Source organism: Thiomonas delicata, from assembly GCF_900088825.1.
GTDB classification, from domain to species: domain Bacteria; phylum Pseudomonadota; class Gammaproteobacteria; order Burkholderiales; family Burkholderiaceae_C; genus Thiomonas_A; species Thiomonas_A delicata.
In genome coordinates, this window is sequence record NZ_LT592170.1 from 750175 (window position 1) to 807089 (window position 56915).

Here is a 56915-nt window from a genome sequence, read left to right on the forward strand (position 1 = left end):
AAGTTGTTTTCCGGCGTCCCGCTGCTGCCCCTGGCCACCCTGGGCGGAACCGTCTTGCTCGCAGGCTGCGGCGGCTCCAGCACGGCCGCGACGCCGGCCGCGGCGCCCACCTCGGCCAGTTTCACCCCCATGGCCGCTCCGACCCTCGCGGACGCTTCCGCCATGGCCACCACCAGCGTCGCATCGAGCCTGAGCGTGGCGTATCGCGACGGCAGCACCCAAAGCTACAAGCTCGGCTACCAGCCGTTCTTCATCACCGGCGACCAGGTGCCCAATCTGCAAGGCGGCACCATCCTGGCCGGCGGCTATTTCGATATCAACGGCAAACCCATCGTCGACACCTCCGTGCCCGGCCAGGAGCGCCAGTTCTTCTCCGACTGTCCGGACGGCACCTGCCTGTTGCAACCCATTGCCGGGGCCGACAAAGCCAAGCTCGGGGTCAAGGGCAATCCGGTGTTCGCCGTGGTGCAGTTCGAGTACGCCACGCGCGACCAGGCGCTGGCCAGCCAGTACGGCCGTCTGCCCTCGCCCATCGCCGTGCTCACCCTCGACCAGGACCCGGCGACCGGCAAGCTCAGCCTGGCCAAGTATTTCAACGTGCCGACCCAGGCCGCCTACGGCCTGTGGATCACCTGCGGCGCCAGCCTCTCGCCCTGGAACACGCATCTGTCCAGCGAGGAATACGAGCCCGACGCCTTCGCCGCAGCGAGCGACACCCGGTTCAAGGCCTTCATCACCAATCTCTATGGCGACGCCAACGCCGTGAACGACCCGGTCAAGGCCAACCCCTATCTCTACGGCCACCTGCCCGAAGTCACGGTGAACGCCGACGGCACCGGCACGCTGACCAAGCATTTCTGCCTGGGCCGCATCTCGCACGAGCTGGTGCATGTCTGCCCCGACCAGCGCACCGTGCTGATGGGCGACGACGCCACCAACGGCGGCGCCTTCCTGTTCGTCGCCGACAAGCCCGCCGATCTGTCCTCGGGCACGCTCTACGTCGGCAAGTGGCACCAGACCTCGGGCGTCGGCCCCGGCGCGGCCACGCTGACCTGGATCAAGCTCGGCGCCGCCACCAGCGCCGACATTGAGGCCCTGGCCAAGAGCCTCAAGCCCACCGACATCATGGACCTGGCGACGGTCGATCCGGCCGACGCCAGCTACACCAAGATCCGCTACGGCGGCAAGGACAACTGGGTGCGCCTCAAGCCGGGCATGGACAAGGCCGCCGCCTTCCTCGAAACCCACCGCTACGCCGCGCTGATGGGCGGTTCGATGGGATTCACCAAGTGGGAAGGCACCACGGTCAACGCCAAGGACAAGGTCGCCTACGTGGCGATGAGCTACATCCAGTCCTCCATGACCGACGGCAGCACCGACATCAAGGTCCAAGGCCCCAAGGCCGGCGCCGTGTACGCGCTCAACCTCAAGGGCGGCCAGACCGACAGCGCCGGCGCCGCGATCAACAGCGACTGGGTGCCGGTGGACATGGCGCCTCCCGCCGCGCTGGTCGGCCAGGATCTCGCCGCCGCCGACGCGCTGGGCAACCAGGCCCATGCCGACAAGATCGCCAACCCGGACAACCTCAAGTTCTCCGAGAAACTGCGCACCCTGTTCATCGGCGAGGACAGCGGCATGCACGTCAACAACTTCCTGTGGGCCTACAACGTCGACAGCAAGCAGCTCGCGCGCATCCTGTCCTGTCCCGCCGGGGCCGAATCCACCGGCCTGCAGGGCGTCGACGACGTCGGCGGCTGGACCTACATCCTCAGCAACTTCCAGCATCCCGGCGATTGGGAAACCCCGCTGCACGACATCGTCAAGCCCACGCTCGACCCCCTCGTCAGGTCCAACTACAAGGACCGCTTCGGCGCCGCGGTCGGCTATCTGACCGGCCTGCCGCAGACCGCCAAGATCTGAGCACGACGACGCGGCGCCGTGCCGCGAGACGCTTGGGCCCGCCACGGCGGGCCTTTTTTTGGCGCGCGTCAGATCGCCTGGGCCATGGGCCTGAGCTCGCCGGAAGGGAGGTGGACGCACACATCCGCATGGCGCATCACCGCGTCGCGATGCGTGATGGCGATGACGGTCGGAACCCGGGCGTGCACGGCTTCGAGCATGGCCAATTCGGCCTGCGTGTCGAGCGCCGACGAGGGTTCGTCGAGCAGCATGATCTGCGGCCTGCGCACCAGCGCGCGCGCGATCCCCAGGCGCTGGCGCTCCCCGCCGGACAGCAGCTGGCCGGCCGCGCCGACATCCACGTCGAGAATGTCCGTTCCGGCCGGGGCGTCCTTGTCGAAGCGCAGCGCATCGAGCAGCGTACGCAGCTCCTCATCGTCAACCCGGTGCGGGCAGCCATACAGCAGGTTGTCGCGCACCGTGCCGCTCACGATGGCGGGCTGCTGCGGCACGAAGCCGATCAGGCTCCGCACCGCGTCCAGCGCATAGTCCGCGATCGGCCGCCCGCGAAGCATCACCCGGCCCGAACTCGGCGAGAGCAGGCCGGCCAGCAGACAGAGAAAGGTGGTCTTGCCCGCCCCCGAGGGACCGACGATGGCATAGCTGCGCCCTTCGGCCAGGTTCAGGTTGAGTCCCGTGGCGAGCGCCCGGCCATCGTGGCCGTACGCCACGTCTTGCAGCGCGAACCCGCCATCCCCCCGACCTGATGAACCTCGCGCACCGTGCCGCCCCGCTCCGCGGGCTGGTCGAGATAGGCGAAACCGCGCGGCGAACGCCGATCAGCACGCCCGCAAGCACGGTGAAAGGCATCGTCAGTTGCAGGACGTAGCCGGTGACCATCACGAAATCGCCCGAGGAGAAGCTTCCGCCCAGGACCTGCTGCGCCAGGTACAGGCTGCTGCCGAGCAGAATGAAGCCGACAGCCAGGGACTGCATGCTGAGATAAAAGGCGAACAGGGCATTGCCGCGCGCGGACACATCGACGTAGCGGCGCAGCGTGCGGCCGACGAAAGCCCGCTCCTGCGCATAGGCCGCGTTGACCTTGATGTCCAGCATCGCGCCGAACTTTTCCACCATTTGCGCGGTCAGCGCGTTGCTCGCGGCGATCATCTCGGCATGGCCGCTCTGGGTCCGCGTCGCGATCGCCACCGCCAGCGCGAAAGCCGCGAGCAGGCGGACAAGAAACGCCGCGGCGAAGCCTCCGCTGACGGTCCGCGTCAGAATCGCGCCGACCATCAGCAGCTCCACGACGATCGGGCCGACGGTCCAGAAAAAAACGAAACTCAGATCGCTGAAGGCACGACGGCTGTTCTGGATGTCGCCGATCAGAACGCCGCGGTCGTGGCGCAGAAACTCCGCATAAGGCCATCGCAACAGGTGCATGTAAAGGGCCTGTTGGAAGGCGGCGTCGCAGCGCGCGGCGATGGCGGCGAACGCCGCGTGCTTGGCCCATTCGGCCACCCGCGCCAGCATCCAGCATCCGGCAAAGGCGAGGACGAGCGCGGTCGCTGCGGCGGAGCTTACCGTTGCCAGGCTGGCGGGGGCCAGCTTGTTGGTCAGCTCGCGCAGGAAATAAGGCCAGGCCGCATTCAGTCCGGCGATGCACAGCAGCAGGACCGAGGCCAGCGCGAAGTGCATGACGATGCGCGCGTCATGCCGCCTGACGACGCCGAAGGCTCGCCAATACAGCGCCCAGGCGCCGCGGCTGTGGTCAGGGCGAGACGAAGCGGCCTGGGCCAAGCCTGTTCCTCCACGGGCGATGCCGCGCGTCTGGCCTCATGCCCACCCCAACTGCCCGGCCTCGATGCGCTGCGACCCTAGCGTTGTGCCCGCGACGTCGCGGGTGATGATCTCCAGCGCGCGGTCCTTGTCCTCGCCCGTGAAGCGCAGCACGCCGTAGTTGCGCTCGGCGACGAGGGTTCCCGGGACGCGGTTGGGATTCGCGTCGCCCCTGGACGGGCCGGAGTTCAGCGGCGAGCAGGTGTACTCCAGGAGCGGGTAGTCGGCCTTGCCGCCATAGCGCGGGCGGGGGTAGCGCGTGAGCTCGGTGATGTGCCGGTCGCCCGACAGGAACACCACGCCGGGGATGCGGGCCTGCTGCAGCCAGCCGAGAAATTCGGCGCGTTCCACAGGGTACTGGTTCCAGCCCTCGTAGGCATCGTCGTCGTTGAGCATCTGGCCGCCGGCGGCGATGATCTTGAATCTCGCCCGGGAGAACAGCAGGGCGTTTTTCAGCCAGCGCAACTGTTCTGCGCCGAACATGGTCTTGCCGCGCTCAGCGGGGCCGCTGGCGTCGGCGTCGCGCCAGTAGCGGTCGTCGAGCAAAAAGAAGTCGGCGTCGAACAGGTTCACCTTGGTGAACACCCCGGCAACCTCGGGCAGGCCGTAGGCGGGATTGGCCCAATAGCGCTTGAAGAGGCGCAGCGACTCACCCTTGAACGTGAAGCTCAGATCGCCATCATTGGGGCCGTAGTCGTGGTCGTCCCAGATCGCCACCTGCGGAGTCGAGCGCAGGAAGTCCTGCAACGGCGCGAACGCGCGGTCGCGCCGGTAGCGCAGGGCCATGCCCTGCGGGCTGAGCAGGTCGGCCTCGCGAAAGTACAGGTTGTCGCCCAGCCACACCATCAGGTCGGCGTGTTCGCCGCGCATCGCGTCGTAGATTTCGTAGCCGCCGCCGTAGGGCGGTCCCGGGCGGTCGAACGGCGGGTCGTTGATATAGGCGCAGGAACCGGTCAGCACGGTGAACTCGGGGGGCGGGCCGCGAAACAGCCAGATTTTTTGCGTGCGCAGCCGCAAGGGCTTGCCTTGCACCGCTTGACCGTTCACGTAGGCCTGGCAGAGATAGCTCACGCCGGGGGTGAGATCGTCGAGCACGATGTGGGCGCAGAACTCGCCGGCCGCGTCGGTTTTCACGGGCGCGGTGCGACGCTTCGCACCGCGCTGATCCTGCGGTGCGAAGTCGATGAACACCTCGGCGGCCCCCGGGGTTTGCAGCCACACCACGCCCGAGCGCGCCGCCACATAGCCTTGCATCGGCCCGGCATGGAGCATGCCGGGCGGCGCGGGGTCGGCCCAGGCGGCGGGAAATGTCCAGGCGCCCCCCGCCACCAGCGCGCCCGCGCCAAGCCCGGTGCGCAGGAAGCCCCGCCGGTTCAGCGCGGGAAACTCCGAGGTCCCTTGCATCAGAACCTCGCTTCCAGGCTCAGGTAGTAGCTGCGCGGCATGTTGAGATAGACATAGGGGTTGCTGGAACTGCCGCCGTAGCTCGTGTTGTAGGTCTTGTCGAGCAGGTTGTCGACGTTGAGCGAGACCGTGAGTTTCTGCAGCCCCAGGCCCTGCACCGTGTCGCCGCGGTCGAAGGTGTAGCGCAGGCTGGCGTTGGCCAGGGTGTGCGCCTGGATGGGCGAGGTGGCGCCGTTGGAATACACGTAGTACGACTCGCCCGCGTACTGCGCGCCGAGCGAAGCGCGCCACGGCCCCTGGGTGTAGATGCCGCCGACCGCCAAGGTCTGGTGCGGGGCATACGGGAAGGGTTTGTTGCTCGCGCGCAGCTGGGCGTTGAGCAGGCCGAGGTTGGCGTACATCGACCACATGCTGCTGAAACGGAAGTTGTTCTGCCAGGCGATGCCTTCGTTGACGGCGCTCCCCGCGTTCTGCAACTGGCTGCCCTGCTGGCCGCTGGGCAGGGTCACGTTCGTGGACAGGATGTAGTTCTGGAAGTCGACGCGGAACACGTCCACGCCGCCGCTCCAGATGCCGGCTTGATACAGCAGACCCATGTCGTAGGTCTTGGCCTGCTGCGGGTTCAGGTTGGGGTTGTAGGTGCCGGTGTAGTACTGGTTGTACTGCGGCGGCTGGGTGTTCTCGGTGTAGTTGGCGTAGGCGTGCAGGCCCTGCGCGAGCTTGTAGTTCACCCCCAGCGAAGGCATGGTGGTGCTGAAGTCGTTGTTGAACTGGCCGGGCTGATTCTGCGCCAGCGCCACATCGTTCGTGAAATCGCGGCTGACCTTGAGGTACTTCAACCCGCCCTGGACGACGAGGTCAGGCGTGGTGTTCCAGGTGAGGTTGAAATAGGGCTCGACCAGCTTGGTCGTCACCGGCTCGACATAGCTCGAACCCAGGTACTGGCCGCTGGTGCTGCTGAAGTACCGGCTGTCGTGCGTGGTGTCGTTGTTGTTGGTCCAGAGCCCGGCTTCCAGGCCCAGGGTGCTGGCCAGCGGCGTGTTCAGGCGCAGGATATTGCCCCAGCGCTTGGTGTCGTTGATGCCATGCGTCACGAACAGCCCGCCCGCGGGCGCGAACACTTTCTGCGCCACGCCGCTTGGAACCAGCAGGGTGGTGGACGCAGCAGCGCTGGCGCCGCCACCAAAGCCGTTGCCACGATAGAAGTAGAGCTGATCGGACAAGGTGGTCTGGCCGAAGGTGGCTTCGTACTTGGCGTAGCTCAACCAGTTCTGGTACTGGTTGTATTTGTAGGCCGGGGAATTGGGGTTGGGCTTGCCGTTGACCACCGTGGCGCCGCGGTTGCTGTTGCAGGTGTCGCCGTATGTGGCCAGGTCGGCCGCGGTGCAGCCGCCGTAATAGCCGAAGTTCTGGTTGTTCTGGCTGTAGAACAGCGTGAGTGCGCCGGGGCCGATCTGGCTCACGCTCTTGAACAGGTACTGCTTCTGGTCGCTCGGGGTGTTGTCGAAATAGCCGTCGCTGTGGTTCTTGTTGGCATAGAGCCAGAAGGCCGTGGGGGCGCCGGTGCCGGCGCCGAGCAGGCCGGAGTTGAGCAGGACGCCTTCGTTGTAGGTGCCGAACGAGCCGTACCCGGCCAGCAGCGAGGCCGACATCTTCGGATCGGGGTTCAGGCTGTAGGTTTCCACCGATCCGCCGAACGCGGCCAGGCCGGGAATGGCCGCCGAGCCCGCGCCGGGGAAGTAGCGCGTGCCGGCAATCAGGCGCGTGGGAATGAACTCGTTGCTGTAGAAGGCGTAGCTGTCGTTGTCGTTGAGCGGAATGCCGTCCAGCGTCCAGTTGATCAGGCTCTTGTCGAAGCCGTTGATGTAGACGTTGTCGCCGTTCTGGCTGGAGCCGGTGCTGACCACCATCACATTGGGCATATTCGACAGCGCCTGGGTGAAGGAATCGGTCGGGTTGAGCAGCTGGAACTGGCCGGCGGTGATCGTGGTCTGGGCCTGGGTTGCGTCGGGGTTGAATTGCTGGATGGTGTCGAGCTGTTGCTGCGCAAGGTTGCCGACCGTGCCGGCGGGCGCCTGGAGGAAAAAGCCGCCGCTTGTTGCCGCGGCGGCCTGCCCCTGGGCCTGGACCTCGCCGAGGCTGGTCTGGGCTTGGGCAAGATGCGCACTGCCGAAGCACAGGGCCAGCGCGAGGGCAAGACGGGTGGGATGGCTGTGGATTTTCATGGATGTCGTTGGGCGGCAAATGGAAACAAACGGCCATTCTTGAAACCGCGCGTGACGCCGCATTGACCGCCCGATGAAGATTGCATGACGTGGCGACCCTGCCACATGACCCACGTTGGGGGGCTTGCGCCGCGCAGGCCGCGAACCTCCGGACGCTGCGCAGCCGAGCGCGGCTGCGACATCCATCGACAGGCCAAGATCCCCGCATTTGGGGGGTGGGGCCGCAGACACGTCCGATGGCCTGTGAGGGTGGGCTATGCTTTGAGTCCCTCAAGCGTCAATCTCACAAGGAGTGTCCGACATGGAGGGCATCAAAACAGAATTTCCCGGGGAATTGGATCGTTTGTGCCTGCGCATCGAGAACGCCGCCGACGCCAATCTGGCGCGCTGGATGGTGGAGCAGGCCGGTGTGGAGAGCATTCGCGCCGCGGCTTTCGAGCTGACCTCGCGCAAGAAGCCCAAGCCGGCGAAGGTGGCGCAGGCGCTCGACATGCGGGTGCCTGATGGGCTGGCGCACGACGCGCAGGTGTCGTCGCAATTCGACCATGCCTGGGCCGGGCCGTTGCGCCGGGCCGGCATGTTGCGCGCGCAGGCGCGGCACTGAGCGCCCCCCAGGCCGCCGCTATGCAGCGGCCGCCCCCCGAAGGGGATGGGCAAACTTGGGCTGGTCCTGCGTTTTCTCATGGGGCCGAACGCGCGGGCGGGTGACCTGCGCCGCGCGGCTGGCGCCGGCCTCAGTCGTCGGCGTCTTTTCCGGCGATCAGGCTCGAGACCGGACGGTGCTGCCGCGCGGCCAGGGCCTGCACATGGGCCAGCATCGCGGCATAGGCTTGCGGGCCCTTGGTCGCCAGCCAGACTTGGCGCATCTGCTCGGGCCCGCTGATTTTCAGCAATTCGGTGGGCGTGTAGCGCCGCGCGGCTTCCGGCGACTGGGCGGCCAGGCGCATGTCGCCGGGCACCTGCGCCACCGGCATCGCGGCGAAAGGCGAGTCGGCCGGACACGTGCCGGGGTTGCGCTGCAGCGCGAATTCCATCGGCAGCACCTGGGTCTGCGCAGCGTCCGGGTGTACCCGCCAGATGCCGTCCAGCACATGGGCGTTGGCATCCCACTGCGACATCGGCGCAATGCCGGCCACGGCTTCGATGGTGCGCAGCAGGTCCACCTGCGACAGGTGCCGCGTCACCAGCATTCCCGGCTTGACCCATGGCCCCGCGGCCACCGCGAAGGTACGGTGCGCGTCGATGTGGTCGGCGCCGGATTGCGCGTCGTCCTCGGTCAGCAGCACCAGGGTGTGTTTCCACTGCGGCAGGCGCGAGACGGCGTGGATGACCTGCGCCGTGGCCAGGTCGTTGTTGGCGACGTAGCTGTCGGGGCTGGGCAGGCAGGGCGCGCGGCCGGCGGTGTGGTCGTCCGGCAGCCAGATGTAGAGCACGCGTGGCAGAGGGTGGGCGCGCAGCCATTCTTGCGCGATGGCGGCGCGGTCGGTGTCGAGCACCAGGCGGTCCCAGGCCGGGTAGTCCACCGCGAGGTGCTGGCGCAGCGCGGGCGAGATGTCGCCGATCCTGTTGCGCGAGGCGAATTCGCCGAAGTCCTCGAAGCTCACATGGTGCGCCAGCAGGTCGTTGAACAGGAACAGGCGGGCCGGGTAGGTGATCCAGGGATTGCTCCAGTGGCCCAGCGCCGAGAGGCTCTGGTAAATCGCGTGCGGGTTGCGCGCGCCGCGGGCGTCGGGCGCCAGCGACTGCGTCCAGCCCGAGTTGGCGATGTAGCCGCGGTCGGAGTAGTACAGCGGCCAGGTGCGCTGCACGACGTCCGAGTCGGAGCCGGCGGTGGTCCACTGGTGGCCCTGCGAGGTGACCTCGCCGTCGGCGTAGAAATGGACGAACAGCGCACCGTGCTCCGCCATCGTGTACAGGTTGGGCAGTTCGCGCGGGCCGTAGAGGTCGAGCTTGGGATCGGCCCATGGGCCCGCGCCGGGATACTTGCCCAGGGCCTCGTCGAAGGTCTTGTTCTCGCGCAGGATGAACACGACGTGGCGGATATGCCCGTGCAGCCAGGCGGTGGCGCGGGCGTTGGCGGCGGCCAGCACCCGGCGCTGCGCGGCGCCGAAACCGTTGTGGTCCAGGGCCTGCCGTGTCCACGCCGCGGCGTGCGCGGGCAGCTCGCGCAGGTCCACGCGCTGCAGCAGGCCGTGCATGAAATCGCCTACCCACTGGTGATGCACGTTCGGCCCGCTGCCCATGCCCTTGGCGCTCACGACGTCAAGCGCGTCGTTCTGCACGGCCAGGGACGTGGGGTACCAGCCGGTGGGAACGAGCGCGACGCGGCGGCCGGTTTTCAGGTCGTAGATCGCCACGTCGTCGTTGCCGGCATTGGCCACGAACAGCCGGCCGTTGGCGACCGCCAGCGCGTCGGGATAGCTGCCGGGCGGCGCTCCCGGGTACGGCGCGTCGTCGATGCTGCGCACCGCCTTGAGGCTGCGGGTGTCGACGGCGACGATGCGGTCGAGGTTGGCGTCGGCCACCCACACCAGCGGCGTGCCCGGCTGCGCCGCCAGCGCGGTGGGATGCGCGCCCGCGCCGGCGCTTCGCGGCCCCAGCACGGGACCGGTGGGCACTTCGCCCAGCACCTTCCACGCGGCGCGGTCGATCACCGTCACGCCGTTGCCGCCCCAGTCGCTGACCACCAGGCGGCGGGCGCCGTCGGCCAGGGCCACGGCATAGGGATAGCTGCCCGCGTGGAGATAGGCGGTCGCTCCGCTTTGCAGGTCGATGCGCGCCACGCTGTTGCTCAGCATGCCGCTCACATAGGCATGGCGCCCGCGTGGGCCGATCACCACGCTGTCGGGGTAGAAGTGGCGCGGCTGCTGCCAGTTGCCGGCGTATTGGTAAGGGTACTGGCTGCGGGGGAAGGGCTGCCATTGCAGGGCGTAGCGGCGCACCAGGCGCAGCGTGCCGCCCTGGCGGCGCAGGGCCAGCAGATCGTCGCTGTCGCCGCCTGTGGCGTAGAGCGTGCCGTCCGGGCCCGCCGCCAGGCCCTGGAACAGGCTCTGGCCCTTGATGGTGCCGGCGTCGCCTTCGTCCTCCGCGGCGCCGGGCTTGCCTTGCGCCACCGTGGCGCCCGGCGCCGCGCGCCGGCCTTCCTTGGTCTTCAGCGTGGCGATGCCGCCTTGCGGCGCCAGATCGCCTGCCGCGTACAGGCGCAGGCTCTGCGCCTTGTTCGCGCCACCGTCGAGCACGGCCAGGACATCGCCGCTCGCGACGACCTGGGTGGGGAAGTTGGGCGTGGCGGCCACGTCGCCGACCGGGGCGAGAACACGCCCGCTGGGCAGCACGGCCTGGGGTGGGTCGGCAGCCCAGGCCGGCACCGGCGCCAACGTCAGCGCTGCCGCGAGAACACGATGCCAGAGTCCTGCGCCGGTTTTCGTCTGCATGTCGAATCTCCCCCAGCGTCCGTCCGGCGCCGGATTCAGTGGCCTTGCCACACGCTGGCGGCGATGAGGGCCGCCACCAGCACCCAGCCGCTGGCGGCCGGCGCCCAGCGGGCGACCGTCCAGGCCAGTAGCACCGCCGCCGCCACCGACGCGATATTGCGCACGTCGCCGAAAATCAGTTGCATGACTTTTTTCATGCGCCCGCTCCTTGCACGCCGGCCATGGGCACGCGCAGCTTGAACGCCGCGAGGCGCCCGGCCACCACGTACACCGCGAACAGGAGCAGCAGCGTGGCGTCGCCCAGCGGCCACACCTGGGCTTCGCCCAGCAGCCCGCCCAGGCTCCAGAAGGTGCCGAACGACAGCAGCGCGCACGCCACGGTGAACTTGAGGGTGTTCTCCGGCACCTTGGTGAGCGGCTTGCGCAGCACCAGGCCCACGGCAATCACGGCCAGCAAGGCCGCCAGCGCGCTGGCGGTGGCCTGGCCGTAGCTGATGGTGCGTCCGAGCGCCACCACCAGCAGCCACACCTCCAGACCTTCGAGCAGCACGCCCTTGAAGGCCACGGCCCAGGCCACGCGGGTTTCGGCGTGGTCGATGGCCTTGCGCGTCTCGGCGAACTCCGCGGCTTCGTCGTGCAGCCTGGTGCGCCCGGCGTAGCGGCGAATGGCCTTGACGTACCAGCGCAGCCCGAACAGCAGCAGGAATAGGCCGATGGCGGCGCGGATCAGGCCGATGTCGGCCTGCACCACGGCCAGGCCGATGCCGGTGACCGCGATCAGCCCCGCCACCACCGCCAGCGCCGCCAGCGCCGCGCCTGCGGCGCGCGCCCAGCCGATGGTCAGCGCCACCGCCAACACGATCGTGAAAGCCTCCACCCATTCGACGCCGGACGCCAGAAAAATCGCGCCCATCCCGCCCCATTGCGTTGCATTCATGCCGCCACGTCCTCCGTTGTCGTGCTGGTTTCGGGGAAAAGAAAAACCTGTGCCGCGCCGATGCGCAGATCCAGCATGCCGTCCGCCGGACGCGCCGTGGCGGGCAGCCGAAGCTGGACGCCATGCAGGTCCACGCGCCATTCGTCGCGCTCGCCGGCCGGGCGCCGACCGAGCACGCGCGCACGCACCGGCCAGTACGCCTGGGCGCCGTTTTCGGCGTCGTCCGCGCGCAGCGCGGAGGCCCGAAGATACAGCGCGTAGCCGCCGTCGACCTGGCCGGCGAGCTGGGGCGGCGCGTCGACCACGCCCCACGGCGCGTGCAGCCGGCCCGCGCGCAATGTGGCGGGCCAGGGGCCGTGCGCACCGGTGAAGCGGGCGACGAAGGCGGTCTGCGGTTTGTGCAGTAGGTCCATCGGCGCGCTCAACTGCAGCAGCCGGCCTTGCGCCATCACGCCGACGCGGTCGGCCAGCGCCAGCGCCTCGTGGTGGTCGTGGGTGATGTACAGCGCGCTGATGCCGTGTTCGCGCACCACCTCGCCGATGAGGTCGCGCAGCTCCTCGCGCAGGCCGGCGTCCAGGTTCGACAGCGGCTCGTCGCACAGCAGCAGGCGCGGCTTGCCCACCAGCGCCCGCGCCAACGCCACGCGCTGCTGCTGCCCGCCCGAGAGGGCGTGCGGGTGGCGCTCGGCCAACTCGCCCAGGCCCACCTGGCCGAGCATGTGTCGCGCACGTTCGCGCGACGCCCCGCGCCCGAGCCGATGCAGCGGCAGCGCCACGTTGTCCAGCGCGGTGAGGTGGGGCCACAGCGCGTAGTCCTGGAACACCATGCCGAGCTGGCGTTGCTCGGGCGGCAGCCAGGCGCCGCCAGCGGCGTCCACGACCCGCCCGCCCAGGCGCATCGCGCCGCCGTCCAGGCGTTCCAGCCCCGCCACCAGGCGCAGCAGGGTGGTCTTGCCCGATCCGGAGGGGCCGAGCAGGCAGAGGATTTCTCCGGCCTGCAATTGCAGGCTCACATGGTGCAAAGCCGTGATGGCGCCGTAGCGCTTGTGCGCGGAATCGATGTGCAGCAAGGTCATGATCAGGTCCGGTTCGACACACCCAGCTGACGCCATGCCGCTGGCGTCAGGCGCTGGTACGCCCAGTGCGCCAGCAGCGCGAAGGCCAGCAGCACCGCCATGCCCAGCACCTGCAGCAGCGCCTGCTGGTGCAGCTGAAATCCCCCCGCGTACTGCAGCAGGGCCACGGCCAGCGGCGGATGGCCGGCCGGATAGAGCAGCTCGGACGCCGGCATTTCGAACGCGATGGTCAGCACCGCCAGCAGCCAGGCGTAGAACAGCGGGCCGGCCAGCAGCGGCAGGTGCACATGGCGCAGGGTCTGCCCGCGCGATAGCCCGTGCACCCGCGCCGCGTCGCCCAGCGCGCGGTGCAGTTGCGCCACCGGCCCGAGCAGCACGCGGCTGGACGCCGGCACCGCCAGCGCCACATAGGCCATGCCCAGCAGCAGGCTGCCGCCATACAGCGGCGCGTAGGGCTGGTTGTAGGCCTGCAGATACGCGGCGGCCAGCACGATGAGCGGCAGCGCCATCATCGCCAGCAGCACGGTGTCCAGTGCGCGGCCGAGGCGCCCCGGCCGCGCGATCAACCACGCCACCGGCAGCGCGATCAGCACCGTGGCGCTGGCGGCGGCGAGCGCCAGCTCGAGCGAATACGCCACGGCCGCGAGAAGCGGCGGCAGCGCGCGGGCGATCTGCGCCCAGCCGCCTTGCGGCCACGCCACCCCCAGCGCCGCCAGCGTGGGAACCACCAGCGCGAACAAGCCCAGCGCCAGCAGCAGAGCGGCGTGCACCGCCTTGGGCGCGGGGCGCAGGCGCACGCGCGCGGCGGGGCGATGTTTGGAGCCCAGGGTCTGGTGCAGGGCTGCGCGCCGCCCCACCAGCCCTTGCAGACCCATGGCCGGCAGCACCAGCGCCAGCAGCAGCCAGGCCGTGGCGGCGGCCAGCGGGAAGTTCAGCGGCATGCCGTTGACCGCCTGATAGATGGCGTAGGTGCCCATGGTGAAGCCGCTGCTGGCGCCCAGCGTGGCCACCACCGCGAAGTTGCGCAGCGACTCGGCATAGGCGATGGCGAATCCCGCCGCCAGCGCCGGCAGCAGCGCGGCCAGCGCCAGGCGCAGGCGCCAGGCACGCGACAGGCCGTGCACGCGCGCGGCTTCCTGCAACGCGGCGCTGCTGTTCTGCAGACTGCCCTGGGTGACGAGATAGACGTAGGGCATGGTCTTGAGCGCCAGGGTGATGACGATGCCCGCTGGCCCGAGCAGCAGCTGCGCCAGGCGCAGGGCGGCCGGCCAGTGCGCCAGCGGGCCGATGGGCGCGGCCAGCAGCATCCAGCCCGAGGCGAGGAAAAAGTCCGGGAAGATCAGCAGCAGCCACACGCCGGCTTCGATCCAGCCGCGCGCCGGCAGGTCGGTGCGCACGCGCAGCCAGGCCAGCCAGGCGCCCAGCGGCAGCGCCAGCGCGCCCACCAGCAGCGCCACCCACAGCGAGTTCCACAGCGCGTGCAGCGCGTAGCCCTGCGCCGCCTGTCGCAGCGGGGCGAGGGTCATGCGCAAGTCGCCCTGCAGCACATGGGGCATCCAGGCCGAGAGCAAAAAACCCAGCAGGGGATAGGCCCACAACGCCGCGAAGGCCAGCGCCGCCAGCAGCAGCCCGGCGCGCACGGCCCAGCGGCGCAGCAGCGCGCGCGGCCATGCGGCATGCTGCGGCACGGTCAGCGTGTCGGTCTCGGACAGCCACATCGTCGGGAATCCAGGAGGTTGAGGCGTCGGGGGCGTGGCGAGGAACCGGGCGGCGGTCTCAGCGCGCGATGTGCGCCGTGAACCAGTTGATGATCGCGGCTTCCTTGCTTCCCCACAGCGCCGGGTCGATCACCTGGGTATGCACCGTGCCCAGGTCTTGCAGGCTGGGCAGCGGCCGCACGCCGACAAGCAACGGCAGGTAGTTGGAATCGGCCGAAGGGTCGCCATGCTGCATGGCGGCCTGACCCGCCGGGGAGAGCACGAATTCCACGAAGCGCCGCGCCTGCTGCTGCAGCGCGCCGCGGACGGATTTGCCGATGGCCAGGTCCGACGGCAGCACGGTGCTCGGCGCCGGCGCGGCGATCTTCAGGCCCGGCATGTCGTGCGCGAAGCCCAGCGCGGCCGAGCTTTGCACCACCGCGGCGTCGATCTGGCCGTATTGCAGCGCGCGCAGGGTCACGCTGTTGGTGGGGAACACCTTCAGGCCGTTGGCCTTGAGACGCTCGAAATAGGCTTCGCCCGGTTTGTCGCCCATCTGCGCCAGCACACCCGCCACCAGCGGGTAGGTGGGACCGGAGATGGCCGGGTTGTTCATGCCCACCTTGCCGCGCAGCGCGGGCTTGGCCAGATCGTCCCAGGTCCTGGGCCAGTCCGCCGGGGCGATGCGCTCGGGGTTGAACAGCACCACGCCGGCATAGGTCACGCCCACCGGCTGCCAGCAGCGATCGGCGGGCTCCAGCTCCTGGCCCAGCGCCGTGTAATGCACCGCCGGCGCCCAGCCGCATTGCAGCAGCCCCTGTTTGGCAAAGGTCTGCATGGCCTGGTTGCCGTCCAGCCAGATCACGTCCCACTGCGGGTTGTGCGCTTCGGCCTGCACCCGCGCCAGCAGCGGCCCGGTGCTCAGGTGGATGAGGTTGACCGGAATGCCGGTGGCCTTGGTGAAGGCGTGCGCGACCTTCTGGTCGTAACCCATGGCGCCGTACACCGTGAGCGTGGCGCCGAGCGCCGCGCCGAGACCGCCTGCGGCGAGCAGCAGGGCCACGGCGCCGAGGCGCAGCTTGGTGGAAAGGCGCGAGGGCAAAAGCTTGATCGAGAGCTTCATGAATCGTTCAGGTGAAAGCGCACCCAGATGTCGAAGGTCATGCTCCGGCCTTGCAAGGGCGTGGGCGTGGCGGGATAAGGCGCCCGGCGCACGGCGTCCATCGCCGCGTTGTCCAGCAGGTCGCTGCCGCCACTGGTGACCACGCGCACGCCGCTGATCTGGCCGTCGCGGTAGGTGAAGGCCACCAGCGTCTTGCCTGTCAGATGCATCAGGCGCGCGGCCGTCGGGTAGTGCACCGCGGCCTGGATGGCGCTGCGCAGTTGCGCCTCGAAATCCGCCTTGATCGAAGCCAGGTCCACCGCAGGCGGGGCTGGAGGCGGGGGAGGCGCAGGCGGCGCGGGCGCGGCCACCGGCATGGCCGGATGCGTGTCCGGCACCGGCGCGGGCGGTGCCACCACCTTCGGCGTCGGCAGCGGCGGCGGCACCACCGGTCTGGGCGCCACGTGATGCATCACCGGCTTCGGCAGCGGTTTGGGCTGCGGCTTCGGCATGGGTTTCGGGATCGGCTTGGGGATGGGCTTGGGCGCAGGCGGCGCCACCGTCTTCGGCGCAGGCCGGGGCGCCTCCAGCACGATCTGCATCGGCGGCGGGGGCGGCGGCTCGGGCGCATGCCGGGCGTACCACAGCACCCCGCCGATCAGGGCCGCCTCCACCACCAGCGCCAGCGCCGCCGCCGCCGGCCAGCGCCGCGCGTCGTCCGGCTCGCGCCAGGGCGCGGCATGCACCGCGCTCATGGCTGCGTACCCCCGCCCCCCGGCTGCGCGGCCAGGCCGATCCTGGTCACCCCGGCGGCGCGGCAGGCGTCCATCACCGCCATGAGCTGCTGCAGCGAGGTGTCCTTGTCCCCGGCCAGCGTGACCTGCAGCGCATCCGGGTGTGGCTTGGCCTTGAGCACCGCGGTGAGCTGCTGGGGCGTGAGGGTCTGGTGCTCCAGGTGGATCACCCCGGCCTTGTCCACCGCCAGCGTGAGCTGCGGCTTGGGCATGGCCTGCGCGGTGGAGCTGGTGGGCAGGCGCGAGGCGATGCCGGCGTCGGGAATCATGTGCAGCGTGACCATGATGAAAAACACCAGCAGGAAGAACATGATGTCGATCATCGGAATGATCTCGATGCGGGCCTTGCGAGTTTCGAAATACTTCATGGCGACTCGACGGAGAAAAAAGGCGCCGCAGCACGGCTGCGGCCCAAGCGGGCGTGCTGCCGGCCCGCGCTGACTCGCTGACTGGCAGGGAGGATGAGGCTCAGGCGACGTGCTGCTGCAGCACCGCGGGCTTGGCCGGGTGTTGCAGGGCCTGGGGGCGGGCGGCGGTGGGGTGGACTGCGGCGGGATGGGCCGCAGTGGCCTGGCTCGAGGCGCCCTGGCCGCCGTGCACGCCGCCGCTGCGGTAATGCGGGTACATGCGGTTGGTCAGCATGAGCTTGATGCGCTCGAGCTGGTGCAGCACCAGGCGCACGCGCTGGTTCAGGGCGTTGAAGGCCACCAGGCCGAGCACGGCGATGAACAGGCCGGCGGCGGTGGCCAGCAGGGCTTCGCCCACGCCGCCGGTGACGGCCTGGGTGGCCGCTCCGGGGTTGGACAGGGCCTGGAAGGTGTTGAACATGCCGATGATGGTGCCCAGCAGTCCCAGCAGCGGGGCCAGGGTGACGATGGTGTCGAGCACCCACAAGCCGCGGTCGATGCGCGGGGCCTGGTCCATGACGGCTTCCTCGAGGCTGCTGGAGAAATGCTCCAGGGTGTCGCCGAGGTCGTGGGCCAGGGCCACGGCAACGACCTGCGCGGCCGAGGAGCCGCTGTCTTGCTCGGCGCGCGCGCGCAGCAGCCGGGTGTCGACGTGGGCGTGGCCCTTGAGCTCGCGCACCCAGGCCTTGCACTGCGCCTGCATGCGCCCCAGCGCCCAGAACCGCTCGATCATCACCGCCAGCGCCACCGCCAGCAGCACGAACATGATGTACAAAATGCCGCCGGAAGTCTGGGCGAGATGGGTGATGGTTTCAAGCGACATGATCAGACTCCAAAAACTCGATTCAGGACAATCTCGAAAACATAGTGGATCTTTATGTCAACGCTTTGACAGACGGAGGGCAGTATGCGGGAGGCACATTTCCACACATACTGGCCCTCGCGCAATGCGGCCGAGATTCAAAAATCGGCCGTTACGCTGGCGTAAAGGGTTCTTGGCGCGCCAGGCAGGGCAAGAACCTGGCCTTTCGACGCGCCGCCGAGCCAGCCACCGCCGGTAACGAATTCGAACGGGTTGTACTGTTTGTTGGTCGCGTTCAGGACATCAATGCTGAAATGCACGGTATGGACCATCGACTGATGCGTCGGCACAACGCCATCGAGCCCAAGATTCAGCAGTCCGTAACCCGGGATTTTCTGATTGCTCGTCGCCCCCAGTCCGTTGTCAAACATGTTTTGTGCGCCGACGTATTGATACCAGACCTTCGGCTCCCAAAGCACGCCGGATTGATAGTATTGATAAGTTGCGCCAATATTGAACGTGCGATTCGGCACATTCGCCACCGGAAGCCCGTTGTAGCTGACGCCGCCCGTGACATAATTGTTGAAGTCGGCTTTCTCGATATTGAGGTTGGCAAAAACATTCAAGTTGTACAGCACGTCGTCCGACGCGCTGATGTTCACGCCTTTGTACACGGAATCGCCATTGGCATCGCCAAGATAATTGCCGTTCGAATCAAAGAGCGGGATGTACTGATTGCTGAAATGCAGGTGATAATAGGAGGCGGAGAGCAGGAAATTGTGCAGATAGGCGCTGTTCTTCACGTGGATCTTGAAGCCGACGTTGTAGTCCTGGCTCTTTTCCAGGTTGTAGATGGGCGGATTTGATTGATACAGTCCGCCGCCGCCCCCAACCTGGGGTTCCTTGTACGCAACGGCGTAATTTCCGAATAATGCCAACCAATCCAAGGGGCGATAATTGGCGCTGATCGACGGCTCGGTGTCGTGGTGCGACACATTCGCGGCAGGGAGCGTGCCCTGGTTGTTGTTCGGATACAGGGCGTAGGCCTGGGGAAAATCCGCCTGGGCGCCAGGATAATAATTGGTCTGATCGTTGATGAATCGGATCCCCGGCGTGATGTCAAGGTTGGAAAGAGGGCTGATCTTGTCCTGTGCGAAAACCGCCAGATCGGTTTGATCCCAATAGTCGCTCCGGTAATGGGCATTGGGAACGGTCTGACTTCCGAAATAAGGCGGGTTCGGATTGTAGAATGCGTTGCGCGAATTGTAATGGCTTTTCAGGAAAAACCCGCCGACGCTGATGACGTTATAAGGTAATGAGATGTCGCCCCAAAGCTTGTCTCCGTAGGTCGACGTCGACGGGTTGTTGTGTTCAAACAGGTTGCCGGGATTGCCCATGCCATAATTGTTGTAATGATCATGCACGCGTTCGCCGAGTCGATACCAAATCAAGTTGTGAATCGCGAGATTGGAATCGGCCTGAATATTGAACTTGCCGTAGATCAGGCGGGTTTTATTGGTGTCGATTTTGTACCAGACATTGGCCGGGATCGAGCTGTAAAATCCGGATGTGGGTTGACTATAAAGAGGGGTGTTGGCGGTTCCGTCCAGCGTGACGCCGGCGATGGGCTGAACCGGAATCATCACGGGCCGGTATCCCGTACCGCGGGCCTGATAAAAGCCGAATGACATATCGCCCTGGTCGAGCTGTTTGCGCGTCTTCAGGAAAAACGCGTAGTTCTGACTGCGGTTATCAAAACCATCGACGCTGGTTCTGTAGCTGTTGGAGGAGCCCGTGCCGCCCGCGATGATCGTGGACCAGCCGTCATGGGCTCCGGTGTTCAGGCTGTAGGAGAGATTTCTTGCGCCATAGCTGCCCACGCTCAAACCAATCGAGCCTCCCGCCTGCGGGGTCGGTTGCAGGGGAACGAACGCAATTTGTCCGCCGATGTTGTTGTACCAGCGGTCCTCGGGATCGCCCGGACCATAGGTGATGCCGATGCCTTGCAACAGGCTGAGTTGGGGAACCTGCGGCGATTCCCACAGCCCTGTCGATGGGTTGACCATCGGCACCCCGTCGAAGGTGACGGAGAGGGCGCCGTTGTCGATCTGGCCATTCGAGAAACCGCCCCAGCCTTGCTTGAGGCCATTGACGCTGATGGAGTTCTTCGTCGAGCCGGTGGCGCCGTATCCCGTGACGCCGACGCCAGGCGCAAGAGACAGCGCCTGCGCGCTGCCGCCCACTGGACCGGCCGCCTGCAGTTCGGTTTTGCCCAGGACCTTGGTCGACTGCCCGGATTTGAAGACATGCTCGGGCTGGAGTTTTTTCGATTCCGTGCTTTGGGTTTTGGCCGTCCCGCCCTGGCCACCGGCCTGGACGGTGCCCAGGTCGGTGGCGGCGCTTTGGGCCTGGGCCGCGGCGAACGGCGCCGACAGCAGGGTGGCGAGCAGGGTCTGCGCGAGCACGGTCCGCTTGAACGCGGGCCGGTTGGCTGGGTGTTGCATGCGATCCTCCGGGAATGGCTTTTGGATGTGGCGGGATGGTCGAACGCCATCGGTGTTCGAAGCCACACATTCCAATCGGGGCGCGTGAAGCCGGGGTTACAGAGACCTGACCGCGTTCTGTCCGAGGCGCGCTGAACTGCGTCGAAGTGTGTCGCCGCCGCGTGCGCACGGCATAGGCCGAGGCGTCAGGGCGTGCGAAGCCATCGGCCCCGTCTCAGTCCGGCGTCGCGAAGGGTCCGGCGTCTTCCGTCCGCGCCCAGCGGTAGCCCACGCCGTGCACGGTCTGCAGCCGAACGTCCAGCCCGTGCGGACGCAGCGCGCGACGCAGCCGGCCGACCGCCGTGTGCACGGTGTCGGGGTGGGCGCGGGCCGGAATGTCCATTGCCAGGCGCAGCGCCTGCGGGCTCATCACATGGCCGCGTTGCGCGGCAAGCGACCACAGCAGATGAAAGAGCTGCGGCGCGAGTTCGACGGACTGCGTGCCCACGCGCAGCTGCCGGGTCTGCTCCTGCAGCGCCAGCGTGTCGTCGAGCACCATCCAGCCATCGGGCTGCGGCGCCACGCGCTCGCGCAGCCTGGCCAACTGGGCGCGGATCAGCGGCGCCGTGCTGCCCTGGAGCAGCACGGCATCGACACCGGCGCGCAGCGCCGCCAGCGCACCGGGCGCGGCCACGTCGGGCAAGAGGGCCACCACGCCGGGAAGCCAGCCGCTGGGCTGGTGACGCAGGCGCATGGCCCAGGTGGTGAGTTCGTGCGTGTCGTGGCCGCTCACGGCCAGCGCGGCCCAGGCGTCGCCCGCGCGCAGGCGCTGCAGGGCCTCCTCCGGCTGCACGGGTTGCGAGTTCGGGTCGCCGCAATCCGCGCAGGACGTGTCGAAACGCACGCACAGCACGGAATGTTTGACAGGATCGCTCATGACACTCGCAAGCCGGGAACTGGCTCGGGGTGCCGGCGGCACGCCTTGTGCGCAGCGCGGCAGGTCCGAATCCAGGAGGGCGGGGGAGTCCCGAGTGTCCCTGCATTGCATGACGGCATTGTGACGGGCCGCCCACAGGTTCACAATCGAGGGGCCTCGGCGTGCCTGCGTGGGCAATATCGAGATTTTTTCCGGAATGGGCGGCGGGCGCGAGACGGCGCACGAAGCTCCCCCTCCCGGCCTCCCCCAGGCGTGGGGGAGGTGGGAAAGACAGGCGCGAACCGGTGGAAATTTCCCAGCGGCCCAAGGAGCGCCCCATGAACCGCCACCGCCCTGCTCGCCCTCGCGCCCTGTCACCGGGATGGGGTGCGGTCTTGTGTCTGCTCGCGCTCGTCGGGCTGGCATCTCTCGCCTGGGCGGACGCAGTGCCGGCGCCGCCCAGCGTCGTCGCCCGTCTGGCATGGTTCCAGGGCGCCGTCAGCGTCTGGCCCGCAGGCGCCGGGGGCTGGATGCAGGCCGAGACGAACTGGCCGCTTTCCAACGGCGACCATGTCTGGTCCGGTGCCGGCGGGCTCGTCGATCTGGAGGCGGGGCCGCAATCCGTGCGCCTGGGCGCCGACACCGAACTGACCATGCTCGACCTGCGCGAGGCGCAGACCCAGCTCATGCTGACCCGGGGCGTGCTGGAGATCCGCGTGCCCGCGCTCGATCCCGGCCAGCATGTCGAGATCGATACGCCCAACCTCGCCTATGTGCTGGACAGCGCAGGCTCGGTGCGGCTGGAGGTGAACCCGCTGGACGACTCCACCACGGTGACCCAGGGCGCGGGCAGCGGCACCGCATACGGCGCCGGCGGTGCCGCCTTCACCCTGGTGGGCGGGCGCCAGGTGCGATTCGCCGGGAGCGATCTGCAGCTTGCGGCGGCGACGGACCACCCGCCGCCCGACGCTTTCGACCGCTGGGTGGCGATGCTCGACGCCCGTGCCGACGCCTCGGCCTCGGCCGCCTATGTGTCGCCCTGGGTCACGGGTTACCAGGGCCTGAGCACCTGGGGCGGCTGGGTGCGCAGCGTCGAATACGGCCCGGTGTGGTTCCCGCGCGTGGGCCCGGGCTGGGCGCCTTACCGCGACGGCCGCTGGGCGTGGGTTGCGCCCTGGGGCTGGACCTGGATCGCCGACGAACCCTGGGGCTTCGCGCCGTTCCACTACGGCCGCTGGGCCTGGATCGACGGGGCCTGGGGCTGGGTGCCCGGGCCGCGCGCCGCACCCGCGGTCTACGCCCCAGCCCTGGTGGCCTTCGTCGGCGCTGCACCGGGCGTGTCGTTCAGCCTGACGCTGAGGTCAGGCGCACCCGGCGTGGCCTGGTTTCCGCTCGGTCCCGGGCAACTCTACCGCCCGCCCTACACCTCAAGCCCGGCCTATCTGGTGGCGGTGAACCGGAGCACGGTCATCCCACCGCGCGCCGATGCGCGGACGACGCGCTTCAACGTCCAGCGCGTGGTCGAACCCGGCCAGCTGCCGCCCCATGCGCTGACCGCGGTGCCATTGGCGGCCTTCACCCAAGGCCGGCCGGTGCAAGGCGTCATGCAGCCCGCGCGTTTGCCTGCGGCCGGGCCACTGCCTGTGGGTGACGCGGTACGCATCAAGCCCGACACCAACAGCTGGCTGGGCGGGTCACGCCCCGTGCCGGCTCCCGCCGGGCGCAACGGCCGGCCCGTGCTGGCCACGCGCCCCCCCGCCGCACCGCCCGACCTGCGCGGTGGTTTCGGCGGCGCGGTGCGCGTGCTGCCGCCGCCGCACCGGCGCGAGCGTCCGCCCCCAGAGCCGGCGCCACCGCAAACCCTCATGCCGCTGGAACGCGCCGGCATGCTGCCGCCGCAACCGCCGCGCCGCGCCCAGCCCCCGTTGGCCCCCTACGCGCCCGACCGCAGTACGGGGTTCGGCGCCGAACCCGGACATCCGCGTCAAGGCGGGCGCCCGGAGCGCGCGTACGGCCCCGTGCCTCGCCCGCATGCGCCGGCTCCACCTCGGCAGGGCCAGGTCGCGCCACCGCAGACCCCCATGCCCTTGCAGCGTTCGGGCATGCTGCCGCCATAAAAAAACGGCGGCCGGAATTCTCCGGTCGCCGCGGTGTTCATGCGCGCTTGATGGGGTGTCGCGCGAAGCGACATTGGGCCGGGGCCGCGCGGCCCCGGGTCAGGTTCAGTCGTCCTGCGCGTTCGAATGCCCATCCCCATGACCGTCTTCATGACCATCGCCATGGCCGAAGTGGAACAGGGTCATCATGTTGCCGATGGAAGGCTTGTTGCGCGGCACGTAGGGATCGCCAGGGGTCGGGACCGGGTTGGGCAGGTTGTCGCGGCTGCGCTTGGTCAGCGGCGACAGGCCCCAGTTGGCCTCGATGAACTTGGCGATGGAGGCGTGGTCGGTGTAGGTGTGGTCGACATCGCCGCCGCGCGAGTACGGCGACACCACGATCATCGGGATGCGCGTGCCGTCGCCGAAGAAGTCGATCGGCTGGATATAGCCCGAGTCGTAGTAGCCGCCGCCTTCGTCGAAGGTGATCATGATGGCGGTGTGCGCCCACAGCTTCTTGTTGCTCTTGACCTGGTCGATCACGCTCTTGACGAACTGCTCGTAGTGGTACGGATTGGAGTCCGCCGGATGGCCGGCCTGGCTCTCATACGGTCGCACGAAGGACACCGCCGGCAGCGTGCCGTACTTCACGTCGGACTGGAACTGGCTCATGCCCTGCAGGTTGTTGCGCTGCGCCGAGGTCATGACCGACTTCGAGAACACGAACGGGTCGCAGATCGAGCAGTACTCGTTGGTCGGATGGCCGTTGTTCCAGCCGCCGCTGTACCACTTCCAGGTCACGCCCTTGGCCGTCATCGCGTCGGCCAGCATCGGCATCGTCTGCGGCGGCACCGTGAAATGGGTCGGACCCAGCGGCGCGGGCGTGCCGTCCGGGTTGTAGCCGGGGCCGTAGTTGTTCACGAGGTAGTAGGTGCCGGCTGCGCAGTTGCCGCCGTTGAAGGGCTTGTTGGGCTGGGTGTTCAGATAGTTCATGATGGCCGAAACGCCGGGCTGCGTGGGGTCCGCGCAGTTGACGTAGGAACCGCCCGCATAGCCGTCTTGCTTGTAGAAGTTGTTGGTGCCGGGCATCGGGTCGGGGTTCTCGATCTGGTTGGCCGGCGGCATGGTGGGCGTGCCGTTGGTGTTGTAGAACGCGGCGTCCCCGGCGGTGCCGATGGAGATGAAGTTGGCGCCCGTGCCGCCCATGATGGCCTGGTGGTAGTTGTCGCTGATGGCGTATTCGCGCGCAAGTTTCTTGAAGTACGGCACGTCACCGGTGTGCATGTTGTAGAAACCCATCTGCACGCCGCCCTGATAGGTGTCGGCCGGCGTCGTGGGCGGCACGTTCTGGCCGCCGATGCCCACGGTCTGGGCCACCCAGGTGAACAGGTCATGCTGGCCCTTGTCCACCTGCTGCCACATCTGGAAGAAGCGGTGCACCGGGTCGCCGGTGTAGGAGTCGTACGGCACGTACTTGGTGATCTGGAACGGGCCGTTGGGCAGGTTGGCCGGGAAGCGCTGGTCCGGCACGCCCGGGGGCTGGCCGTTGGCGTAGGTCGTGTTGGGTTGCGGCAGCGTGGCGTAGGGCTGGGTCTTGGTCGGGGCGAGGCGATACACGTCGGTATCGCTGGCCTGCCACTGGGCGGCCTTGCCGAAGTTCGGCCCCGGCGTGCCGTCGGCGTTGACGATGCCTTCGGACAGCAGGTTGTGCACGGTCTGGCCGTGCTTGGGCTTGTAGGTGGCGAACAGATTGTCGAAGCTGTGGTTCTCGCCGACGATGACGATCAGGTGTTCGATCGGCGTGGCGGTCTTGGCGACGGGCATGGCGCTGGCTGCCATGGGCTGCCAAGTGACCAAGGCGCTCAAGGCCGCCACCGGGACTAGGCTGGGTCTACGCATGATGAGGCTCTCCTGTGGGGGTTCCGGCGCCGATCCATCGGCAGGCCCCTGCCGCAAGCGTGCGCCGGTAGACCCCACCGTAGGGCGCGCATGTGATGGCCCAGTGAAGGATTTGTGAAGGATTCGTGGCAGGATTTGTGATGTTTTGCACAAATTTGGGTCCTCGCCAAGGCCCGCGCGGCGTCCGCGCGCCCCCGCGCCCCCGCGTCAGTACTCGATGTGGGCGCGCAGCGTCAGCACGGTGGCGGCCGGGCCGTCGCCGGCGGCGTGCCAGATGCGCTGCACATCGGGTTGCAGGTACAAACCCTCGGCCAGCTTGTAGGCGTAGCCGAGTTCCAGCACGGTTTCGGCGTGGGCTTGGCCGCGCAGGCTGGCGCGGGCCAGGCCCAGGCTCAGGCTGTCTTGCGGCCGGCCGGCGAAAGGCCGTTCCACGCGCAGGCCGAGGCCCAGGTAGCGCGGTACCGGGTCGGCCTCGCCGTCGCTCGCGCCCAGTTGCAGGAAAGCGCCGTAGCGCGGCCCGGCCTGCACGTTCCAGCGGGTTTCGGCGATGGCGTAGACCCCGCCGGTGGACGGCCCCAGCAGCGGGTCGTTCTGCCGCATATGCCACAGCCCCAGCTTGAACAGCTGGCGCGGCTGGCCGTCCGCCATCGTGCCCACGCCCTTGCTGCCTTCCAGCAGGGTGAGGGCGCCGCTGGACGCGACGTGCGAAAAGCTTGGCGGATTGGCCTGCCACACGCCGGCCTGTGCCGCATAGCCATCGCCCAGCGCGGCGCCGCCCATCAGCCCCAGCCCGGGCGTGGGGAAGGTGGCGATGTCGGCATTGCCGGTCAGTGTGGGCACCGGGCCGAACGAGGCGTTGAGCAGCTGTCCGGCCAGGCCCACGGTGGCGAAGTAATAGTTCACGTCCATGATGCCCGCACGCACGAAGCCGGGGCCAAGATCCTGCCGGTAGCTGAGCTGGTAGACGCGCAGGAAGTTGGCGGCCCAGTCGTTGCTGGTGGTTTGCACCGCCCCGGTCTGCGCCGGCAGGTTGCCTTGGGTCGCCAGACCCATGAGGCTGAAGTCCAGCTTGCCTGCGGGCCACAGCCCGGCTTTGCCGGTGTCCAGGCTGCCGCCCAGCTGCAGCAGTGCGTCGCTGGCGGCCTGGCGGCGCAGGCCGCCGGCCGTGACGGCCACCGCTTCGCTGTCCAGGTGCCCCGACCATGACAGCCCCTGGCCCAGGCGGCGCGGCGAAGGCAGCGCCGGCGCATTGAACGGGGCGATCTGGAATTCGCCCCCCAGCGGCGGGGTCTGCGCCCAGGCCGGCGCCGCGGCCAGGCCGCCGAGGAGCGGCATGCAGGCTGCGAGTCGGCGCAGGCGGGATGCGGGCGGCACGCTGGCAGGCGGCGCCGGGCTCAGGCGGCGGTGCTTGCGTCGGCTGCCGGCCAGCCCTGCCATGGTGGCGCCAGATCGTGGGCAATGCCGAACTGCTCCAGCACCCGGCCCAGGGTGTGGTCCACCATCTCGGTGACGCTTTGCGGGCGCTGGTAGAACGCCGGCAGCGGCGGGAAAATGGTGCCGCCCATTTCCGCCACGGCGGTCATGTTGCGCAGGTGGGCCAGGTTCAGCGGCGCCTCGCGCGCCAGCAGCACCAGGCGGCGGCGCTCCTTCAGGCACACGTCGGCGGCACGGGTGAGCAGGTTGTCCGACAGGCCGATGGCGATGGCCGCCAGCGACTTCATCGAGCACGGCGCCACCACCATGCCGTCGGTGCGGAACGAGCCGCTGGCGATGCTGGCCGCGACGTCGCCGATCGGATGCGTCTCGTCGGCGAGAAGCTCCACCTCGCGCCGCGACAGGTCCAGCTCGGCCTTGACGCTGAGCCAGCCCGCCGCGCTCACCACCAGATGCGTGTGCACACCGCCCAGGCGGCGCAGATGCTCCAGCAGGCGCACGCCGTAGACGGCGCCGGTGGCGCCGGTGATGCCGACGATGAGGCGCACGCGGCGTCCGGGTTCAGGCCTTGCCGAGCAGCTGCTTGAGTTCGCCGCTCTCGTACATCTCCATCATGATGTCCGAGCCGCCGACGAATTCGCCTTTCACGTACAGCTGGGGAATGGTCGGCCAGTTGGCGTACTGCTTGATGCCCTGGCGGATCTCCTCGTCCTCCAGCACGTTCACGCTGGTGAACTGGTCCACGCCGCAGGCCTTCAGGATCTGCGTGGCGCGGCCGGAGAAGCCGCATTGCGGAAACTGCGGCGTGCCTTTCATGAACAGCACCACGTCGTTGGACTTGACGAGCTGGTCGATGCGTTGCGTGACGTCGGACATGGGAACCTCGGGTACAGGGTTTGCGCGGATCGAATCGCCGAACCGCCAATTGTAGGTTTGGGGTGATCCCGGCGGCGCGCGGGGGGTCAAGCCCCGGACCCTGTGCCTGCGGCTGGCGCAGGGTTTGCGGACAGGCCGGCGCGGCTTCGCCCCTGCATGTCTGCGCGCTTTCCCGCCTGCGCCGCCTCTCGGCTCAGGCGCGCAGGCAGCCAGCCGTCACACGCGCGATGCCGGCCAAGTCGGGCAGGCTGCGCGCCTCGGCCAGCCCCGCGTCGCGCAGCAGCGCCCGCACCGCCTCGGCCTGGTCGTAGCCATGCTCGATGGCCAGCCAGCCGCCCGGCGCCAGATGCGCCGGCGCCTCGGCGACGATGCGCCGGATGTCCGCCAGGCCGTCCGCGCTGGCGCGGCTGCCCACCAGGGCCAGCCGCGGCTCGTGCGCCAACGCCTCCAGGTGCGGGTCCGCCTGCGCCACATAAGGGGGGTTGCTCAGGATCAGGTCGAAGCGCGGCGCGTCCGCGGGCAGCGCCGCGTACCAGTCGCCCAGAAACAGCCGCGGCGCGCCGCCCGCGCGGTCGGCGGGCAGCAAGGCTTGGGCGTTGCGCGCCGCCTCGGCCAAGGCCTCGGCGCTGGCGTCCACCGCCCACACCGCGGCGTGCGGGCGCGCGTGGGCCACGGCCACGGCGATCGCCCCGCTGCCGGTGCCCAGGTCCAGCACGGCGGCGCCGCGTTCCGGTGCGATGCGGTCCAGCGCGAAATCCACCAGCAGCTCGGTTTCCGGCCGCGGCACCAGCACCGCCGGACTCACCGCGAAGCGCAGACCGAAGAACTCGCGCCAGCCCAGCACGTAAGCCAGGGGTTCGCCCGCGCGCAGGCGCTCGGCCCGCGTTTCCAGGCGCTGCAGCGTCTCCGCCGCCAAGGGGGTTTCCGGATGGGCCAGCAAGGCGGCGTGCGACAGCCCTGCCACGTCGCGCAGCAGCGCCAGCCCATCCACACGAGCCAGGCCGCAATGACGCAGCCATTCGGAGGTTTGCATGCAGGTGCCGAGGGGGAATGGGAAGGTGGAAATAAATGGGTGGTCCGGATTTTTAATCGAATCGCAAAGCCCTTGCATGGGCCTGAGCGCTGGATTCGTCACTCGAATGCGCGTGGTATTGTGTCCGGTGCCCAATATAATAGGCAATGTGGCGCATCGGATTAAGTTAACAGCCTTAATCGTGCCATGCATTCACGCATGCCGACAGAACGGGCTCGCACTGCCGTATCGCGTGGAATGTGCTGTAGATCTAAGGTCAATACTGTTCAGATAGCAGGCAATCAGTCATAATTCATCCTCATCGAGGTGTCGATGAGGATGAGGCATGGCCAGGACACGCAAGGCGTTACCGGCCCAGGTTGACGTGGCACACCTGATCAGCGCGGGGGTTTTGGCCAGCGTTTGTCCGCGGGCGCTGATCGAGGAGGTGCTAAGCGAGACAGGCCGAGCAAGCCAGCGCGAGCGTCTTCTTCCAGCGCCGGCGGTGGTGTACTACGTGATGGCGTTGGCGCTGTGGCGGGAGGCGCCGCTGGAGGAGGTTCTGCGCGTCGTTTGCGAGGGCCTGCAATGGCTCGGCGATAGCCGGGCTGGTGCAGTCCAGGCCAGCAAGTCGGCGATTTCGCAGGCGCGCACGCGGCTCGGTGCCGAGGTCATGCATCAACTGGCTGATCGGGTGTTGCGGCCGCTTGCAGCGCCCGGGGCACCTGGAGCTTGGTATCGCGGGCTGCGCGTGATGGCTTTGGATGGCAGCGGCATGGACGTGGCGGACGAGGCGGCCAACGCCTCTTACTTCGGCTACCCGAGTGCCACACGCGGACAGAGCGCCTTTCCACAGGCCCGGCTGCTGGGCTTGGTCGAGTGCGGCACCCACGCCGTTGTGGCCGCCGACATCGGCCCCTACAGCCAGAGCGAACGCGTCATGGCGAGCCGACTGCTGCCCCAGAAGTTGACAGCAAACATGCTCGTGCTTGCCGACCGCGGCTTCTACGGATTCAAGCTCTGGCAGATCGCGTGCGCCACCGGTGCCAAACTGGCATGGCGAGTGCCGTCTACGAGCAAACTGCCGATTGAAAAAGCGCTGCCGGACGGCTCCTATCTCAGTACGGTGTTCGACAGCGACGATCGCAGGAGCGAGCGCGTCGGGCAAACGATTCGGATCGTCGAGTACCTGTTGACCAACTCCGCCACGCCAACACAGGACAGCTACCGATTGGTCACCAACATCCTGGATCCCGAGGATGCTCCGGCGCTCGAGCTGGCGGCGCTCTACCACGAACGCTGGGAAGTCGAGAGCGTCTTCGCCGAATTCAAGACGCACCTGCGAGCCAACAGCACCGTCCTGCGAAGCAAGACACCGGAACTGGTGAGGCAGGAACTTTGGGGACTGCTTCTGGCGCACTTCGCGATTCGCCAAATCATGGCGCAAGCCGCCTGGCCACGCGGACTCGATCCGGATCGCTTGAGCTTCACCCACGCAGTGCGAGTGATCAAGCGAAAAATGCCGCAGGCCGCGGCCATTCCCCCCTGAGCGACTGCCTTGCTGGCGCGACGCCTTGTTCGAGGAAATCGCCCGCGGTCGCTGCGTGAGCAGCCGAGGTCGGACCAACCCGCGCGGCGTCAAACGCAAAATGAGCAACTACAACCTCCGACATCGCGGAGAGGTACTCCATCAACACCATCAGCCAACACCAATCCTACGTATCTGAACAGTATTGGATCTAAGGTGGGAGCCGGTCGCTGCGGCGTGGCAAGTGGCCAGGCCGTTGACAGCGCCCCGGTTGTGTCAAAGATCTCCGGCCCTAAATGGATTATTCAACATTGACGCAAGGAAAAAACAATGACCTCGTATAAAGAACTGTCGGCGAAAATCGCCGCATTGATGCAACAGGCAGAAGCCCAGCGCAAGGCTGAAATCGCCGGTGTTGTTCAGCAGATTCGCGCCCAGATGCTTGAATACAACCTGACGGTCGACGATCTGGGCATGGGCTCGGGCCGCAAGTCGGCCGCGAAGGGCTCCACCGTGGCGCCCAAATATCGCCACCCCGTTTCGGGCGCGACCTGGTCGGGCCGCGGCAAGATGCCCAAGTGGCTGGCCGCGGAAGTCGCCGCGGGCAAGGACAAGGGCGTGTTCATCATCGCCTGAGCGAGGCGTTCGCCGCCCCGATTCTTGCGCCGTGTGGTCGCGCATCGCGCATGGCGCCAAGGCCATCGAGCGCAGCCCAAGCATCAGGCCGCCGTTGCGAATTTTCAACACGCCACGGCGCGATGTTGGCCACACGCATTGCGTGGCGCGTGAAATATTCCCGCTTTTGGCGATTTTCCGCAGTCGTGCCGTCCGTTCGCCTGAACAGCGGCACGAAGCGCGACTACGCTTTCGCTAACGACTCGTATGCAAGGCTGCACATGCGCAAGCAACGCGTCCTTGAAGAACGAATACCAAGAACGTGCACCGTTTTTGCCGCCAGGGCAACCTGGAATGGTGGAGACGGAAGTACGAAGTGGTTTTAGGCGCGGTGGAAACACCGCGCTTTTTTTTTGCGCGCCGCCGGCGGCGCGAGGCCGCGCCCGCCGCGCAAAGCAAGCGCCCGGCCTGGCGAAGGAAGGAACCCATACAAAACTCACCGCATCCCCATGCGGTGAGAAGCACAGAGTGGCCCGTGCATAGGGCTGGTTTATTGCGCTCCTTGCGGCGCAATGCTTCGACCCCATTTCCGCGCCAGCCTATGCTCGCGCCATGCGCATCCAGCTTGCCTCCGACCTCCACCTGGAGTTTCTCGCCCAGTTGTTTCCCGGCGAAACCACGCTTGCGCCCGCGCCCGGCGCCGACGTGCTCGTGCTAGCTGGCGACATCGGCAACGGCCGGCTGGCCACCACGCTGTTCGCCAACTGGCCGGTGCCCGTGGTCTACGTCGCCGGCAACCACGAGTTCTACGGCCGCGACTGGATGGCCACGCGCCACGCCCTGCGCGACGCCGCCCGGGGCACCGCCGTGCATGTCCTCGACAACAGCGCCGTGGTGCTCGGCGGCGTGCGCTTCCTTGGCAGCACGCTGTGGACCGACTACCGCTACCCCTGCGCACTCGGCCAGCGCGAGCTGATGGACCTCGCCGGCATCAGCCTCAACGACCACCGCCGCATCCTTGTCGACGACGGCCTGTTCACCCCCGAGATGGCCTTGCAGGAACACCTGCGTTCGCGTGCCTGGCTGCAGGAGCAACTCGCGCTGCCGCATGCCGGCAAGACCGTGGTCGTCACCCACCACGGTCCCAGCCTGCTGTCCGTCCACCCCCGCTACAGCGCAAACCCGATCAACGCCGCTTTCGTCAGCGACCTCGGCGAGCTCGTGCGCGGCGTCCCCCTCTGGCTGCACGGCCATGTGCACGACAGCTTCGACTACGGCCTCAACGGCTGCCGCGTCGTCGCCAACCCGCGCGGCTACCCGCGCAACCGGGGCGAAGTGCCCAGCATGGGCGCCCTCGTGTTCGAGAACCCCGCCTACCAGCCCGCCTGCGTCATCACCGTCTGACGTTCCTCGGCACCCCGGGCTGCACGGGGTCGCCACCTCCGCGCCGCCAGGCCGATGCCCCCAGGCTTCGTGGTGCAATGCAGCAACGAGGCGAAGGACGTAGCATTAGGGTATTCCCTAGGTGGAAGAACCCGAGATCCAAAACCATGAACATCCTGAGAAGCCTTTTCAACTATCTGTTCGGCAGCAGCGACGACACCGCGCAAGACGTGATGCGCCTGGCCGTGCGCGCCACCAGCCTGTACGAACTCGAGCACATGCTGCAAGACTGGGAGCGCCGCTCCGTGCGCGCGCTGTAAACGCACCATCAACACTCCCCTGGGCACCGCGAGGTGCCCATTTTTTTGTTCGCGTGCGGGGGCCGCATAGGGCTCGAAGCCCCCATCTTGCCGGGCCAATCCGAACGCAGTCGTTTGATCCTCGCTTACCCCTCCCCCAACGCGGTCAACAACTCCGCCTGATGCTCGGCATGCAGGGCGTCGAGGAGTTCGTCGAGGTCGCCGGCGAGGATGGCGTCGATTTTGTACAGGGTGAGGTTGATGCGGTGGTCGGTGACGCGGCCCTGCGGCACGTTGTAGGTGCGGATGCGGTCGGAGCGGTCGCCGCTGCCGACCAGGCTCTTGCGCTGCGCAGCTTCGCGGGCGTGGGCTTCGTCGCGCTGGCGCTGTTCCAGGCGGGCGGCGAGCACCGAGAGTGCCTGGGCCTTGTTGCGGTGCTGGGAGCGGTCGTCCTGGCATTCCACCACCAGGCCGGTGGGCAGGTGGGTGACGCGCACGGCGGAGTCGGTCTTGTTGATGTGCTGGCCGCCGGCGCCGGAGGCGCGGAAGGTGTCGATGCGCAGCTCGGCCGGGTTGATGGCGATGGCGGCTTGTTCGTCCGGCTCGGGCATCACCGCCACGGTGGCGGCGCTGGTGTGGATGCGCCCTTGCGATTCGGTGGCGGGCACGCGCTGCACGCGGTGGCCGCCGGACTCGAACTTGAGCCGGCCGTACACGCCGTCGCCGCTCACGCGCAGCACGGCTTCCTTCACGCCGCCGAGGTCGCTGTCGGTGTGGCTCACCACCTCGGTGCGCCAGCCGCGCCGCTCGGCGTAGCGGGTGTACATGCGCAGCAGGTCGGCGGCGAACAGGGCGGATTCCTCGCCGCCGGTGCCGGCGCGCACTTCGACGAAGGCGGGCTTGCGGTCGTCCGGGTCGCGCGGCAGCAGGGCGCGTTGCAGCTCGGCCTCCAGCGTGGCGATGCGCTGCTGCGTGGCCTCCACCTCGTCCTGCGCCAGGGTGCGCATGTCGGGGTCGGCCAGCAGGGCGCGGGCCTCGGCCAGCTCGCGCTCGGCCTGCAGCAGTTGGGCGTAGAGCGCGGTGAGCGGGGCGAGTTCGGCGCGCTCGCTGCCCAGGGCGCGCAGACGCGCGGGGTCGGCGCCGGTTTCGGGCGTGCCGAGCAGGGCGTCGATCTCGTCCATGCGGCGCAGCATGGCGTCGAGCTTGTCACGCAGGGAGGGTTTCATCGGCGTGGGAATGGCTGGCGTGCGGGCGCGCGGCGCGCCGCCCGGGCGCGGCGGCCCCGGCGCGCGCCGCGAGGCCAGCTAGTTGTTGTTGGAGTCGCCGCAGCCGCGGTGCGGCGTGAGGAACAGGCGCTGCACCGCGCGCGCCACCTGCTCCCGGTGGTCGGGGTCGGTGTGGTGCATGGCGGCGTAGGCGTTGTGCATGAACTTCTGCGACAGATTGCGCGCCAGCATGTCCATCACCGCCTCGGGCGACTCGCCGCGCGCCAGCATGCGGCGCGCGCGCTCCAGCTCGGCGTTCTGCCACTGGCGGCTTTGTTCCTGCAACTGCAGGATGAGGGGGACTTGCTCGCGGCTGTCCATCCACTGCAGGAAGCCCTGCACGCGGGACTCGATGATGGACTCGGCCTGCTCCACGGCGGCCTGGCGCTTCTCGCTGTTGGTGCGCACGAGTTCGGTGAGATCGTCCACCGAATAGAGGTAGACGTCGGCCAGCTCGCCGACTTCGGCCTCGATGTCGCGCGGCACGGCGAGGTCCACCATGACCACGGGCTTGTGCCGGCGCTGCTTGACCATGCGCTCGGCGGCGCCCAGGCCGATGATGGGCAGGGTGCTGGCGGTGGAGGTGATGACCACGTCGAACTCGGCCAGGCGCTGCGGCACGTCGGCCAGGCGCATGGCCTCGCCGCCGAACTGCTGTGCCAGGCGCGCGCCGCGCTCCAGCGTGCGGTTGGCGATGGCCATGTGGCGCGGCTTGCGCGCGGCGAAGTGGGTGGCGACGAGCTCGATCATGTCGCCGGCGCCGATGAACAGCACGCGGCAGTCGGCCAGGTTCTCGAACACGGTCTCGGCCAGCTTCACGCTGGCGGCGGCCATGCTCACGGAGTGGGCGCCGATTTCGGTGGTGCTGCGCACTTCCTTGGCCACGGCGAAGGTGCGCTGGAACATCTGACCCAGCGTGCTGCCCAGGGTGCCGGTGTCGGCGGCGGCGCGCACGGCGTCTTTCATCTGGCCGAGGATCTGCGGCTCGCCCAGCACCATGGAATCCAGCCCGCTGGCGACGCGGAAGGCGTGGCGCACGGTGTCGTCCTGCACCAGGCGGTAGCTGTGACTGGACAGCTCGCCCTCGCTCAGCGCGCGCGACTGCGCCAGCCAGTGCACCAGCGCCTCGCGCGGGTCGGCCGAGGTGGCGCAATAGATTTCGGTGCGGTTGCAGGTGGAGAGGATGGCCGCCTCGACCGGACCGTCGCCGCTGGGGCGGTGCGACAGCAGGCTGTCGCGCAGCGTGCGCAGGGCTTCCTTCAGGCTGTCGGCTGAAAAAGCCAGACGCTCGCGCACATCGAGTGGCGCGGTCTGATGGTTGACTCCGACGGCGGCTAATAACATGGTGAGTTGGCTATTTTACGAACGCGCACCGTCTTCTGCGGCTGACACAGATCAATGCCCCAGCATATGTGGCGTCCAAACCCTGGTTCCAACACTGACCATGATCATTTTTTCGCCCTCCACGGACTCGACGCGGCCCGGCTGCGTCCATGCTGCCCGGATGCGTGGCCCATGCTGAGCCTCTTGCTCGCGTGGCTGGCGAACACCAGCGTCATGCCGCTGCTGGTGGGCGGCGCCATCGGCGCGGCGAGCAAGCGCGTGCTGCGGCCTTGCGTCGGGCGGCTGCGCCGCCAGGTGGCCTGGGCCGCGCTGGCGGCGTTGCTCGTCCACCTCGCCCTGGTGGGCAGCGGCTTGCTGCGCGATGGGGCCATGCTGGATTACGCGTCCGTCCTGGCCGCGGCGGTGGCCGCGAGCGTCCTGGCTTGCATGCGCGGCGCGCGCTGAACCCGCTTCAGGCCGCGGCGCGGCGCGTGCCCAGCTTGAACAGGCCTTCGGCCAGATAAAGGCCGATGCCGGCCCACACCAGGCCGAAACCAATCGCCCGGTTGGCGCCGAAAGGCTCGTGGTAGAGCCACACCCCGAGAATCAGCAACACCGTGGGGGTGAGGTATTGCAGGATGCCCAGCAGCGAGAACGGAATGCGCCGCGCGCCGGCGGCGAACAGCAGCAGCGGAATGGTGGTCACCGGCCCGGCGGCCACCAGCAGCCAGCGCATGTCCCAGCCGCTGGCGGCGAACACATTGTGACCCTGCGCGCTTTCCCAGCCCAGATAGGCCAGCGCCAGCGGAAACAGCACCGCGGTTTCCACCGCCAGTCCCTCGAGCGAGCCCAGCGGCGCGGTCTTGCGCAGCAGGCTGTAGCCGGCGAAGCTGAACGCCAGCACCAGCGCGATCCAGGGCACGTGGCCCACCTCGGTGGTCATCCAGACCACGCCGAGGGCCGCCACGCCCACCGCCGCCCATTGCGCGGGACGCAGGCGTTCGTGCAGCAGCACCGTGCCCAGCGCCACGTTCATCAGCGGGTTGATGTAATAGCCCAGGCTGGCCTCGACCACGTGGCCGTGGTTCACCGACCAGATGTAGGTGAACCAGTTCGTCGCCAGCAGCAGGGCGCTGCCGGCGAAGCGGGCCAGCACGGCGGGCTGCTCGCGCAGCAGCTTCATCCAGCTCCAGCGCCGCAGCACGATGAGAATGCCCAGCACCAGCAGCAGCGACCACACCATGCGGTGCGCCAGGATCTGCATCGCGGGCACCGCGTGCAGCAGCTTGAAATACAGCGGAAAAAGGCCCCACAGGGTGTAGGCGCCCAGGGCGTAGACGACGCCTGGATTCATGATGACGGGTTCGGTGAAAGCGAGCCGGACATGCTACGCGGCCCAGCCGTTTCCTGCTGGCGCTTGCCCTGGGTCATGGCGCCCAATGGCGGGTTTGCCTAAGCTTGCGCCTTTGCCGCCGCCCGCCCTGTTGCGGGAACCCATCAGGAGATGCGCCATGTCCACACAGTCCGCCGAACCCTATGTATTTGCGCCCGAGGTGCCCAGCCTGGCGATCGAGGGTGGCGGGCGATTCCCGGTGCGCCGGGTGTATTGCGTGGGCCGCAACTACGCCGAGCATGCGCGCGAGATGGGCCACGATCCCGCGCGCGAGCCGCCCTTTTTCTTCATGAAGCCGGCGGACAGCCTGCTGCCCGCCGGCAGTGTGTTCCCCTACCCGCCGGGGTCGTCCGACGTGCAGCACGAGATCGAGCTGGTGGCCGCCATCGGCCGCGGCGGCGCCGACATTCCGGTGGAGATGGCGCTGGAACATGTGTACGGCTACGCGGTGGGCCTGGACATGACGCGGCGCGACCTGCAGGCGCAGGCCAAGAAGCTGGGCCGGCCCTGGGAGGTGGGCAAGGCGTTCGACCACGCCGCGCCCTGCTCCGCCCTGGTGCCGGCGAGCCGCATCGGCCACCCGGCGACCGGCAAGATCTGGCTGGACGTGAACGCCGAGACGCGGCAGCAGGCCGACATCTCGGCGATGATCTGGAATCTCCCTGAGGTGATTGCGCATCTGTCGCGTCTGTTCCGCCTGGAGCGCGGCGACCTGATCTTCACCGGCACCCCGGCCGGGGTGGGCGCGGTGCAACGTGGCGACCGCCTGGAGGGTGGTGTCGAAGGGGTGGGCACCCTGGCGCTGACCGTGGGCGGCTGAGACGCCGCCAGCCAGGGGCTCAGACGTTGAACAGGAAGTTCAGTACGTCGCCGTCTTTCACCACATAGTCCTTGCCCTCGGCGCGCATCTTGCCCGCGTCCTTGGCGCCCTGCTCGCCGCCGTACTGGATGAAGTCGTCGAAGGCGATGGTCTGGGCGCGGATGAAGCCGCGCTCGAAGTCGGTGTGGATGACGCCGGCGGCCTGCGGCGCGGTGGCGCCGATGGGAATGGTCCAGGCGCGCACTTCCTTCACCCCGGCGGTGAAGTAGGTCTGCAGGCCCAGCAGCTTGTAGCCGGCGCGGATGAGCCGGTGCAGGCCGGGTTCGTCCTGGCCCAGCTCGGCGAGGAACTCCTGCTTCTCCTCGGCCGACATGCCGGCCAGCTCGCTTTCCAGCTTGGCGCAGATGGCGACCACGGGCGCGTTCTCCTTCGCCGCGTACTCGCGCAGGCGGTCGAGGTGGGGATTGTGCTCGAAGCCGTCTTCCATCACGTTGCCGACGAACATGGCCGGCTTGGCGGTGATCAGGCACAGCGGCTTGACCAGCGCCATCTCGTCGTCCGTCAGGCCCATCGCGCGCACCGGGATGGCCTCGTTCAGCGCCTTCTCGCAACGCTGCAGCACCTCGACGGCCTTGAGCGCCTCCTTGTCGCCGGCGCGGCCCTGCTTGTTCAGGCGGTGGATGGACTTCTCCACGGTGCCGAGGTCGGCCAGGCACAGCTCGGTCTGGATGACGCCGATGTCGGCCAGCGGGTCGACATGACCTGCGACGTGGATCACGTTCTCGTCCTCGAAGCAGCGCACGACGTTGACGATGGCGTCGGTTTCGCGGATGTGGGCGAGGAACTGGTTGCCCAGGCCTTCGCCCTGGCTGGCGCCGGCCACCAGCCCGGCGATGTCGACGAACTCCACCACGGCCGGCAGCACGCGCTGCGGCTTGACGATGGCGGCGAGCTGCTGCAAACGCGGATCAGGCACCTCGACCACGCCCACATTGGGCTCGATGGTGCAGAAGGGATAGTTCTCGGCGGGGATGGCGCTTTGGGTCAGCGCGTTGAAGAGCGTGGACTTGCCCACGTTGGGCAGTCCCACGATGCCGCATTTGAGGCTCATGGCAGGTGGTGTGGGGGCAAAGCGCGCATTGTAGGAGGCCACCCGCGGCGGGCACGGCGCACCGTGCCGAGACGCGGCCCGGTCTTGTTAGGATTGGTTACGTCTGCGCATTTGCGCGCGCTCTGCCGGATTCCGCCATGTTCCTCGCTGTCCTGATCGCCCTGCTCGTTGCCTTGCTGTTCTACGGGGTGATGATCTACAACAACCTCGTCGGGCTCAAGCACGCCGTGGCGCAGGCCTGGTCGAACATCGACGTGCTGCTCAAGCAGCGCCACGACGAGCTGCCCAAGCTGGTGGAGGTGTGCCGCCAGTCCATGCATTTCGAGCAGGAAACCCTCGCGCGCGTGGTGCGCGCGCGCCAGCAGGTGCAGGACGCGCGGCAGGACCACAACGTGGGCGCGCTGGGCCGCGCCGAGGGCGAAATGCGCAGCGGCCTGGCGCGCTTGTTCGCGGTGGCCGAGGCCTATCCGGACCTCAAGACCAACGAGGCGTTCGCCCACCTGCAGGCGCGCATCAGCGGCCTGGAGGAAAGCATCGCCGACCGGCGCGAGTACTACAACGCCGCCGTCAACGCCAGCAACGTGCGCATCGAACAGTTCCCCGACGTGCTGGTGGCGCGGCTGTTCGGCTTCCTGCCGACCATCCTGTTCAAGGTGGTCGACGCCGAGAAGGCCGACGTTGACCTCAAGGCCCTGTTCGGTCAGGCCGGCTCGGGCGCCTGAATTCGCGCTTTCGCGGTGACCGCCTTGGTGCGCTGGCTGCAGCACAACCCGGAAGGCATCGTCGTGCTGCTGGCCGTCGCGGCTGTCGGCGGGGTGCAGTTCTTCCGCCTGCAGCGGCGTCGGCGGCTGATGGAAGACATGCCCACCGCGCGCATCCGTTCGGCGGCGCAGGGCTATGTGGAACTCATCGGCCAGGCGCTGCCGCCCGACGTGCCGCTGCGCGCGCCGCTCACCGGATCGCTCTGCGCCTGGTACCGCTTCCGCGTCGAACGGTGCAAGGGCGAGGGCGGCAATTCGGGCTGGGAGGTCGAGCAGCAGGGCGTGAGCGACGCCCAGTTCTGGCTCGACGACGGCAGCGGGCGCTGCATCGTCGACCCCGAAGGCGCCGAGGTGCGCGCACGCGACAAACGCACCTGGGTCGGGGCCGCGCCGCAGTTCGTGCCCGAGTCGCCTGGCGCGGCGCTGTGGTCCGGCGACGCCGAGCACCGCTACACCGAGGAACTGATTTTGCCGGGCGACAGGCTCTACGCCCTCGGCCAGTTCGAGAGCCTGGACCCGCTGCAGGCCTCGCCGCAGGACGACCTGCGCGAACGTGTCATCGCCTTGAAGACCGACCCGCGCCAGCGCGCCGCCTTCGACACCAACCGCGACGGCGAGCTCGACGCCGCCGAGTTCGCGCAGTTGCGCGCCGACGCCAAGGCGCAGGTGGAGCAGGCGCGCCGCGAGCAGGCCGCGCGGCCGCAGACCCATGTGCTGCGCAAGCCAACGGGGCGGCGCATTTTCCTGCTCTCCACCCTGCCGCCCGACGGCCTGAGCGGCACCCTGCGCCGGCAGGCCTGGGCCTGGCTGGCCGCGGGCCTGGTTGCGCTGGGCTTGCTTGCCGCGGTGGTGTCGGGGCGCTGAGATCCTGTCGCGGCGGCTGTGGGCCGCGCAAGGCGGCGGGTGCGGGCCTCTGCCGCACAATCCCCCCATGCTGCCCTGCTACGTCCTGCTCGATCTGGAAACCACCGGGAGCAATCCCCTGCACGACCGCATCACCGAGGTGGCGGCGGTGCGCTTCGAGGGCGGGCGCGAAGTGGCGCGCTGGAGCCGGCTGGTTCAACCGGGGCAGCCTATTCCCGCCTTCATTCGGCGGCTCACCGGCATCACCGACGCGATGGTGGCCGGCGCGCCGTCCTTCGCTGCCGTGCTGCCCGAATTGCTCGGCCTGCTGGACGGCGCCGTGCTGGTGGCGCACAACGCGCGCTTCGACCACAGTTTCCTGAAGAACGCCGCCGCGCGCGAGGGTGTGGACCTTCGGGTGAAGACGCTGTGCACCGTGCGGCTGTCGCGCCGGCTCTATCCCTCGGCCCCGGGCCATGGGCTCGACGCCATCATGCGCCGCCATGGCCTGCAGACCCTGGCGCGGCACCGCGCGATGGGCGACGTGGACGTGCTGCGCGCGTGGCTCGACGCCGTTCGGAGCGAACTCGGCGTGGCACGCCTGGAAGCCGCAGCGGGGGAATTGCTACGCAGCAGCGCCAGCCTGCCCCGGCCGGGCGTGACGCTGGCGGACTGACGACCGGCGGACCGCCGTCCGCATGTCGGGCCGCGCTTACTGCACGGCGTCGAGCACCTTGCCCGGGTCGCGCGCCGCATGGCCGCCCTTGGGCCCGAGCAGGGCGTACAGCAGGATGGCGCCGAAGGTGGCGGTGCCGATGCCGCCGAGGGCGAAGTCGCCGAACCGGAGGGTGAAGTCGGCGGTGCCCAGCATCAGCGTGATGGCGACGATGATGAGGTTGCGGCTGTCGGAGAAGTCCACCTTGTTGTCCACCCAGATGCGCGCGCCCGACACGGCGATGAGGCCGAAGATGACGATGGCCACGCCGCGCAGCACGGGCAGGGGAATGAGGTGGATGAGCGCGCCGAACTTGGGGCTGAAGCCGAGCACGATGGCGATGACCGCCGCGGTGGCGAAGATGAGCGTGGAGTAGATCTTGGTCGCGGCCATGACGCCGATGTTCTCGGCGTAGGTGGTCACCCCGGTGCCGCCGGACGCGCCGGACACGATGGTGGCCAGCCCGTCGCCCAGGAAGGCGCGGCCCATGTAGCGGTCGAGGTTCTGCCCGGTCATCGCGGTGACGGCCTTGATGTGGCCGAGGTTCTCGGCCACCAGAATCACCACCACCGGCACGATGAGCCCGATGGCGCGGGGCTCGAACACCGGCGCGGTGAACTGCGGCATGCCGAACCACGCGGCATTGGCCACGCCGGCGAAGTCCATCGCCGGGCCGAGGCCGAAGCCGTTGGCCAGCACCGCGTACACCACGCTGGCGATGAGCAGGCCCACCAGGATGAGCAGGCGCTGCACCATGCCGCGCGTGTACACCGCGACCAGGCTGACGCTGACGAAGGTGACCACGGCCATCCAGTCGTCGAAGCTGGTGGCGCCGTGCGACTTGATGGCGATGGGCGCCAGGTTCAGGCCGATGACGGCGACCACCGAGCCGGTGACCACGGGCGGCATCAGGCGCTCGATCCAGCGCACGCCGACGCCCATGACCACCAGCCCGATGAGCGCGTACACCACGCCGCAGGCGACGATGCCGCCCAGCGCCACGCCGATGTTGGCGTTGGCGCCCGAGCCGGCGTAGCCGGTGGCGGCGATGACCACGCCGATGAACGAGAACGAGGAGCCCAGATAGCTGGGCACCCGTCCGCCGACGACGAGGAAAAAGATCAGCGTGCCCACGCCGCTCATCAGGATGGCGATGTTGGGCGAGAAGCCCATGAGCAGCGGCGCGAACACCGTGGAGCCGAACATGGCCACCACGTGTTGCAGGCCCATGGCCAGGGTCTGCGGCGCGGGCATGCGCTCGTCGGGCGCGATGACGCCGTGGGTCTTCAGGCGCCACTTGGGGAAATAGGGTTCAAGCATGATTGAGCTTTCCTGTGTTTTCAAGGCTGTTCGCTATGGCAAGGCGACCCTGCTGTGAACGATATGGGGATTTTCTTGGATTGACTCAGGCGTGGATAGGGGAGGTTTGACGAGGTCAACGCAAGCGGTAAGCCGCTGACCGACTCTGCTGCATGCTGAACGAATGAGGTGCATCTGATTGCGCAGTGCCGTCTTGACACTCTGATTTGCAGAGTTTAAGCTCTGCAAATCAGAGTTAAACGTGTCGCCATGCAAGAAGCTGAGATTCGACTTCAATCCATCCAGTCCATGCTCGTGGCCGGTCAGCGTAGCGTGCATCTGGAGCGTCACACCTTGTTGATCTGGGGCCTCACCGGGGGTTTGCTGTGCGCGATGACGGAGTCGGTGTTGACCTCGCAATGGATTCCAAGCAGCAAGTTACGGGCTCTGGCCGTCCTGATGTGGCTGTCCTTCTGGCTCGGCTCGGCAGCCCTGCTCGATCATGGTTTGACCCGACGCGCACGCCGGATCCGGGACGAAACCGTGCCCTTCGCCCAGGCTCAAATCACCCGTGCCTGGTGGTTGTTGCTCGGTTTGGGCGTCCTGGGTTCGGTTGCCTTCTTCTTCTACGGCGGCGGTCTCATGATCTATGCCATGTGGATCGTTCTGTTGGGCATGGGCACTTATCTCTTCGGCCTTTTTTCACGGTCGTTGATCGAGTGGATCGGCATCGCCACCATTCTTCTGGGTATCGCTGGACTGGTCTCAGGCCTGCCCCTGCCCACCACACGCTGGCTGGCCGCGTCCTGTTTTGCCATCGGCTTGCCACTCGCCGGAAAACTCGGACTGTCCACCGACGGCGGCGGGTTGGCCGTACGGGTGGCCGCCCTTGGCCTTTGGCTTGTCGCTGTCACGGTGCCTGCACTGCTGATCTCCGCCGCGCCGAGTCTGGCGTCGGCGCCTGCCGCGAGCCCCGTTCCCATCAGCGCCTTGCATCCCGGGCCGGGTGAGCAGACGGTCGTCCTGCCAGCAGGAACCTTGGTCGCCATTCGGCTGGATCTCGATAGCCCGCTGCTGTCCGCGAGTCCGTCCGCGTTCCTACCCATCACGGTCGATGAGCCAATCCTCCTCTCACTGCGGGACGGACAGCCGGATGGCCGCTACCGATTGCCAGGGCAACCCTGGCAAAGCCTCGGGGACGGGCAATTGCGCCTGAACATCGACCATATTCAGGTGAGGATCAGCGGCCAGTCCGCCGACTTGCTGGTGCATGCCGCATTCCACGCAACCAATCCCACACTGGGTCTTCCATGAGCGTACAACTCCCTCAATTCGATCCCCTGTTGCATCAGCCGCTGCGTACCCAGATCGCGGCCTTCCTGGCTGCGCGCGGAGAGGCGTCGTTCTCCGAACTGAAACAGGCAATCGGGGCGACCGACGGCAATCTTGACTCCCACATGGCCAAGTTCATCGATGTGGGCTATGTCAAGGCGCGCAAGGAACCAGCAGCCACGGGGCGGGCGCAAACCGTGTTTAGTCTGACGCCTGTGGGCCGCAAAGCGCTAACGGCCTACATCGCGCAACTGCATGCGTTGATGGTTCTGAGTGACGCACCAACTCCAGCCGCGCCCGCTGCACCCAGGCGGGCCAAGCCCGCATGAAACCTGTTTCTCCCTGTTGTCAACCCGAAACCAAACCGGACCTCATCATGAAGCTGACCTTCCACGCCTTTGCAATGACTGCCGCGGCAGCCACCTTGTCTCTGTCCGGTTGCGCCGGGCTGGTCCTGCCAAGCGCTGATTCAATGGCCAAGTTGCCGGTTGTTCGCTTTGGCGAGCAGGCTCCAGCCCACAAGGAATACGTGCTGTTCCTTCCTGCCAATACCCCTTTGCCCGTTGATGCGTCGGTCGAAGGCACCTTGCTGGAGAAAACCGCAAAAGCATCGATGACCGTGACCCTGAAGAAGGGCATCTACATCTACAAGCGCTGGGTCAGCTTCGACGACAAGACTTGGGTTGCGGGCCAGGATGCGGTCGCCGGCAAATTCTTGATCACCATCCCCGGCGAGAAGACCGGGGCGAATCCAGGCGTGATGAGCGCCGAGTTCAACCTCAAGTGATCCGCTGCGAGTGTTCTCGCACTGGCCTTGACCAACTGCCCCGACAGGCTCATGGCGTCTGTCTCTGGCGCACGGAAGCGGCAAGTCCGCTGCTGGTCATGCAGTCGGGGCGATTGCGGCCGACTTCCGGGCGCGCAAGCTCTTCGTACCGCGAATCCAGGGATATTTTCATCACGGTTGACCTTGCTGGCCACCCATGATGTGGCCTTCGTCCATCCCCATGGGGAGGCGGTGCTCGGCATGGCTCGCTACACAAGCCGCCACGGTTTTGCATTGGCACGTACGCTCCATGCGTGACGTACCGTCAGTGCCTAGACTGGAGGTCGAACGGCCAAATTCCTGAAACCCGCACTGATTTTTTCTTGCGGCCCAACATGCCGCGCAACGTCGAGCATGCACATACGGATCATGCAAAGAAAAATCTTCCTCAAGGCGCTGGGGCTTGTGCCCATGGCGTTGCCGCTGGCGGAGTTGGCCGGCTGTGTCAGCGCCCCAAAGCGCCCACAGAGTCCGGCACGCGGCGACCATGAGGCGGCACGCGCTTACATCACCGCGTTGATCCGCTATGAAATGGTCAAGCATCGGGTCGCAGGGCTCAGCATTGCCTTGGTGGATGATCAGCGCATCGTCTGGGCGCAAGGCTTTGGCTATGCGGATCTGAAGCGCAAGATTCCCGCATCGGAAACAACGCTTTATCGGGTGGGCTCGATCAGCAAGCTCTTTACCGCCATGGCGGCGATGCAACTCAGCGAAAGCGGAAAACTCGACATAGGCGCCCCCCTCTTGGCCTGCTTGCCAGGATTCGAGATGAAGACGCGTCAGCCGCATGTCAGACCTATCACGCCTCGCCAGCTGATGACCCATCACGCGGGGCTGCCGCGAGATCGCCTGAAAGGTTTCATGCACCCACATCCCCAGCCCTTTGCGGATCTCGTGAAGGACCTCAGGCATGAGCATGTGGCTTACCCGCCAGACGAGATTTTTGCCTACTCCAACCTGGGGATTTCATTGCTCGGTGCGGCAATTCAGAACATTGCGGGTGCGCCTTTTGCAGACCACATGCGTCGCGAAATGCTGAACCCCTTGGAGATGCGCGATTCAGCGTTTGAAACGGGATATTCAAACGCGGCTTCGATGGCCAAGGGTTATCTTGGATGCAAGGCTATCGTGGAGTATCCCTTGCGTGATGTCCCCGCTGGAGGGCTCAACTCCAATGTCGTGGATATGAGCCGCTTCATATCGATGGTTTTTGCAGGGGGCGCGTCCGGCGGCGGCTGTGTGTTGCAGGCTCAGACCATGGCCGAGATGCTGCGTCCGCAAAATGAGCACGTTCCGCTGGATCTCGATTTCCGCATCGGCCTGGGTTGGTTTCTCGGCTCCACCCATCCCGCTCTTCGGCACGTGGGGCAGGTCGCGGGACATGGTGGTGCCACACGCTTGCACCGAAGCCAGTTGTACGTCCTGCCCGAGCACAAACTCGGGGTCGTCGTTTTGGCCAATACCAGTACGGCAACGCCTGTCGTGGACCGGGTTGCCGCCGAAGCGCTGGCCCTGGCGCTCGAGGTGAAGACGGGCATCCGTCCGCAGCAACTGGCCAAGCCCCCTATGGCTGAAACCCCAATTTCCGCGGATGACATGCGCACGTATGCGGGCAGCTACACCACCCTTGCTGGCCTCGTGACGATCACTTCAACAGGAAAGGGGTTGTGTGCGCACGTTGCAGGACGCAGGTTTGATGTGAAGCGCCGTGCTGACGGCACGTTCGCTCTTGCGTATTCGCTGCTTGGCATCATTCCGCTTCATCTCAAGCAACTTGCGGATGTCGGTTTTTCCCGGAAAACCCTGCAGGGGCGGGACATCCTGGTTGCGCATATTGGCGCGATACAACTGCTTGCCGGCCAAAGGCTAGGACCCACCGAGAACGATACGGGGTGGGAACGCTTACTCGGCGAATACGATGTCGCCAATCTTGATGGCGACTTCAGCATGTTTTCTGATGTTCGCGCTGTGGGTGAACACGGTTTTCTGCTGGTCGAAATGAAGTCGATGATGGGATCCAAACAGACGTACCGAGTGCCTCTGCTGCCGGTTTCTGAGCATGATGCGATTGCCCAGGCGAACCTCGCTGGCATGGGGGAAACGGTGCGGTGCGTGACGTTCGATGGAGTTCAAGGGCTTGCATTTTCCGGCTACTACTTCAAGCCCAAATCGTCGTCAACAACGTGAACCCTGGCCTCGAATGCGGCATGGTCGGTTGTTGTTGAGCGTCATTGGGTCGGCCGCCATCAACGCCTTCCTGATCTGGCAGTTTTTCCCCACCCTAACCAAGCCGCGACCACAAAGCGCGGAGCAGCTTTTTCACGTGCGCCTCGATACCGATCGGCGCTCACCGCCGGCCAAGGCCGCGTGCCGGATCGAGTCTTCGCCGGCGAAAATTACGGCGCCTGCGGGACAAGATCAAGCCGGTTCACCAAAAGCGCGAGAGACATCCAGCTTGTCGCGATCACGCCAGCCAGTTCGGTCTGCGGCGCCACTCGTGACATTACCCGATGCCCCAAAAAACCCCGTTGCCCAACGGGGCGCCACTCCCATACTTGAGACCGCACAGCCCGAGAGCGACGTGGCTTCTGCTGCTATTGCGTCTCCCCCTGTAGCTCCGTCGCCGGCTGGCTCCATACCCCTTTGGTCGAGCTCGAATCCAGTGCTCCAAAAGGCCGTAAGGGATGCATCGAGCAAGGTCGGAAACGGGCCAGAGTTCGCGGATCCGAATAAAAGCGAGCGCTTGAACGAAAGGTTGAGGTCGAACATTGAGAGGGCATGGAAACCAGATTGCGGCGATCCACGCCAAGGGGGCCTTCTTGCATTGCCAAAGCTCATCTATGACGTCGCAACGCATCAGTGCAGGTGAAAACGGGCAGCGTCGTGGGGATTTAGGGCTACCTGTTTGCGGATTGGTCTGTGCTTCGCAAGGCACGGCAAGCCTCAGCGTGCGCTGCCGCCCAGCTCGATACGCCGCAGCACGAGGTAGACGATGGCGGCGACCACCACGCCAAGTTCGAAGCCGATGTCCATGCCGTAGGGCGGGTTGAACAGTCCGGCGACGGGACCGACGAACATGGTCTGCGCCGCACCCAGGTAGACGCCGAACAGGCCGGCAGCCATGGCGATGGCGGCGGCCCAGCCCACGGGGAGCTTGCTGCGGGTGTTCCAGTCGTCCACGTTGTAGCGACCGCGCCGGAACACGGCGTGCTCGAGGATGAGGATGATGGCCCACGGCCCCAGCCAGTAGGCAACCAGCAGCAGGAAGTTCTCCAGCGTGGCGTTGAAGTGCGCGGCCGCGGGAATGGCAATGGCGATGTAAACAATGGCGCCGATGAGGGTCCACACCGCGCGGTTGATCTTCTGGAAGCCCTTGCCCAGAACCTGCATCGACAGGCCCAGGCTGTAGTCGTTGGGGATGTTGTTGGCAATGACCGACAGCGCCAGCAGCAGGAGCAGCATCTTGCCCGCGCCGCCCAGCGGTTGCAGCACCGCGGCGAGCAGCGCGCCGCCGCCGTCGGCGCTGGCCTTGCCGAAGGCCGTCACCGTGGTCAGGCCCAGGCCCAGGGTTTCCAGCAGCACGCAGGGCACGACTACGCCGAGGAAGGTGAGCCAGAACACGCGCGAGGGCGCCGTGTCCTCGGGCTGGTTCACGTTGTAGTCCGCGGCGTAGGAGCTCCAGCCGGTGGCGAAGCCGAAGATGGCGCCGCCGAAGGACACCAGCGCGGCCACGTGGGCCATGGTCCACACCGGGGTGGGCAGGGCGTGCATCTGGCCGCCGGCGGCGAACAGCACGATGAGGAAGATGGCCGCCATGGGCATCCAGGCGAAGCGCTCGTAGCGGTGCACGTAGCGGTAGCCGTAGATGCTGACCACGGTGGTGAGCGCCGCGATGATGAGAATGGCGGCCCAGGTGGGCACGGCGCCGCCGCTGATGGCGGTGATGATCTGCGCGCCGACGATGACGTTCACCGCCGACCAGCCGATGCACGCGGCGACGTTGAACAGCGCCATGACCTTGGCGCCGTTCCAGCCGAAGGAAAAGCGCGAGATGGTCATCTGCCGCAGGCCGAGTTTGGGGCCTAGCGTGGAGAAGAACGCCACCGGCAGCACGCCCAGGATGTTGAAGGCGACGATGACACCCAGGCTGTCCCAGAAGCCCAGGCCGAACACGGGGATGGCCAGGGCGCCGAGCGCCACGGTGGAGATAACCAGGTTGGCCGACAGCCACATGGTGAAGTTGTCGACAATGCGCACGTGGCTACGGTCGTGCGGCGGCACGCGTTCGATGCCACGGGTTTCGATGCCGGGATCGAGCGCGGGCATCGTGGGGTTTGCTGCGGGGCTGCTCATGGGTGTTGCTCCGTGTCAGGAAGTGGCCGGTCTTGGATGCCGGAGTTGAAGGATCGTATACAAAACCCGAGCAAAATCCATTCCCGATTCACCCTGCCCGACGCATCATTTCGGTGCTTGACCGGAGCTGCCTTGCGAGGGCCGCGTGAAGTCCACGGTCTGCGGCCGCCCGGGCAGCCGCAGCGTGGTGGTCGCGGGCGCGGCGCTGGCGATGACCTTGCCGGCGCGGATCACGGCCAGGCGGCTGGCCCGCAGGCGGATGGCCTCGACCGGGTCGGCCGCCTGCAGCAGCACGAGATCGGCGCGGCAGCCGGGCTCCAGGCCGTAGCCGTCCAAGCCGAGGATGCGCGCCGGGGTGGTGGTGACGGCTTCGAAGCATTGCCGCATCGCGTCCCGGCCGGTCATCTGCGCCACGTGCAGGCCCATGTGCGCGACTTCCAGCATGTCGCCCGAGCCCAGGCCGTACCAGGGGTCCATCACGCAGTCGTGGCCGAAGGCCACCGGCACGCCCGCGGCCAGCAGCTCGGGCACGCGGGTCATGCCGCGGCGCTTGGGGTAGGTGTCGTGCCGGCCCTGCAGGGTGATGTTGATCAGCGGGTTGGCGATGGCTGCCACGCCGGACTCGCGCAGCAGCGGCAGCAGCTTGCTGACGTAATAGTTTTCCATGCTGTGCATGGAGGTGAGATGCGAGCCGGTGACGCGCCCCTGCAGCCCCAGGCGCTGCGCCTGCGCGGCCAGGGTCTCGATGTGGCGCGACAGCGGGTCGTCGCTTTCGTCGCAGTGCATGTCCACCATCAGCCCGCGCTGGGCGGCGATGGCGCACAGCATGCGCACCGACTCGGCACCCTGCTCCGCGGTGCGCTCGAAGTGCGGGATGCCGCCGACCACGTCCACCCCGAGGTCGAGCGCGCGCTCGAGGTTGGCCAGCGCGCGCGGCGCCCGCAGCAGGCCGTCCTGCGGGAAGGCGACGAGCTGCAGGTCCAGGTAGGGCTTGACCCGCTCGCGCACGTGCAGCAGCGCCTCCACCGCCAGTAGGCGGTCGTCGCACACGTCCACGTGGGAGCGGATCGCCAGCAGGCCCTTGGCCACCGCCCAGTCGCAATACGCCAGCGCGCGCTCGACCAGGGCCTCCTGCGTCAGTTGCGGCTTGAGCTCGCCCCACAGCGCGATGCCCTCCAGCAGCGTGCCGCTCTGGTTCACGCGCGGCAGGCCGTGGCTGAGCGTGGAGTCCATGTGGAAATGCGCGTCGACGAAGGGCGGGGTGACGAGCTGGCCGGCGCAATCGATTTCGTGTCCGGCCTGCGCCGGCAGATGCGTTTGCAGCGCGGCGATGCGGCCATGCGCGATGCCGATGTCGATCCCGGCCCGACCGTCGGGCAAGGTGGCGTTGCGAAGAATGAGGTCCAGCATCGTGCGTTCCTTCGGGGTTGTTGCCGTCGCTTGGTCGGGGCGTGCTTTCAGCCCCGCCTGGAGGTTTTGCGCCCTTCCCGCAAGCGAGGCGCGGGGTGGGCAGCGGTGTCCGCGGCCGGTGCCGGCGCGGGTTGATCGCCCAGCCCGCAGCCGCGCAGCACGAGACCGACCACATGCTCGGTGGCGCGTTGCCAGGGCGCGCCGCGCAGGCTGCGCGCGCCCAGCACGGCGCGCACCTGGGGGGCGAAGTCGGCATAGGTCTGGGTCGCGGCCCAGATGGTGAAAAACAGGTGCGGCGGGTCGACCGGCGCCATGCGCCCCTGCGCGATCCAGCCCTCGATCACGGCCGACTTGCGCGCCACCAGCTCGCGCAGTTCGCCGCGAAGAATGTCCTGCATCTCGGGGGCGCCGCGCAGCATCTCGCCGGCGAACACGCGCGAGGCCTCGGGCCGGGTCTGCGCCAGCGCCATCTTGGCGCGCACGTAGGCGCCCAGCGCCTGCGCCGGGTCGGCATCGGCGCGAATGCCGTCGGTCTCGGCCAGCCAGTCGCGCAGCATGCGCTCCAGCACCGCGCGGTAGAGCTGCTGCTTGGTGCGGAAGTAGTAGTGGATATTCGCCTTGGCCACTCCGGCCTGCGCGGCGATCTCGGCCATGCTGGCGCCGCGAAAACCGTCGCGCGCGAACACGGCCTCGGCCGCGCGCACGATGGCGGCTTCGTTGGCTTGGCGGATGCGTCCCGCGGCCGGCGCAGGCGCAGCGGTCGGCGCCGGCGCGGCGGCCATCACTTGGTCCCGAAAATCCGGTCGCCGGCATCGCCCAGGCCGGGGACGATGTAGCCGTGCTCGTTGAGGCGCTCGTCGACGGCGGCCAGCGTGACCGGAACGTCCGGGTGGGCCGCGCGCACCGTGCGCAGGCCCTCGGGCGCGGCCAGCAGGTTGACGAGCTTGAGGGCGCTGGCGCCGGCGTCCTTCAGGCGCGTGAGGGCGGCGGCGGCCGAATTGCCGGTGGCGAGCATGGGGTCGACGACGATGACCAGGCGCTCGGACATGTCGTCGGGCACCTTGAAGTAGTACTCCACCGGCTCCAGCGTGTCGGGGTCGCGGTACAGGCCGATGTGGCCGACGCGGGCGTTGGGCAGCAGATCGATCATGCCGTCGAGCATGCCGTTGCCGGCGCGCAGGATGGACACCAGGCACAGCTTCTTGCCGCTGAGCAGCGGCATGCGGCAGGCGGCGACCGGGGTGACGATCTCCACCTCCTCGGTGGGCAGGTCGCGCGTGGCCTCGTAGGCCAGCATCGCGGCGATCTCGCGCACCAGGCGGCGGAAATTGTCGGTGGTGGTGTCCTTGCTGCGCGCCAGCGTCAGCTTGTGCTGCACCAGCGGGTGGCTGACGACATGGACCATGGGATCGTGCATCTGGGTTCTCCGTTCATGTTGTGTGTTGTGGTGGGCGTGCCGGGCGCGTGGCCTGGGGCGTCAAAACACCGTGCCGTCGCTGACGATGCACAGCGGCGGCCCGCCGTCGGCGCGGCGCTCGGCGGCGATGCGGCGGCCGGCGAACCAGGCGCCGCCCTCGATCACCTGCGTCAGCGGAAATTGCGCCGCGCTCACGCCCAGTCGTGCGCGCACGGCGTCGGCCAGGTCGTCGAGCAGCGCGACGGTGAGGGCGCGCCACTCCACCACCGGCTCGCTGTCGACGGCGAGGGGCTTGCTCGCCAGCGCGGCGTCGCGCGGCTGCAGCAGGCCGAGGTCGAGCAGCAGGCCGCCGTTGCGGTATTCGGGCAGGCCGGTGAGGGCGTCGAGTTCGCGCACCTGCAGGCCGCCCCATTGCAGCGGCTCGATCAGCGAATAGCTCATCCACTGCGTCAGTTTGTGGAAGGGCATATAGCCGTCGCTCGTGGCGGGGTGGTGCCAGCAGTCACCCAGGTTCACGCCGGCCAGCGTCAGCCGGCCCGGCCACACCGGGCCGAGCAGGCGCAGCAGGGAGGACAGCATGGTGTCGGCGCGCACGCTCATGCCTTTCCCCTCGCCCTGCGCCGCGGCGTGGGCGAGCCAGTGGTCGAACAAGCGCCCCAGGCGCAGACTTCCGGGGCGCTCGGGGTCGGCGAACACGGCGGGCGCGGCGCGCATGGCTTCGCCCAGATTGCGCAGCAGTTGGGCGCGGCCTTCCAGGCCCACCAAGGGGTTGTCGGGCCCAACCTGGAAGGCCTGTGCCAACGCGGCGGCGTCGCTGCGTCGCAGCGCGGCGGCGTCGCAGCGCAGGGGTTGGGCCGGATCGTCCGACAGCCGGCCGCTGGCGAACAGCGCCAGGCTGGCCACGCCCAGCCCTTCGGAGCGCGCCAGGGTCTGGCCGCTGCCGGCGTCGGCGTAGCGCCACTGCGGGCCGGCGCCGGCGTCGAGCAGCACGCTGGGGACCACGAGGTCGATGGCGATGCGGGCACGCTCCTGTGGCGTGGCGTGCAGCGGGCCGAGCAGGCTTGCGAAGCGGTCGACGCCGCCGCTCTCGAAATGGCGCCAGCGGCTGTGCATGGGCACGCGCAAATCGGGGTGGCGGCTGCGGATGGTGTCGACCACATAGTCGGCCGTGGCGTCCATGCGTTCCGGATGCCAGGTGAAATGCGCCAGTTCGCCGCGCCGCGCATGGGCCATGATTTGCGCCGCGTGGCTGCGCACGGCGCCGGCGCTCAGCAGGTTTTCGGCGCGCGCGGCGGGGGATCGTGCGAGAGAGGATGCGCCGGTCTGGACTGGGCCGCTCATTCTTCCAGCCCCCGGCCCTTCGGCAGCGCCAGCTCCTCTTCACTCGGCGTGTCGTGCGAGAAGTAGCCGGCGGCCTTCTTCGCGTCCATCTCCACGCGCGCATCGGACGGAATCAGATCGTCGGGAATGGCCACCTGCTCGACGACCTCGATGCCGGCCTGGGTCAACGCGCCGAGTTTCATATGGCTCATCGACGCCCAGCGGTCGATGCGGGTGATGCCCAGCCAATGGAACACGTCGGGCATCAGTTCCTGGAAGCGCATGTCCTGCACGCCGGCGACGCATTCGGTGCGCTCGAAATAGGTCTCGGCGCGGTCGCCGCCGGCCTGGCGCTTGCGCGCGTTGTAGACCAGGAACTTGGTGACCTCGCCCAGCGCGCGGCCTTCCTTGCGGTTGTAGACCACCAGGCCGACGCCGCCTTGCTGCGCCATCTCGATGCAGACCTCGATGCCGTGCGCCAGATAGGGCCGGCAGGTGCAGATGTCGGAGCCGAACACGTCGGAGCCGTTGCATTCGTCGTGCACGCGGCAGGCCACGCGGGTCTCGGGGCGGCCGAGCTGGGCGACGTCGCCGAAGAAGTACAGGGTCATGCCGCCGATGGGGGGCAGGAACACCTTCAGGTCGGGCCGCGTCACCAGCTCGGGGAACATGCCGCCGGTCTGCTCGAACAGGGCGCGGCGCAGCGCCGCCTCGCGCACCTTGAAGCGCGCGGCAATGCCCGGCAGCCACCACACCGGGTCGATGGCGGCCTTGGTCACGCGCACGTCGCCGTTGGCATGCAGGATGGCGCCATCGGGCGTGAGCCGGCCCTTGACGATGGCGTCTTTCAGCTCGGGCATGTTGATATGCGCGCGGGTGACGGCGATGGTCGGGCGCAGGTCGAGGCCGGCGGCAATCTGCGCGGCGAACACCTCGGGCACCAGATGGCCCCAGGGGTCGAGCGAAACGATGTTGCCGGGCTCGGCCCACTGCGGATGCGGGCCGATGCCGGCGGCCGGCGCGGTGTCGGTGAAATCGGGCCGGTGGTCGCGGTCCAGCGCGCCCGAGGCCACGGCCAGCGCACGGTACAACGCATAGGCCCCCGCATGCGTGCCGATGGCGTTGCGCCGGCGCGGATCGGTCAGCGTGGCCACCACCGGACCGCGCTCGGCGGCCGTGGCCGCGCCCCAGCGGATCTCCGGCGCATGCACGCTGCCGCCCGTGCCGGGGTGCGACGAGAGGACGACATGGCTGAAGGGCGGGCTGGACATGAGGGCACTCCGTAAAACCTGACCAATTGGTCAGAATGTACAGGCAGTCAAGCAAGCCCCATGCCGGGTTTCCCCGGCGCGGCGGCAGGACGATGCCGTTCTGCCACAAGCCGGCGCCGGAGCCGGGGGGAGCCGGACAGGGTGCGGCGTGGAGGCGTGCGCACCGCAGTCGTGCGGGCGGCGAAGGCGAGGCCGCACCACCAAAGTGCACCCCAGCAAGGCGGGATGGAAACATTAAGTTTCACTTGCTTGCATTCCTTCATTGACTGTGATTGCGTCGACTCTGACAATCATTTTTGACAATCCAACGTCAAAAAATCCGTGCCCACCGATCCCATGACGGGCGCAACCAGGAGACTCACATGAAGCACAACATCCGCAAGGCGCTGAAGGCTTTGGCCGCAGGCGCCACATTCACCGCGGCCGCCGCCGCGGCACAGGCAGCCGGTGCGCCGGCGGTCATCAAGATCGGCACGCTGTACGCCAGCAGCGGCGCGTTCGCCGTCGCCTCGCAGGGTCAGTACGAAGGCCTGCAGTTCTGGGCCAACGCCGTCAACAAGGACGGCGGCCTGTTCGTCAAGGCCTACGGCAAGAAGATTCCGGTGAAGATCGTCGCCTACGACGACCAGAGTTCCACCTCCACCGCCACCTCGCTCTACAACCAGCTCATCACCCAGGACAAGGTGGACGTCCTCGTGGCCGACTTTGGCTCGGTGCTGACCTCGGTGGCCGTGCCGCTGGCGGCCGAGCACCACATGCTGCTGATCGACCCCACCGGCTCGGGCGCCAACTTCTTCACCAAGAAGACCGACTACCTCGCCGACGTGAGCATCCCGTCGTCCCAGGTGTGGCCGGTGCCGCTGGGCAAGTTCCTGCTGGCGCAGAAGATCAAGCGCGTGGCCATTCTGTACGACGCCAACGACTTTGACGCCTCCCAGGCCACGACGCTCAAGGACGTGCTGGCCAAGGGCGGCGTGACGCCGGTGTACTACCACGGCGTTCCCACCTCCGAGTCCAACTACACCATCCTGCTGCACACCATGGCGGCCAGCCATCCCGAGGCCGTGATCGAGCTGGGCTATCCGCCCAACGACATCGCCTTCCTGCGCTCGCTGTCGCAAAGCGGGCTGCATTTCGACATGACGTTCACCATCTTCCCCGGCCAGCTGCTGACGCTGCTGACGAAGAACGTGGGCGCCAAGGCGCTGGCCTACACCTACACCTATCCGACGCCGCCGCTGGTGAAGTACGACAAGGTCACCTACGGCATGAACACCGCCGAATTCGTGCAGGCCTACAACGCCGCCACGCACAAGGAGCCCAACTTCCTGAACGCCGCGGGCTACAACACCGGCATCGTCATGCAGGACATGCTCGGCACCGCGCCGAAGTTCACGCAGCTGGACTTCCATCAGGCGCTGATGGACATGTCGGGCAAGACCACGACCCTGCTCGGCCCCTTCGAGATCAACGCCAACGGCGCGCAGCTCGGCCAGCCCTTCCCGGTCGCGCAGCTGGTGCCCGAGGGCGACGGCTCCAAGGTTGTGGTGGTCTATCCGCAGGACAAGGCCACCGGCAAACCGGTGTACCCGGCGCCGCATTCCTGATGCGTGGATGACCCGGGCGGCGCGCCCGCCCGGGTTTGCAAGCGCCACGCGGTGATCCCGCGGTGTCAGCGCAAGGTTGGGGAGAACCCGTGGAATTGCTTGAGTACGCCATCATTGGCGGGATTTTGTATGGCATCTTTTTCAGCCTGGTCGGGATCGGGCTGAATCTGATTTTCGGCGTCATGCGCATCATCAACCTCGCGCATGGCCAGTTCATCGTGCTCGGCGGCTATGCCGCGTTTCTCGTCTCGCAGCACTTCGGCCTCAACCCGCTGTGGGGCATCGCGCTGTCCGTGGTCGGCGCCATCGTCGTCGGCTGGCCGCTGTATGCCGCGGTGGTGCCGCGCCTGCAGCGCAGCGGCGACCCGGAGATGCTGTCCTTCATCCTGTTCTTCGGCATCGGCCAGATGCTGGAGGCGCTGACCGTGCTCGGCTTCGGCGCCGACCAGCGCTCGCTGCCGGGCGACGCCTTGGGCAGCGGCAATCTCGGCCTGCTCGGGCAGGAGTTCCCCGACAGCTGGTGGGTGGCGGCGGCGGTGAGCCTGGCGGCCATCGCCGGGCTGTACGTCTATTTCTCGCACACCAAGCTGGGCTACGCCACGCGCGCCATCATGGCCAACCGCGACGAGGCCCTGGCCACCGGCATCGACGTGCGCCGGGTGTCGGCCATCGCCTTCGTCGCCGGGCTGGCGCTGGCCGGCATCGCCGGCGTGTTCGTGCCCTATCTGCTGGGCTCGGTCTCGCCCGATCTCGGCGACGGGCTTACCACCACCTCGTTCGCCATCGTCATCATCGGCTCGCTGGGCAACCCGCTGGGCACCGTCATCGGCGGCCTGGTGTTCGGTCTCGGCACCATGCTGATGCAAACCTACTACTCATCCTGGTCCAACGTCGTGCCCTATGCGCTGCTGCTCGTCATCGTGCTGATCCGCCCCTCCGGTCTGCTCGGAAAGGCGGTGCGCCTTGCGTGACGCCACCTTCATGCGCTGGGCGCGGCCCGGCGCCATCGTGCTGGCGCTGCTCGCCGGCGCCTTCGCCCTGCTGCCGCATGTCTACGGCAACCAGTCCCTGCTGTTCACGCTGATGACCTTCATCGTGCTGGCCCAGGGCTTGAATCTGCTGTACGGCTTTACCGGCTACCTGCCGTTCGGCTACGTCGGCTTTTTCGGCTGCGGGGCGTATGCCACCTCGCTGCTGGTGCTGCACACCCACCTTCCGGTGCTGGCCTGCGTGGCGGGCGGAGGGCTGGCTGCCGTGTCGATGGCGTTGGTTCTCGGCCCCTTGCTGCGGCTGTCGGGCGCCTACTTTTCCATCGCCAGCCTGGCGGCGTCGCAGATCCTGTACTTCGTCGTGTCCAACACCAATCTGGCCGACATCACCGGCGGGCCCTATGGCCTGAAGATCGAGCAGGTGTACGCCCCCAACGCCAGCTATTTCTCGATGCTGGCCGTGCTGCTGCTGGCCACGGCGCTGGCGGCCTACTTCCGCGCCTCGCGCTTCGGCATGGCGCTGCGGGCGATGAAGCAGGATGCGCTGAGCGCCTCGATGGCCGGCATCGACATCGTGCGCGCGCGCCTGATCACCTGGCTGGTCTCGGCCGCCATCGCCGGGCTGGCCGGCGGGGTTTACGCCTGGAACCTCTCGGTGTTCTACCCGGACGCCGTGTTCACCTTGCAGATCTCGGTGTTCGCC

49 protein-coding genes and 1 pseudogene (2 of these 50 only partly in view) are annotated in these 56915 nt (G+C 67.7%); 19 read left to right on the top strand and 31 right to left on the bottom strand.

Translation table 11 applies throughout. From position 1 onward, the window contains the following. On the top strand, positions 1–1920 hold the 3' portion of the coding sequence (locus tag THIARS_RS03545) for a PhoX family protein (RefSeq protein WP_094159496.1). The gene continues 39 nt to the left of window position 1, outside the view; the window shows 1920 of its 1959 coding nt (coding positions 40–1959); its start codon lies off the left edge, out of view; it ends in the stop codon at positions 1918–1920. A gap of 68 nt (positions 1921–1988) precedes the next feature. Here the strand turns inward: THIARS_RS03545 and THIARS_RS18520 are convergent, their stop codons facing one another. The 4 genes and pseudogenes from THIARS_RS18520 to THIARS_RS03565 all read right to left on the bottom strand — a co-directional run bounded on the left by THIARS_RS18520 (position 1989) and on the right by THIARS_RS03565 (position 7367). Further along, positions 1989–2630 (bottom strand): ATP-binding cassette domain-containing protein, encoded by a 642-nt coding sequence (locus tag THIARS_RS18520; protein WP_245845475.1) that lies wholly within the window; start codon positions 2628–2630, stop codon positions 1989–1991. Positions 2631–2772: 142 nt separating this feature from the next. Further along, positions 2773–3597 (bottom strand): annotated as a pseudogene (locus THIARS_RS18875) (ABC transporter transmembrane domain-containing protein); the annotation flags it as partial. A 138-nt stretch (positions 3598–3735) separates the two neighbouring features. Continuing rightward, positions 3736–5142, bottom strand: coding sequence for an alkaline phosphatase D family protein (locus THIARS_RS03560; RefSeq protein WP_094159499.1), 1407 nt, complete (start codon positions 5140–5142; stop codon positions 3736–3738). Further along, positions 5142–7367: a TonB-dependent receptor gene (locus THIARS_RS03565; RefSeq protein ID WP_094159500.1), complete on the bottom strand. Its 2226-nt coding sequence runs from the start codon at positions 7365–7367 to the stop codon at positions 5142–5144. Before THIARS_RS03565 ends, THIARS_RS03560 begins: the two co-directional genes overlap by 1 nt. Positions 7368–7668: 301 nt before the next feature. Between THIARS_RS03565 and THIARS_RS03570 the strand changes: the two genes are divergently transcribed. Then, positions 7669–7971 (top strand): CppA family protein, encoded by a 303-nt coding sequence (locus THIARS_RS03570; protein ID WP_094159501.1) that lies wholly within the window; start codon positions 7669–7671, stop codon positions 7969–7971. A gap of 130 nt (positions 7972–8101) precedes the next feature. On the opposite strand, the gene THIARS_RS03575 is transcribed toward THIARS_RS03570, so the two are convergent. From THIARS_RS03575 to THIARS_RS18530, 11 genes are all read right to left on the bottom strand, one after another. Further along, a complete protein-coding gene (locus THIARS_RS03575; RefSeq protein ID WP_094159502.1) occupies positions 8102–10801 on the bottom strand; it encodes a bifunctional YncE family protein/alkaline phosphatase family protein in 2700 nt (899 codons plus the stop codon). Between the two features lie 35 nt (positions 10802–10836). Then, entirely contained in the window at positions 10837–10998 is a 162-nt protein-coding gene (locus THIARS_RS18525) for a hypothetical protein (RefSeq protein ID WP_186436556.1), read from the bottom strand. After that, on the bottom strand, positions 10995–11738 hold the full coding sequence (locus tag THIARS_RS03580) for a High-affinity Fe2+/Pb2+ permease (protein ID WP_094159503.1): 744 nt from the start codon (positions 11736–11738) through the stop codon (positions 10995–10997). Before THIARS_RS03580 ends, THIARS_RS18525 begins: the two co-directional genes overlap by 4 nt. After that, a complete protein-coding gene (locus THIARS_RS03585) occupies positions 11735–12814 on the bottom strand; it encodes an ABC transporter ATP-binding protein (protein ID WP_094159504.1) in 1080 nt (359 codons plus the stop codon). The genes THIARS_RS03580 and THIARS_RS03585 overlap by 4 nt, the downstream gene beginning before the upstream one ends. Before the next feature lie 2 nt (positions 12815–12816). Then, entirely contained in the window at positions 12817–14532 is a 1716-nt protein-coding gene (locus THIARS_RS03590; protein WP_094159505.1) for an ABC transporter permease, read from the bottom strand. Between the two features lie 58 nt (positions 14533–14590). Then, positions 14591–15634: an ABC transporter substrate-binding protein gene (locus THIARS_RS03595; RefSeq protein WP_094159506.1), complete on the bottom strand. Its 1044-nt coding sequence runs from the start codon at positions 15632–15634 to the stop codon at positions 14591–14593. Beyond that, positions 15631–16368: an energy transducer TonB gene (locus THIARS_RS03600; RefSeq protein ID WP_094159507.1), complete on the bottom strand. Its 738-nt coding sequence runs from the start codon at positions 16366–16368 to the stop codon at positions 15631–15633. Before THIARS_RS03600 ends, THIARS_RS03595 begins: the two co-directional genes overlap by 4 nt. After that, the gene (locus tag THIARS_RS03605; protein ID WP_094159508.1) at positions 16365–16775 is read right to left on the bottom strand and encodes an ExbD/TolR family protein; all 411 of its coding nucleotides are present in this window, start codon (positions 16773–16775) and stop codon (positions 16365–16367) included. Before THIARS_RS03605 ends, THIARS_RS03600 begins: the two co-directional genes overlap by 4 nt. 100 nt (positions 16776–16875) lie before the next feature. Continuing rightward, positions 16876–17637, bottom strand: coding sequence for a MotA/TolQ/ExbB proton channel family protein (locus THIARS_RS03610; RefSeq protein WP_094159509.1), 762 nt, complete (start codon positions 17635–17637; stop codon positions 16876–16878). A gap of 137 nt (positions 17638–17774) precedes the next feature. Further along, on the bottom strand, positions 17775–20120 hold the full coding sequence (locus THIARS_RS03615) for a TonB-dependent receptor (RefSeq protein WP_094159510.1): 2346 nt from the start codon (positions 20118–20120) through the stop codon (positions 17775–17777). A gap of 214 nt (positions 20121–20334) precedes the next feature. Next, positions 20335–21036, bottom strand: coding sequence for a winged helix-turn-helix domain-containing protein (locus tag THIARS_RS18530; protein WP_186436557.1), 702 nt, complete (start codon positions 21034–21036; stop codon positions 20335–20337). A gap of 317 nt (positions 21037–21353) precedes the next feature. Between THIARS_RS18530 and THIARS_RS03625 the strand changes: the two genes are divergently transcribed. Further along, complete coding sequence (locus THIARS_RS03625) at positions 21354–23132, top strand: DUF6600 domain-containing protein (protein WP_186436558.1); 1779 nt, start codon at positions 21354–21356, stop codon at positions 23130–23132. A 105-nt stretch (positions 23133–23237) separates the two neighbouring features. Here the strand turns inward: THIARS_RS03625 and THIARS_RS03630 are convergent, their stop codons facing one another. The 5 genes from THIARS_RS03630 to prmC all read right to left on the bottom strand — a co-directional run bounded on the left by THIARS_RS03630 (position 23238) and on the right by prmC (position 28353). After that, positions 23238–25010, bottom strand: coding sequence for an alkaline phosphatase family protein (locus THIARS_RS03630; protein WP_094159513.1), 1773 nt, complete (start codon positions 25008–25010; stop codon positions 23238–23240). Positions 25011–25217: 207 nt separating this feature from the next. After that, positions 25218–26447, bottom strand: a complete 1230-nt coding sequence (locus THIARS_RS03635) for a carbohydrate porin (RefSeq protein ID WP_245845477.1) — start codon at positions 26445–26447, stop codon at positions 25218–25220. Next, positions 26405–26992 (bottom strand): UbiX family flavin prenyltransferase, encoded by a 588-nt coding sequence (locus THIARS_RS03640; protein ID WP_094159514.1) that lies wholly within the window; start codon positions 26990–26992, stop codon positions 26405–26407. The genes THIARS_RS03635 and THIARS_RS03640 overlap by 43 nt, the downstream gene beginning before the upstream one ends. 13 nt (positions 26993–27005) lie before the next feature. After that, positions 27006–27320, bottom strand: a complete 315-nt coding sequence (grxD, locus tag THIARS_RS03645) for a Grx4 family monothiol glutaredoxin (RefSeq protein ID WP_094159515.1) — start codon at positions 27318–27320, stop codon at positions 27006–27008. Positions 27321–27513: 193 nt separating this feature from the next. Continuing rightward, positions 27514–28353, bottom strand: a complete 840-nt coding sequence (prmC, locus tag THIARS_RS03650; protein ID WP_094159516.1) for a peptide chain release factor N(5)-glutamine methyltransferase — start codon at positions 28351–28353, stop codon at positions 27514–27516. A gap of 325 nt (positions 28354–28678) precedes the next feature. On the opposite strand from prmC, the gene THIARS_RS03655 reads away from it, so the two are divergent. The 4 genes from THIARS_RS03655 (at position 28679) to THIARS_RS18535 (ending at position 32178) form a co-directional block, all read left to right on the top strand. Then, on the top strand, positions 28679–29881 hold the full coding sequence (locus THIARS_RS03655; RefSeq protein WP_094159105.1) for an IS4 family transposase: 1203 nt from the start codon (positions 28679–28681) through the stop codon (positions 29879–29881). 309 nt (positions 29882–30190) lie between these two features. Beyond that, entirely contained in the window at positions 30191–30496 is a 306-nt protein-coding gene (locus THIARS_RS03660; protein WP_094159517.1) for an H-NS histone family protein, read from the top strand. A gap of 591 nt (positions 30497–31087) precedes the next feature. Next, on the top strand, positions 31088–31879 hold the full coding sequence (locus THIARS_RS03665) for a metallophosphoesterase (RefSeq protein WP_094159518.1): 792 nt from the start codon (positions 31088–31090) through the stop codon (positions 31877–31879). A 146-nt stretch (positions 31880–32025) separates the two neighbouring features. Continuing rightward, positions 32026–32178, top strand: a complete 153-nt coding sequence (locus THIARS_RS18535; RefSeq protein WP_186436559.1) for a hypothetical protein — start codon at positions 32026–32028, stop codon at positions 32176–32178. 125 nt (positions 32179–32303) lie between these two features. On the opposite strand, the gene prfA is transcribed toward THIARS_RS18535, so the two are convergent. Both prfA and hemA read right to left on the bottom strand, forming a co-directional pair. After that, positions 32304–33383, bottom strand: coding sequence for a peptide chain release factor 1 (gene prfA / locus THIARS_RS03670; protein ID WP_094159519.1), 1080 nt, complete (start codon positions 33381–33383; stop codon positions 32304–32306). A 78-nt stretch (positions 33384–33461) separates the two neighbouring features. Beyond that, complete coding sequence (gene hemA, locus THIARS_RS03675; protein WP_094159520.1) at positions 33462–34766, bottom strand: glutamyl-tRNA reductase; 1305 nt, start codon at positions 34764–34766, stop codon at positions 33462–33464. Positions 34767–34937: 171 nt separating this feature from the next. Here hemA and THIARS_RS03680 point away from each other — a divergent pair, with 171 nt between their 5' ends. After that, complete coding sequence (locus tag THIARS_RS03680) at positions 34938–35210, top strand: hypothetical protein (protein ID WP_094159521.1); 273 nt, start codon at positions 34938–34940, stop codon at positions 35208–35210. A gap of 7 nt (positions 35211–35217) precedes the next feature. Here the strand turns inward: THIARS_RS03680 and rarD are convergent, their stop codons facing one another. Then, positions 35218–36099 (bottom strand): EamA family transporter RarD, encoded by an 882-nt coding sequence (rarD, locus tag THIARS_RS03685; RefSeq protein ID WP_094159522.1) that lies wholly within the window; start codon positions 36097–36099, stop codon positions 35218–35220. A 157-nt stretch (positions 36100–36256) separates the two neighbouring features. On the opposite strand from rarD, the gene THIARS_RS03690 reads away from it, so the two are divergent. Beyond that, on the top strand, positions 36257–36958 hold the full coding sequence (locus tag THIARS_RS03690; RefSeq protein ID WP_094159523.1) for a fumarylacetoacetate hydrolase family protein: 702 nt from the start codon (positions 36257–36259) through the stop codon (positions 36956–36958). A gap of 19 nt (positions 36959–36977) precedes the next feature. Here the strand turns inward: THIARS_RS03690 and ychF are convergent, their stop codons facing one another. Further along, the gene (ychF, locus tag THIARS_RS03695; protein WP_094159524.1) at positions 36978–38069 is read right to left on the bottom strand and encodes a redox-regulated ATPase YchF; all 1092 of its coding nucleotides are present in this window, start codon (positions 38067–38069) and stop codon (positions 36978–36980) included. 137 nt (positions 38070–38206) lie between these two features. Between ychF and THIARS_RS03700 the strand changes: the two genes are divergently transcribed. The 3 genes from THIARS_RS03700 (at position 38207) to THIARS_RS03710 (ending at position 40349) form a co-directional block, all read left to right on the top strand. Further along, positions 38207–38791: a LemA family protein gene (locus tag THIARS_RS03700; RefSeq protein ID WP_094159525.1), complete on the top strand. Its 585-nt coding sequence runs from the start codon at positions 38207–38209 to the stop codon at positions 38789–38791. A gap of 15 nt (positions 38792–38806) precedes the next feature. Further along, a complete protein-coding gene (locus tag THIARS_RS03705; protein ID WP_245845478.1) occupies positions 38807–39694 on the top strand; it encodes an E3 ubiquitin ligase family protein in 888 nt (295 codons plus the stop codon). Between the two features lie 67 nt (positions 39695–39761). Further along, on the top strand, positions 39762–40349 hold the full coding sequence (locus THIARS_RS03710; protein WP_094159526.1) for a 3'-5' exonuclease: 588 nt from the start codon (positions 39762–39764) through the stop codon (positions 40347–40349). Positions 40350–40385: 36 nt separating this feature from the next. Here the strand turns inward: THIARS_RS03710 and THIARS_RS03715 are convergent, their stop codons facing one another. Then, a complete protein-coding gene (locus THIARS_RS03715; protein WP_094159527.1) occupies positions 40386–41708 on the bottom strand; it encodes a solute carrier family 23 protein in 1323 nt (440 codons plus the stop codon). A 249-nt stretch (positions 41709–41957) separates the two neighbouring features. On the opposite strand from THIARS_RS03715, the gene THIARS_RS03720 reads away from it, so the two are divergent. The 4 genes from THIARS_RS03720 to THIARS_RS03735 all read left to right on the top strand — a co-directional run bounded on the left by THIARS_RS03720 (position 41958) and on the right by THIARS_RS03735 (position 46032). Further along, on the top strand, positions 41958–43001 hold the full coding sequence (locus THIARS_RS03720) for a hypothetical protein (RefSeq protein WP_141202330.1): 1044 nt from the start codon (positions 41958–41960) through the stop codon (positions 42999–43001). Between the two features lie 29 nt (positions 43002–43030). Further along, positions 43031–43348 (top strand): transcriptional regulator, encoded by a 318-nt coding sequence (locus tag THIARS_RS03725; RefSeq protein ID WP_222423026.1) that lies wholly within the window; start codon positions 43031–43033, stop codon positions 43346–43348. 47 nt (positions 43349–43395) lie between these two features. Then, entirely contained in the window at positions 43396–43806 is a 411-nt protein-coding gene (locus THIARS_RS03730; RefSeq protein ID WP_094159530.1) for a hypothetical protein, read from the top strand. Between the two features lie 408 nt (positions 43807–44214). Next, complete coding sequence (locus THIARS_RS03735) at positions 44215–46032, top strand: serine hydrolase domain-containing protein (RefSeq protein ID WP_186436560.1); 1818 nt, start codon at positions 44215–44217, stop codon at positions 46030–46032. A 756-nt stretch (positions 46033–46788) separates the two neighbouring features. Here THIARS_RS03735 and THIARS_RS03740 read toward each other — a convergent pair. The 6 genes from THIARS_RS03740 to THIARS_RS03765 form a co-directional block, all read right to left on the bottom strand. Further along, a complete protein-coding gene (locus tag THIARS_RS03740; RefSeq protein WP_094159532.1) occupies positions 46789–48198 on the bottom strand; it encodes a purine-cytosine permease family protein in 1410 nt (469 codons plus the stop codon). Between the two features lie 105 nt (positions 48199–48303). Then, complete coding sequence (locus THIARS_RS03745) at positions 48304–49608, bottom strand: amidohydrolase family protein (protein ID WP_094159533.1); 1305 nt, start codon at positions 49606–49608, stop codon at positions 48304–48306. Between the two features lie 47 nt (positions 49609–49655). Next, positions 49656–50390, bottom strand: coding sequence for a TetR family transcriptional regulator C-terminal domain-containing protein (locus tag THIARS_RS03750; RefSeq protein ID WP_094159534.1), 735 nt, complete (start codon positions 50388–50390; stop codon positions 49656–49658). Continuing rightward, the gene (gene upp, locus THIARS_RS03755; protein WP_094159535.1) at positions 50390–51025 is read right to left on the bottom strand and encodes a uracil phosphoribosyltransferase; all 636 of its coding nucleotides are present in this window, start codon (positions 51023–51025) and stop codon (positions 50390–50392) included. Before upp ends, THIARS_RS03750 begins: the two co-directional genes overlap by 1 nt. Positions 51026–51085: 60 nt before the next feature. Further along, positions 51086–52366, bottom strand: coding sequence for a DUF1688 family protein (locus tag THIARS_RS03760; protein WP_094159536.1), 1281 nt, complete (start codon positions 52364–52366; stop codon positions 51086–51088). After that, positions 52363–53616 (bottom strand): GTP cyclohydrolase II, encoded by a 1254-nt coding sequence (locus tag THIARS_RS03765; RefSeq protein ID WP_094159537.1) that lies wholly within the window; start codon positions 53614–53616, stop codon positions 52363–52365. Before THIARS_RS03765 ends, THIARS_RS03760 begins: the two co-directional genes overlap by 4 nt. Before the next feature lie 362 nt (positions 53617–53978). Between THIARS_RS03765 and THIARS_RS03770 the strand changes: the two genes are divergently transcribed. The 3 genes from THIARS_RS03770 to THIARS_RS03780 all read left to right on the top strand — a co-directional run. After that, entirely contained in the window at positions 53979–55223 is a 1245-nt protein-coding gene (locus THIARS_RS03770) for an amino acid ABC transporter substrate-binding protein (RefSeq protein WP_094159538.1), read from the top strand. Between the two features lie 89 nt (positions 55224–55312). Beyond that, on the top strand, positions 55313–56194 hold the full coding sequence (locus THIARS_RS03775; protein ID WP_094159539.1) for a branched-chain amino acid ABC transporter permease: 882 nt from the start codon (positions 55313–55315) through the stop codon (positions 56192–56194). Continuing rightward, positions 56187–56915, top strand: the 5' portion of a protein-coding gene (locus tag THIARS_RS03780) for a branched-chain amino acid ABC transporter permease (RefSeq protein ID WP_245845480.1). It continues 207 nt past the right edge of the window; 729 of the gene's 936 nt are visible here — the first part of the coding sequence; the start codon lies at positions 56187–56189; the stop codon falls past the right edge of the window. The genes THIARS_RS03775 and THIARS_RS03780 overlap by 8 nt, the downstream gene beginning before the upstream one ends.

Coding starts and splice junctions, on each gene's coding strand:
- grxD (WP_094159515.1), bottom strand. CDS start 27,320: ATGTCCGACGTCACGCAACGCATCGACCAGCTCGTCAAGTCCAACGAC.
- ychF (WP_094159524.1), bottom strand. CDS start 38,069: ATGAGCCTCAAATGCGGCATCGTGGGACTGCCCAACGTGGGCAAGTCC.
- THIARS_RS03715 (WP_094159527.1), bottom strand. CDS start 41,708: ATGCTTGAACCCTATTTCCCCAAGTGGCGCCTGAAGACCCACGGCGTC.
- prfA (WP_094159519.1), bottom strand. CDS start 33,383: ATGAAACCCTCCCTGCGTGACAAGCTCGACGCCATGCTGCGCCGCATG.
- THIARS_RS03575 (WP_094159502.1), bottom strand. CDS start 10,801: ATGCAGACGAAAACCGGCGCAGGACTCTGGCATCGTGTTCTCGCGGCA.
- rarD (WP_094159522.1), bottom strand. CDS start 36,099: ATGAATCCAGGCGTCGTCTACGCCCTGGGCGCCTACACCCTGTGGGGC.
- THIARS_RS03765 (WP_094159537.1), bottom strand. CDS start 53,616: ATGTCCAGCCCGCCCTTCAGCCATGTCGTCCTCTCGTCGCACCCCGGC.
- THIARS_RS03560 (WP_094159499.1), bottom strand. CDS start 5,142: ATGCAAGGGACCTCGGAGTTTCCCGCGCTGAACCGGCGGGGCTTCCTG.
- THIARS_RS03710 (WP_094159526.1), top strand. CDS start 39,762: ATGCTGCCCTGCTACGTCCTGCTCGATCTGGAAACCACCGGGAGCAAT.
- THIARS_RS03615 (WP_094159510.1), bottom strand. CDS start 20,120: ATGCAACACCCAGCCAACCGGCCCGCGTTCAAGCGGACCGTGCTCGCG.
- THIARS_RS03740 (WP_094159532.1), bottom strand. CDS start 48,198: ATGAGCAGCCCCGCAGCAAACCCCACGATGCCCGCGCTCGATCCCGGC.
- THIARS_RS03680 (WP_094159521.1), top strand. CDS start 34,938: ATGCTGAGCCTCTTGCTCGCGTGGCTGGCGAACACCAGCGTCATGCCG.
- THIARS_RS03660 (WP_094159517.1), top strand. CDS start 30,191: ATGACCTCGTATAAAGAACTGTCGGCGAAAATCGCCGCATTGATGCAA.
- THIARS_RS03635 (WP_245845477.1), bottom strand. CDS start 26,447: ATGGCAGGGCTGGCCGGCAGCCGACGCAAGCACCGCCGCCTGAGCCCG.
- THIARS_RS03610 (WP_094159509.1), bottom strand. CDS start 17,637: ATGTCGCTTGAAACCATCACCCATCTCGCCCAGACTTCCGGCGGCATT.
- THIARS_RS03730 (WP_094159530.1), top strand. CDS start 43,396: ATGAAGCTGACCTTCCACGCCTTTGCAATGACTGCCGCGGCAGCCACC.
- THIARS_RS03590 (WP_094159505.1), bottom strand. CDS start 14,532: ATGTGGCTGTCCGAGACCGACACGCTGACCGTGCCGCAGCATGCCGCA.
- THIARS_RS03585 (WP_094159504.1), bottom strand. CDS start 12,814: ATGACCTTGCTGCACATCGATTCCGCGCACAAGCGCTACGGCGCCATC.
- prmC (WP_094159516.1), bottom strand. CDS start 28,353: ATGCAAACCTCCGAATGGCTGCGTCATTGCGGCCTGGCTCGTGTGGAT.
- hemA (WP_094159520.1), bottom strand. CDS start 34,766: ATGTTATTAGCCGCCGTCGGAGTCAACCATCAGACCGCGCCACTCGAT.
- THIARS_RS03745 (WP_094159533.1), bottom strand. CDS start 49,608: ATGCTGGACCTCATTCTTCGCAACGCCACCTTGCCCGACGGTCGGGCC.
- THIARS_RS03690 (WP_094159523.1), top strand. CDS start 36,257: ATGTCCACACAGTCCGCCGAACCCTATGTATTTGCGCCCGAGGTGCCC.
- THIARS_RS03600 (WP_094159507.1), bottom strand. CDS start 16,368: ATGAGCGCGGTGCATGCCGCGCCCTGGCGCGAGCCGGACGACGCGCGG.
- THIARS_RS03580 (WP_094159503.1), bottom strand. CDS start 11,738: ATGAATGCAACGCAATGGGGCGGGATGGGCGCGATTTTTCTGGCGTCC.
- THIARS_RS03700 (WP_094159525.1), top strand. CDS start 38,207: ATGTTCCTCGCTGTCCTGATCGCCCTGCTCGTTGCCTTGCTGTTCTAC.
- THIARS_RS18530 (WP_186436557.1), bottom strand. CDS start 21,036: ATGAGCGATCCTGTCAAACATTCCGTGCTGTGCGTGCGTTTCGACACG.
- THIARS_RS03605 (WP_094159508.1), bottom strand. CDS start 16,775: ATGAAGTATTTCGAAACTCGCAAGGCCCGCATCGAGATCATTCCGATG.
- THIARS_RS03720 (WP_141202330.1), top strand. CDS start 41,958: ATGCAAGAAGCTGAGATTCGACTTCAATCCATCCAGTCCATGCTCGTG.
- THIARS_RS03735 (WP_186436560.1), top strand. CDS start 44,215: ATGCAAAGAAAAATCTTCCTCAAGGCGCTGGGGCTTGTGCCCATGGCG.
- THIARS_RS03655 (WP_094159105.1), top strand. CDS start 28,679: ATGGCCAGGACACGCAAGGCGTTACCGGCCCAGGTTGACGTGGCACAC.
- THIARS_RS03625 (WP_186436558.1), top strand. CDS start 21,354: ATGAACCGCCACCGCCCTGCTCGCCCTCGCGCCCTGTCACCGGGATGG.
- THIARS_RS03770 (WP_094159538.1), top strand. CDS start 53,979: ATGAAGCACAACATCCGCAAGGCGCTGAAGGCTTTGGCCGCAGGCGCC.
- THIARS_RS03665 (WP_094159518.1), top strand. CDS start 31,088: ATGCGCATCCAGCTTGCCTCCGACCTCCACCTGGAGTTTCTCGCCCAG.
- upp (WP_094159535.1), bottom strand. CDS start 51,025: ATGCACGATCCCATGGTCCATGTCGTCAGCCACCCGCTGGTGCAGCAC.
- THIARS_RS03630 (WP_094159513.1), bottom strand. CDS start 25,010: ATGCGTAGACCCAGCCTAGTCCCGGTGGCGGCCTTGAGCGCCTTGGTC.
- THIARS_RS03760 (WP_094159536.1), bottom strand. CDS start 52,366: ATGAGCGGCCCAGTCCAGACCGGCGCATCCTCTCTCGCACGATCCCCC.
- THIARS_RS03595 (WP_094159506.1), bottom strand. CDS start 15,634: ATGAAGCTCTCGATCAAGCTTTTGCCCTCGCGCCTTTCCACCAAGCTG.
- THIARS_RS03750 (WP_094159534.1), bottom strand. CDS start 50,390: ATGGCCGCCGCGCCGGCGCCGACCGCTGCGCCTGCGCCGGCCGCGGGA.
- THIARS_RS03565 (WP_094159500.1), bottom strand. CDS start 7,367: ATGAAAATCCACAGCCATCCCACCCGTCTTGCCCTCGCGCTGGCCCTG.
- THIARS_RS03570 (WP_094159501.1), top strand. CDS start 7,669: ATGGAGGGCATCAAAACAGAATTTCCCGGGGAATTGGATCGTTTGTGC.
- THIARS_RS18525 (WP_186436556.1), bottom strand. CDS start 10,998: ATGAAAAAAGTCATGCAACTGATTTTCGGCGACGTGCGCAATATCGCG.
- THIARS_RS18535 (WP_186436559.1), top strand. CDS start 32,026: ATGAACATCCTGAGAAGCCTTTTCAACTATCTGTTCGGCAGCAGCGAC.